At 72.2% G+C, this 56,730-nt stretch carries 52 protein-coding genes and 1 tRNA gene (2 of these 53 only partly in view); 21 read left to right on the forward strand and 32 right to left on the reverse strand.

Annotated elements, in window-relative coordinates; translation table 11 throughout:
- Nucleotides 1–9, forward strand: the 3' portion of a protein-coding gene (locus ACRAKJ_RS41135) for a cation diffusion facilitator family transporter (protein WP_438920216.1). Its footprint begins 984 nt before the window's first position; 9 of the gene's 993 nt are visible here — the last part of the coding sequence; its start codon lies off the left edge, out of view; it ends in the stop codon at nt 7–9.
- Here ACRAKJ_RS41135 and dcd read toward each other — a convergent pair.
- Entirely contained in the window at nt 6–587 is a 582-nt protein-coding gene (dcd, locus tag ACRAKJ_RS41140; protein WP_438920217.1) for a dCTP deaminase, read from the reverse strand. The genes ACRAKJ_RS41135 and dcd overlap by 4 nt on opposite strands.
- 75 nt (nt 588–662) lie before the next feature.
- On the opposite strand from dcd, the gene ACRAKJ_RS41145 reads away from it, so the two are divergent.
- Together ACRAKJ_RS41145 and ACRAKJ_RS41150 are read left to right on the forward strand one after the other, a co-directional pair.
- Nucleotides 663–733: transfer RNA gene (locus ACRAKJ_RS41145), tRNA-Gly, on the forward strand.
- 59 nt (nt 734–792) lie between these two features.
- Nucleotides 793–1,182 (forward strand): hypothetical protein, encoded by a 390-nt coding sequence (locus ACRAKJ_RS41150; RefSeq protein WP_438920218.1) that lies wholly within the window; start codon nt 793–795, stop codon nt 1,180–1,182.
- Here the strand turns inward: ACRAKJ_RS41150 and ACRAKJ_RS41155 are convergent.
- The 5 genes from ACRAKJ_RS41155 to ACRAKJ_RS41175 form a co-directional block, all read right to left on the reverse strand.
- The gene (locus ACRAKJ_RS41155) at nt 1,179–2,105 is read right to left on the reverse strand and encodes a phosphotransferase (RefSeq protein ID WP_438920219.1); all 927 of its coding nucleotides are present in this window, start codon (nt 2,103–2,105) and stop codon (nt 1,179–1,181) included. The two genes, ACRAKJ_RS41150 and ACRAKJ_RS41155, sit on opposite strands and share 4 nt — an antisense overlap.
- Before the next feature lie 31 nt (nt 2,106–2,136).
- Complete coding sequence (locus ACRAKJ_RS41160) at nt 2,137–2,532, reverse strand: DUF5313 family protein (RefSeq protein ID WP_438920220.1); 396 nt, start codon at nt 2,530–2,532, stop codon at nt 2,137–2,139.
- Entirely contained in the window at nt 2,529–2,978 is a 450-nt protein-coding gene (locus tag ACRAKJ_RS41165; protein ID WP_438920221.1) for a MarR family transcriptional regulator, read from the reverse strand. The genes ACRAKJ_RS41160 and ACRAKJ_RS41165 overlap by 4 nt, the downstream gene beginning before the upstream one ends.
- Before the next feature lie 34 nt (nt 2,979–3,012).
- A complete protein-coding gene (locus ACRAKJ_RS41170) occupies nt 3,013–3,399 on the reverse strand; it encodes a hypothetical protein (RefSeq protein ID WP_438920222.1) in 387 nt (128 codons plus the stop codon).
- A gap of 153 nt (nt 3,400–3,552) precedes the next feature.
- On the reverse strand, nt 3,553–5,067 hold the full coding sequence (locus ACRAKJ_RS41175) for a sodium:solute symporter family transporter (RefSeq protein WP_438920223.1): 1,515 nt from the start codon (nt 5,065–5,067) through the stop codon (nt 3,553–3,555).
- Nucleotides 5,068–5,387: 320 nt separating this feature from the next.
- Here ACRAKJ_RS41175 and ACRAKJ_RS41180 point away from each other — a divergent pair, with 320 nt between their 5' ends.
- The gene (locus tag ACRAKJ_RS41180) at nt 5,388–6,017 is read left to right on the forward strand and encodes a LuxR C-terminal-related transcriptional regulator (protein ID WP_438920234.1); all 630 of its coding nucleotides are present in this window, start codon (nt 5,388–5,390) and stop codon (nt 6,015–6,017) included.
- A 115-nt stretch (nt 6,018–6,132) separates the two neighbouring features.
- On the opposite strand, the gene ACRAKJ_RS41185 is transcribed toward ACRAKJ_RS41180, so the two are convergent.
- The 7 genes from ACRAKJ_RS41185 to ACRAKJ_RS41215 all read right to left on the reverse strand — a co-directional run bounded on the left by ACRAKJ_RS41185 (nt 6,133) and on the right by ACRAKJ_RS41215 (nt 14,630).
- Nucleotides 6,133–7,971: an acyl-CoA dehydrogenase C-terminal domain-containing protein gene (locus ACRAKJ_RS41185; protein ID WP_438920224.1), complete on the reverse strand. Its 1,839-nt coding sequence runs from the start codon at nt 7,969–7,971 to the stop codon at nt 6,133–6,135.
- 177 nt (nt 7,972–8,148) lie between these two features.
- On the reverse strand, nt 8,149–8,937 hold the full coding sequence (locus tag ACRAKJ_RS41190) for a DUF1206 domain-containing protein (protein WP_438920225.1): 789 nt from the start codon (nt 8,935–8,937) through the stop codon (nt 8,149–8,151).
- 77 nt (nt 8,938–9,014) lie between these two features.
- On the reverse strand, nt 9,015–10,736 hold the full coding sequence (locus tag ACRAKJ_RS41195) for a VanW family protein (protein WP_438920235.1): 1,722 nt from the start codon (nt 10,734–10,736) through the stop codon (nt 9,015–9,017).
- Between the two features lie 725 nt (nt 10,737–11,461).
- The gene (locus ACRAKJ_RS41200; protein WP_438920236.1) at nt 11,462–11,755 is read right to left on the reverse strand and encodes a GroES family chaperonin; all 294 of its coding nucleotides are present in this window, start codon (nt 11,753–11,755) and stop codon (nt 11,462–11,464) included.
- 36 nt (nt 11,756–11,791) lie between these two features.
- Nucleotides 11,792–13,627 carry a thioredoxin-like domain-containing protein gene (locus ACRAKJ_RS41205; RefSeq protein ID WP_438920226.1) on the reverse strand — a complete coding sequence of 612 codons (1,836 nt, stop codon included), beginning with the start codon at nt 13,625–13,627 and terminating at the stop codon, nt 11,792–11,794.
- Nucleotides 13,628–13,684: 57 nt separating this feature from the next.
- Complete coding sequence (locus tag ACRAKJ_RS41210) at nt 13,685–14,062, reverse strand: NTP pyrophosphohydrolase (protein ID WP_438920227.1); 378 nt, start codon at nt 14,060–14,062, stop codon at nt 13,685–13,687.
- A gap of 421 nt (nt 14,063–14,483) precedes the next feature.
- Nucleotides 14,484–14,630: a hypothetical protein gene (locus ACRAKJ_RS41215; protein WP_233816239.1), complete on the reverse strand. Its 147-nt coding sequence runs from the start codon at nt 14,628–14,630 to the stop codon at nt 14,484–14,486.
- Between the two features lie 256 nt (nt 14,631–14,886).
- On the opposite strand from ACRAKJ_RS41215, the gene ACRAKJ_RS41220 reads away from it, so the two are divergent.
- Nucleotides 14,887–15,513 carry an SIMPL domain-containing protein gene (locus ACRAKJ_RS41220; RefSeq protein ID WP_438920228.1) on the forward strand — a complete coding sequence of 209 codons (627 nt, stop codon included), beginning with the start codon at nt 14,887–14,889 and terminating at the stop codon, nt 15,511–15,513.
- An 83-nt stretch (nt 15,514–15,596) separates the two neighbouring features.
- Here ACRAKJ_RS41220 and ACRAKJ_RS41225 read toward each other — a convergent pair whose 3' ends face one another.
- Nucleotides 15,597–16,607, reverse strand: coding sequence for an OmpA family protein (locus tag ACRAKJ_RS41225; RefSeq protein WP_447008834.1), 1,011 nt, complete (start codon nt 16,605–16,607; stop codon nt 15,597–15,599).
- A 151-nt stretch (nt 16,608–16,758) separates the two neighbouring features.
- A complete protein-coding gene (locus ACRAKJ_RS41230; protein ID WP_438926766.1) occupies nt 16,759–18,027 on the reverse strand; it encodes an acetyl-CoA C-acetyltransferase in 1,269 nt (422 codons plus the stop codon).
- Between the two features lie 86 nt (nt 18,028–18,113).
- Between ACRAKJ_RS41230 and ACRAKJ_RS41235 the strand changes: the two genes are divergently transcribed.
- The 3 genes from ACRAKJ_RS41235 to ACRAKJ_RS41245 all read left to right on the forward strand — a co-directional run bounded on the left by ACRAKJ_RS41235 (nt 18,114) and on the right by ACRAKJ_RS41245 (nt 21,396).
- Nucleotides 18,114–19,454, forward strand: coding sequence for a 3-oxoacyl-ACP reductase (locus tag ACRAKJ_RS41235; RefSeq protein ID WP_438926767.1), 1,341 nt, complete (start codon nt 18,114–18,116; stop codon nt 19,452–19,454).
- The gene (locus tag ACRAKJ_RS41240; RefSeq protein WP_438926768.1) at nt 19,454–20,338 is read left to right on the forward strand and encodes a MaoC family dehydratase; all 885 of its coding nucleotides are present in this window, start codon (nt 19,454–19,456) and stop codon (nt 20,336–20,338) included. The genes ACRAKJ_RS41235 and ACRAKJ_RS41240 overlap by 1 nt, the downstream gene beginning before the upstream one ends.
- A 131-nt stretch (nt 20,339–20,469) precedes the next feature.
- Complete coding sequence (locus ACRAKJ_RS41245) at nt 20,470–21,396, forward strand: alpha/beta hydrolase fold domain-containing protein (RefSeq protein ID WP_438926769.1); 927 nt, start codon at nt 20,470–20,472, stop codon at nt 21,394–21,396.
- 64 nt (nt 21,397–21,460) lie between these two features.
- Here ACRAKJ_RS41245 and ACRAKJ_RS41250 read toward each other — a convergent pair whose 3' ends face one another.
- Complete coding sequence (locus tag ACRAKJ_RS41250; protein WP_438926770.1) at nt 21,461–22,138, reverse strand: TetR family transcriptional regulator; 678 nt, start codon at nt 22,136–22,138, stop codon at nt 21,461–21,463.
- Between the two features lie 100 nt (nt 22,139–22,238).
- Here ACRAKJ_RS41250 and ACRAKJ_RS41255 point away from each other — a divergent pair, with 100 nt between their 5' ends.
- Both ACRAKJ_RS41255 and ACRAKJ_RS41260 read left to right on the forward strand, forming a co-directional pair.
- The gene (locus tag ACRAKJ_RS41255) at nt 22,239–22,889 is read left to right on the forward strand and encodes an SCP2 sterol-binding domain-containing protein (protein ID WP_438926771.1); all 651 of its coding nucleotides are present in this window, start codon (nt 22,239–22,241) and stop codon (nt 22,887–22,889) included.
- Between the two features lie 7 nt (nt 22,890–22,896).
- Nucleotides 22,897–24,111, forward strand: coding sequence for an acyl-CoA dehydrogenase family protein (locus tag ACRAKJ_RS41260; RefSeq protein WP_438926772.1), 1,215 nt, complete (start codon nt 22,897–22,899; stop codon nt 24,109–24,111).
- An 82-nt stretch (nt 24,112–24,193) separates the two neighbouring features.
- On the opposite strand, the gene ACRAKJ_RS41265 is transcribed toward ACRAKJ_RS41260, so the two are convergent.
- The 4 genes from ACRAKJ_RS41265 to pdhA all read right to left on the reverse strand — a co-directional run bounded on the left by ACRAKJ_RS41265 (nt 24,194) and on the right by pdhA (nt 28,868).
- Nucleotides 24,194–25,102: a MerR family transcriptional regulator gene (locus tag ACRAKJ_RS41265; protein WP_447008835.1), complete on the reverse strand. Its 909-nt coding sequence runs from the start codon at nt 25,100–25,102 to the stop codon at nt 24,194–24,196.
- Between the two features lie 127 nt (nt 25,103–25,229).
- The gene (locus tag ACRAKJ_RS41270; protein ID WP_438926357.1) at nt 25,230–26,633 is read right to left on the reverse strand and encodes a 2-oxo acid dehydrogenase subunit E2; all 1,404 of its coding nucleotides are present in this window, start codon (nt 26,631–26,633) and stop codon (nt 25,230–25,232) included.
- A gap of 10 nt (nt 26,634–26,643) precedes the next feature.
- The gene (locus ACRAKJ_RS41275) at nt 26,644–27,675 is read right to left on the reverse strand and encodes a transketolase C-terminal domain-containing protein (RefSeq protein ID WP_438926358.1); all 1,032 of its coding nucleotides are present in this window, start codon (nt 27,673–27,675) and stop codon (nt 26,644–26,646) included.
- Nucleotides 27,675–28,868, reverse strand: coding sequence for a pyruvate dehydrogenase (acetyl-transferring) E1 component subunit alpha (pdhA, locus tag ACRAKJ_RS41280; RefSeq protein ID WP_438926359.1), 1,194 nt, complete (start codon nt 28,866–28,868; stop codon nt 27,675–27,677). The genes ACRAKJ_RS41275 and pdhA overlap by 1 nt, the downstream gene beginning before the upstream one ends.
- Nucleotides 28,869–29,366: 498 nt before the next feature.
- Here pdhA and ACRAKJ_RS41285 point away from each other — a divergent pair, with 498 nt between their 5' ends.
- Nucleotides 29,367–30,782 (forward strand): M20/M25/M40 family metallo-hydrolase, encoded by a 1,416-nt coding sequence (locus ACRAKJ_RS41285; protein ID WP_438926360.1) that lies wholly within the window; start codon nt 29,367–29,369, stop codon nt 30,780–30,782.
- Here the strand turns inward: ACRAKJ_RS41285 and ACRAKJ_RS41290 are convergent.
- Both ACRAKJ_RS41290 and ACRAKJ_RS41295 read right to left on the reverse strand, forming a co-directional pair.
- Nucleotides 30,779–31,249, reverse strand: a complete 471-nt coding sequence (locus ACRAKJ_RS41290) for a hypothetical protein (protein WP_438926361.1) — start codon at nt 31,247–31,249, stop codon at nt 30,779–30,781. The genes ACRAKJ_RS41285 and ACRAKJ_RS41290 overlap by 4 nt on opposite strands.
- Complete coding sequence (locus tag ACRAKJ_RS41295; protein WP_438926362.1) at nt 31,246–33,297, reverse strand: hypothetical protein; 2,052 nt, start codon at nt 33,295–33,297, stop codon at nt 31,246–31,248. Before ACRAKJ_RS41295 ends, ACRAKJ_RS41290 begins: the two co-directional genes overlap by 4 nt.
- Nucleotides 33,298–33,393: 96 nt before the next feature.
- Between ACRAKJ_RS41295 and ACRAKJ_RS41300 the strand changes: the two genes are divergently transcribed.
- From ACRAKJ_RS41300 to ACRAKJ_RS41325, 6 genes are all read left to right on the forward strand, one after another.
- Complete coding sequence (locus ACRAKJ_RS41300; protein ID WP_438926363.1) at nt 33,394–36,075, forward strand: MGH1-like glycoside hydrolase domain-containing protein; 2,682 nt, start codon at nt 33,394–33,396, stop codon at nt 36,073–36,075.
- A 156-nt stretch (nt 36,076–36,231) separates the two neighbouring features.
- Nucleotides 36,232–37,050: a transporter substrate-binding domain-containing protein gene (locus tag ACRAKJ_RS41305; protein ID WP_438926364.1), complete on the forward strand. Its 819-nt coding sequence runs from the start codon at nt 36,232–36,234 to the stop codon at nt 37,048–37,050.
- Between the two features lie 78 nt (nt 37,051–37,128).
- Nucleotides 37,129–37,953, forward strand: coding sequence for an ABC transporter permease subunit (locus ACRAKJ_RS41310; protein ID WP_438924886.1), 825 nt, complete (start codon nt 37,129–37,131; stop codon nt 37,951–37,953).
- Nucleotides 37,950–38,744 carry an ATP-binding cassette domain-containing protein gene (locus ACRAKJ_RS41315; protein WP_438924884.1) on the forward strand — a complete coding sequence of 265 codons (795 nt, stop codon included), beginning with the start codon at nt 37,950–37,952 and terminating at the stop codon, nt 38,742–38,744. The genes ACRAKJ_RS41310 and ACRAKJ_RS41315 overlap by 4 nt, the downstream gene beginning before the upstream one ends.
- Nucleotides 38,745–38,793: 49 nt before the next feature.
- Nucleotides 38,794–41,118: a hypothetical protein gene (locus tag ACRAKJ_RS41320; RefSeq protein WP_438924883.1), complete on the forward strand. Its 2,325-nt coding sequence runs from the start codon at nt 38,794–38,796 to the stop codon at nt 41,116–41,118.
- A gap of 42 nt (nt 41,119–41,160) precedes the next feature.
- A complete protein-coding gene (locus ACRAKJ_RS41325; RefSeq protein WP_438924882.1) occupies nt 41,161–42,084 on the forward strand; it encodes an ROK family protein in 924 nt (307 codons plus the stop codon).
- Here the strand turns inward: ACRAKJ_RS41325 and mctP are convergent.
- The 3 genes from mctP to ACRAKJ_RS41340 all read right to left on the reverse strand — a co-directional run bounded on the left by mctP (nt 42,062) and on the right by ACRAKJ_RS41340 (nt 44,860).
- On the reverse strand, nt 42,062–43,696 hold the full coding sequence (gene mctP / locus ACRAKJ_RS41330) for a monocarboxylate uptake permease MctP (RefSeq protein WP_438924881.1): 1,635 nt from the start codon (nt 43,694–43,696) through the stop codon (nt 42,062–42,064). The genes ACRAKJ_RS41325 and mctP overlap by 23 nt on opposite strands.
- Before the next feature lie 2 nt (nt 43,697–43,698).
- Nucleotides 43,699–43,965 (reverse strand): DUF3311 domain-containing protein, encoded by a 267-nt coding sequence (locus ACRAKJ_RS41335; protein WP_438924880.1) that lies wholly within the window; start codon nt 43,963–43,965, stop codon nt 43,699–43,701.
- 193 nt (nt 43,966–44,158) lie between these two features.
- Nucleotides 44,159–44,860 (reverse strand): GntR family transcriptional regulator, encoded by a 702-nt coding sequence (locus tag ACRAKJ_RS41340; protein WP_438924879.1) that lies wholly within the window; start codon nt 44,858–44,860, stop codon nt 44,159–44,161.
- A 412-nt stretch (nt 44,861–45,272) separates the two neighbouring features.
- On the opposite strand from ACRAKJ_RS41340, the gene ACRAKJ_RS41345 reads away from it, so the two are divergent.
- Together ACRAKJ_RS41345 and ACRAKJ_RS41350 are read left to right on the forward strand one after the other, a co-directional pair.
- Complete coding sequence (locus tag ACRAKJ_RS41345; protein WP_438924878.1) at nt 45,273–46,535, forward strand: hypothetical protein; 1,263 nt, start codon at nt 45,273–45,275, stop codon at nt 46,533–46,535.
- Between the two features lie 5 nt (nt 46,536–46,540).
- Nucleotides 46,541–47,371, forward strand: a complete 831-nt coding sequence (locus ACRAKJ_RS41350; RefSeq protein WP_438924877.1) for a septum formation family protein — start codon at nt 46,541–46,543, stop codon at nt 47,369–47,371.
- A 93-nt stretch (nt 47,372–47,464) separates the two neighbouring features.
- Here ACRAKJ_RS41350 and ACRAKJ_RS41355 read toward each other — a convergent pair whose 3' ends face one another.
- From ACRAKJ_RS41355 to ACRAKJ_RS41385, 7 genes are all read right to left on the reverse strand, one after another.
- Entirely contained in the window at nt 47,465–47,782 is a 318-nt protein-coding gene (locus tag ACRAKJ_RS41355) for a hypothetical protein (RefSeq protein ID WP_438924876.1), read from the reverse strand.
- Between the two features lie 296 nt (nt 47,783–48,078).
- Nucleotides 48,079–49,890 carry a phosphoenolpyruvate carboxykinase (GTP) gene (locus ACRAKJ_RS41360; protein WP_438924875.1) on the reverse strand — a complete coding sequence of 604 codons (1,812 nt, stop codon included), beginning with the start codon at nt 49,888–49,890 and terminating at the stop codon, nt 48,079–48,081.
- A 460-nt stretch (nt 49,891–50,350) separates the two neighbouring features.
- Complete coding sequence (locus tag ACRAKJ_RS41365; RefSeq protein ID WP_438924874.1) at nt 50,351–50,623, reverse strand: GNAT family N-acetyltransferase; 273 nt, start codon at nt 50,621–50,623, stop codon at nt 50,351–50,353.
- Between the two features lie 87 nt (nt 50,624–50,710).
- On the reverse strand, nt 50,711–51,403 hold the full coding sequence (locus ACRAKJ_RS41370) for a DUF6802 family protein (RefSeq protein WP_438924873.1): 693 nt from the start codon (nt 51,401–51,403) through the stop codon (nt 50,711–50,713).
- Between the two features lie 95 nt (nt 51,404–51,498).
- Nucleotides 51,499–53,316, reverse strand: coding sequence for a dynamin family protein (locus tag ACRAKJ_RS41375; protein WP_438924872.1), 1,818 nt, complete (start codon nt 53,314–53,316; stop codon nt 51,499–51,501).
- Nucleotides 53,313–53,732, reverse strand: a complete 420-nt coding sequence (gene grpE, locus ACRAKJ_RS41380; protein ID WP_438924871.1) for a nucleotide exchange factor GrpE — start codon at nt 53,730–53,732, stop codon at nt 53,313–53,315. The genes ACRAKJ_RS41375 and grpE overlap by 4 nt, the downstream gene beginning before the upstream one ends.
- The gene (locus ACRAKJ_RS41385; protein ID WP_438924870.1) at nt 53,705–55,222 is read right to left on the reverse strand and encodes a dynamin family protein; all 1,518 of its coding nucleotides are present in this window, start codon (nt 55,220–55,222) and stop codon (nt 53,705–53,707) included. Before ACRAKJ_RS41385 ends, grpE begins: the two co-directional genes overlap by 28 nt.
- 86 nt (nt 55,223–55,308) lie before the next feature.
- Here ACRAKJ_RS41385 and ACRAKJ_RS41390 point away from each other — a divergent pair, with 86 nt between their 5' ends.
- Both ACRAKJ_RS41390 and ACRAKJ_RS41395 read left to right on the forward strand, forming a co-directional pair.
- Entirely contained in the window at nt 55,309–55,869 is a 561-nt protein-coding gene (locus ACRAKJ_RS41390) for a hypothetical protein (RefSeq protein ID WP_438924869.1), read from the forward strand.
- A gap of 182 nt (nt 55,870–56,051) precedes the next feature.
- Nucleotides 56,052–56,730, forward strand: the 5' portion of a protein-coding gene (locus ACRAKJ_RS41395) for a histidine kinase (RefSeq protein WP_438924885.1). The gene runs 488 nt beyond the window's last position; 679 of the gene's 1,167 nt are visible here — the first part of the coding sequence; the start codon lies at nt 56,052–56,054; its stop codon lies off the right edge, out of view.

Raw genomic sequence — 56,730 nt, forward strand, 5'->3', positions numbered from 1 at the left:
CGGCTCTAGCGCTCCGTCGACGAGCGGTGGAAGTTCAGGTAGGCGCGCGACGGCGTCGGTCCGCGCTGCCCCTGGTAGCGCGACCCGGCCTGCTGCGAGCCGTACGGGAACTCGGCCGAGCTGCTGAGCCGGAACAGGCACAGCTGGCCGATCTTCATGCCCGGCCACAGCGTGATCGGCAGGTTGGCGACGTTCGACAGCTCCAGCGTGATGTGGCCGGAGAAGCCGGGGTCGATGAACCCCGCCGTGGAGTGCGTCAGCAGGCCCAGGCGGCCGAGGGACGACTTGCCCTCCAACCGGCCGGCCAGGTCGTCGGGCAGGGTGACCAGCTCGAACGTGGAGCCGAGCACGAACTCGCCGGGGTGCAGCACGAACGGCTCGTCGTCGACGGGCTCGACGAGCGAGGTCAGGTCGTCCTGCTGCACCGAGGGGTCGATGTGCGTGTACCGCGTGTTGTTGAAGACGCGGAAGAACCGGTCCAGTCGGACGTCGATGCTGGACGGCTGCACCATGACGTCGTCGAACGGCTCCAGGACGAGACGTCCGGAGTCGACTTCCTTGCGCAGGTCGCGGTCGCTCAACAGCACGGGCACAGCCTAGGTGGGGGGAGAGGCGGTACGACCCGCCGGGGGTGTCCGTGTATGATCGAGCACGCACGGCAGGCGGGTGTAGTTCATTGGTAGAACGACAGCTTCCCAAGCTGTAGAGGCGGGTTCGATTCCCGTCACCCGCTCAGTGAGTCGAAGGCCCGGGTCGTTGACCCGGGCCTTCGCCGTGTGCAGGGTCTACCCCGTGACGACGGCTCCCTACGTGCGCTTCCAGGGAACGCGGCGCCATGAGCGCGGCTTCTTCCCCGGTGTCTTCATGCTGGTCAACCGCCTGGCGCGGGACGGGGTGCTGACCGCCGAGCAGGAGTTGTTCAGGCGGGTCAACAACGAGTGGTTCGACGGGGCCTACACGACGCCGTCGCACGTCGACCCGACCGTGTACGACCGGGACGTCAACCCCGGCGCGGTGGCCTGGTTCAAGGTCGACGCGGCCCGGCACCTGGTGGCGCGGGTCGACGGGTACCTGGAGATCCTGACCGCGCACGGGATCGGGTGGGAGCGGGTCGAGTCCGCCGATCCCGGTCGGGTCGTCTACGAGGACGAGCACCAGGTGGTGGTCGTGCCGCGCGGTTAGCGCAGCCAGGTCGTCCACTCCGGCAGGGACGCCAGGGACGTGCGCAGGTCCGCCAGCAGGCGGAGGGCGTGCGGTCCGGCCGCGGCGCGTTCGGCGGGGGTCACGGGGCGGTGGCCGAGGGCCCGCCACAGCATCCACGCGGCGCCGCCCAGGCAGGTCCCGAGGTGACCGGCGAACGACGCGGTGGTCGCCGGGGGACGCCTGCCGCCCGCCGACTCGTACGCCTCGACGACGGTGGTGAAGGCGGCGCGGTCGGTCAGGCCGGCGAACGCCAGCGCCGACCGGGTCAGCTCCCACTCCGCGTGGTCCTCGCCCGCGCCGTCCCAGTCGACCAGGAGGGGGCCGGCGGCGGTGTGCAGGACGTTGTCCGGCTTCACGTCGCCGTGCGTGCGGACCGGGGTGAGGTCGGCCGGGTCGTGCGAGCCGATCAGCGCGACGGCCTCGGCGATGTCGGGCAGGTGGCCGCGGACGGCGTCGGTGAGCGGGCCGGGGGACTCGTCGAGCCAGGTCAGCCACTCGTCGACCGGGTGCGGTCGCCACCCGGGCGTCCCGCCGGCTGGCAGCGCGTGCAGGGCGGCCAGCGTCGCGCCCACCCAGGGGAGCACGGGTGACGGCGGCACCGGGTCGTGCCACTCGTGGACCAGCCAGCTGTGCCCGTCGACGTCGGCGAGCAGCGGTTCGGCCTCGACGAGCGGCCGGACGGGGCGCGGCATGGGCAGGCCGCGGTCCAGGGCGTCGCGCTGGACGGCGGCGGACACGCGGTAGGCGTCGGTCCACCAGGACTCGCGGGAGCGGTTCAGGCGCTTGGCGGCCCACGTGCCGCGGGACGTGCGCAGCCGCCACACCAGGTGCGACGCGCCGCCGGTCACCGGGACGTGGTCGAGCACCTCGCCGAGGTCGAACGCCCGCGCCACCGCTTCCACGACGGGCACGCTAGCGCGGGTCGGGGGCGGGTCAGGAACCGTTTTCGGTGGACCGCCACACCGCCCGGTACCGCTCCTGGTCGCGTTCGGCCCGCGCCCGCCGCACCCCGGCCGCCGCGCCGCGCGGGTAGCCGTACTTCGTCAGCCGGTGGTCGGTGCTCTCGATGGCGTACGACACGCCGAAGTAGACGCCCACGATCAGGCCGAGCGACCCGCACGCGACGGCCAGCGGCAGCGGGGAGCCCAGGCCGAGGACCAGGGCGAGGGTGATCAGGATGGTGAGCGGCAGGACCTGGAGGAACATCCGCACGCCGAACCACAGCAGCCACGTCGGCTTGGTCGCCTGGTGGAACACCCACTCGCGGTACCGCTGGGGCAGCCGGCCGCCGACCAGGTACCAGGCGGCCAGGTACCACGGGGGCTTCACCGGCGCCCCGACGCGCCGATGACGCGCGTCAGCACGCCGTGCAGGTCGCGCAGCTCGTCGAGGGACATGCCGAGCTTCGCCACGATCGCGGGCGGGATCTCCAGTGCCCGCTCGCGCAGCGCCGCGCCCTCCGGGGTCAGCGCCACGGCCAGCAGCCGCTCGTCGGCGGCGTCCCGCGACCGGGTCACGTAGCCGATCGCCTCCAGCCGCTTGAGCAGCGGGGACAGCGTGGCGGGTTCGAGCGCCAGCATCCTGCTCAGCTCCTTCACGGACAGGGGAGCCCGCCCCCACAGGGCGAGCATCACCAGGTACTGCGGGTGGGTCAGGTTCATCGGGTCGAGCAGCGGGCGGTAGAGCGCGACCACGTTGCGCGACGCGATGGACAGCGCGAAGCAGACCTGGCGCTCCAGGTCCAGCGGGTCCTCTACGTTTTGTGCACTAATCATTAGTGCCCATACTACCTCGGCCGGACGGGTCCGCTCACCTGGCGTCCAGTTCGGCCCACCCGCCGCCGAGCGCGAGCAGCGCCCGCACCGACGCGGCGTGCTCGGCCACGCCGGCCAGGTCGCTGTGCAGCAGGGCCGCCCGGTCCGCGTCGACCGGGACGTGGTCGTCGCGCCACAGGTCCACGGGCAGGCTCACCACGAACACCACGGAGTCGAGGAGCCGGAGCACGGCCGCCCGCGGGTCGCCCGGGTAGCCGGCGCGGATGTCGGCGCACGCGGCGATCAGGTCGGCGAGGTCCCGCACGGCCGCCGCCGGCGTGCCGTCCCACTCCGGCGACGGCCAGACGCGCGTGTTCAACGCCATCCACAGCCGCCACCCGGCGTGCGACTCGGCCTCGTCCCGCGGCTGCCAGGCACCCATCCCCCCACTGTGCGGGTGCGCGGCGGCACCCGCACCGCGGGGGGCGGTACTCACTGCGGAACTGCGGACCCGGTCGGACGACACCCCGGTCGGGGGGGCGGTCCGGCCGGACGACGCCCGGTCGGACGACACCCCGGTCGGGTGCCGGCCCGGTCAGGTGCGGACGGTCTCCCGCTCGTCGTCCGAGTCGGACTGCAGCGAGTCGACGAGCGCCGCCCGGTCCTCCGACGGCTCCGGCTTGATCACCAGGCCGATGACGAGGTACAGCACCAGCGACACGAGCAGCGGCCAGGACACGATCACCGCCTGCGTGACGAACTCGACCTTGTTCAGCTGGAGCACGTACAGCACGGCCCACGTCCCCAGGCCGCCGATGGTCGAGCTCATCGCGGCGGTCGGGCCGACCTTCTTGAACCACGGCAGCAGGCCGAGCATCAGCGGGATCGCGATCGGGCCCATCGTGGCCGCCACCAGGGCGATCACCACCTTCAGCACGAAGCCCTTGGTGTCGGCGGTGAGCGCGATCGTCATGCTCAGCCCGATGAACAGGAACGTGGTGACCCGGGCCAGCTGGAGCTGGGCCGCCTCACCGAGCCTGGCCGCGCCCTTCCACAGCCGGGGCAGGATGTCCCGGGTGATGACGGCCGAGATCACGTTGGCGTCCGAGGACACCATCGCCATGGTGTGCGAGAAGAAGCCCGCCAGGACCAGGCCGACCATGCCCGCGGGGAGCATCTCCTTGCCCATCTCCACGTACGCCTGCTCGGCGTTGGCCTCCATGCCGGGCACGATCAGCGGCGCCGCCCACATCGGGAAGAACAGGATGAGCGGCCAGACCAGCCACAGGGCGCTGGACAGCAGCGCGGAGCGCTTGGCGGCGGCCCCCGTCGGCGCGGCCATGTAGCGCTGCGCCAGGTTCCACATGCCGCCGTTGTACTCCAGCGTCTTGATCAGGAACAGCGCCATGAAGAAGATCAGCGTGTACTGGCCCGACAGCGGGTCGGAGTGCGACTCGGGCAGCTCGTCCCAGATCTCCCACATGAAGCTGATGCCGCCGAAGTGCGACGCGACCGCGATGAACATGGCGATGCCCGCGAGGCCCTGGATGATGAACTGGCCGAAGTCGGTGAGCGCGTCGGCCCACAGGCCGCCCAGCACCGAGTAGACCATCGTGACCGCGCCGACCAGCGCGATGCCGAGCCAGATCGGCACGCCCGCGAAGCCCTGGAGCAGCAGCGCCACCGCGACCCACTTGGCGGCGATGTCGACGACCTTCAGCGCCGCGCCGGCCCACGCCATGACCTGCTGCGTCGGCACGTTGTAGCGGCGGGCCAGGTACTCCAGCGGCGATTTCACGCCGTGCTTGGAGCGCAGCCGGTTCCAGGCGCCGGCCCAGAGGAACGCGCCGATCCCGACGCCCAGGCCGATCGTGAGCGCCCACCAGATGTAGACGGTGAGCCCGAGGCGGTACGCCTCGGCCGCGAAGGCCACGAACATGACCGCGCTGTAACCGGACATGTGGTGCGAGATGCCGGAGAGCCACCACGGCATCCGTCCGCCCGCGGTGAAGAAGTCCGCGATGTTCTTGATCCGGCCACGTGACCAGTAGCCGATGGCCACCATCACGAAGAAGTACCCACCGACGACGACCCAGTCGAGGGTGCCCATGAGACCTCCACGAGTGCTCGGCCCACGGGGTGGCAGCGCGGAACTGCGGGCGGCGGTGCGCGACGCCCCACATGGGTGTGTGACGTACGTCTTACGAGGGTGTTGCCCCGTGCGGAAGGTCGCGGGAGGTCATTGAGTCACATTCGTGACTCTTGTTCATATACGTGACCGGATCGGACGCAAAGTTTTTTCACGGAAACCGCGTCATGCGCGGCGCGCGAAGGTGTCGCATGGGCATGCGAACCGGTGTCAACGCACGTCCGCCCGTGACGGGCGGTGATCGGCGTGCCGCGGGACCGGGGATCGCCCTGGTCGACCCCGTGCCGCTCTACCGCGAAGGGGTGGCGGCGGTGGTCCGGCGCACGCCCGGCCTCCAGTGGCTCGGCGCGACCGGCCACCCGCAGGCCGTCGTGCGGCTGCACGAGCGGCTGCGGCCCGACGTGCTGCTGATCGACTCGGTCCTCGACCCGCAGGGGCACCTGGCGACCCTGCTGGCGGCCAACGACCCGGAGCTCGTGGTCGTCTCGCTGGTGCGCGAGCCGCACCGGACGGCGAAGTACGTGCGGTCCGCCCTGTCCGCGGGCGTGCGCGGCCTCGTGCCCAGGGCGGGCGAGATCGGCGAGGTGCTGCACGCGATCGTGCGCGCCCACACCGATCGCGTCTACCTGGACCCGACCCTCGCCCCGCTGGCGGCGGGCTTCACGCCGACCGCCGAGGCCGGGTCGCGCCGGGCCCTGTCGCGCCGGGAGTACGAGGTGCTCCAGCTCATCGCGGACGGCCTGGAGAACCAGGCGGTCGCGGGCGAGCTGTACGTGTCCGTGGAGACCGTGCGCACGCACGTGAAGAACATCCTTCGCAAGCTGCGCGCCCGCGACCGCACCCACGCCGTGTCCCTGGCCTACCAGGCGGGGCTGCTGACGAGCGGCACGAGCAGCAACGCGGTCGGCTGAGGGTCCGGAGGGGGTCAGGGGTCCGGACGGGGTCCCGGGGCCAGGAGGGCCCCGAAAGGGGCTGGAACGGGAACAGGGGCCCCCGCGGAGGGGACCCCTGCTCGTGTGGTTCAGGTCAGAACGACGCCTCGTCCACGTCCATCAGCGAGTTGTCGGTCGCCTCGGCGATCTTGCGGCGCGCGGTCAGCTCGGGCAGCACGTTCTTCGCGAAGAACGACGCCACGGCGACCTTGCCCTCGTAGAACGCCTTGTCGCGGGCCGACGGGGTGCCGCCCAGCTTCTCCAGCGCCACCTCGGCCTGGCGCAGCAGCAGCCAGCCCACGAGCACGTCGCCCGCGGTCATCAGCAGGCGGACGGTGTTCTGGCCGACCTTGTAGAGGTTGCGCACGTCCTCCTGCGAGCCGGTCAGGAAGCCGACCAGCGCGCCGAGCATGCCCTGGAGGTCCTCCAGGCCCTGCTTGAGCAGCGCGCGCTCCTCCTTCAGGCGGCCGTTGCCGCCCTCGTTGTCGAGGAACCCCTGGATCTCGCCGTTGATGAAGCCCAGCGCCTGGCCCTTGTCGCGGATGATCTTCCGGAAGAAGAAGTCCAGCGACTGGATGGCCGTGGTGCCCTCGTACAGCGAGTCGATCTTCGAGTCCCGGATGTACTGCTCGATCGGGTACTCCTGGAGGAAGCCGGAGCCGCCGAGCGTCTGGAGCGACTGCGCGAGCTGCTCGTAGGCGCGCTCCGAGCCGACGCCCTTGACGATCGGCAGCAGCAGGTCGTTGACCTTCTCGGCCAGCTCCTTGTCGGCGCCGCCCAGGGCGATCTTGTCCTGCTGGGTCGCGGTGTACAGGTACACCGCGCGCAGGCCCTCGGCGTACGCCTTCTGGAGCATGAGGCTGCGGCGCACGTCGGGGTGGTTGGTGATGGTGACGCGCGGCGCGGTCTTGTCCGTCATGCGGGTCAGGTCGGCGCTCTGCACGCGCTCCTTGGCGTAGGCCAGGGCGTTGAGGTAGCCAGTGGACAGCGTGCCGATGGCCTTGGTGCCGACCATCATGCGGGCGTACTCGATGACCTGGAACATCTGCGCGATGCCGTCGTGCACCTCGCCGAGCAGCCAGCCCCGGGCGGGCACGCCGTGCTGGCCGAACGTCAGCTCGCACGTGGTGGAGACCTTGAGGCCCATCTTGTGCTCGACGTTGGTGACGAAGGCGCCGTTGCGCTCGCCGGTCGACTCGCCGGTCCGCGAGTCGAAGTGCCACTTGGGCACGAGGAACAGCGACAGGCCCTTGGTGCCGGGCCTGGGCTCGATGCCGGGGCCCTCGGGCCGCGCCAGCACGAGGTGCATGATGTTCTCGGTCATGTCCTGGTCGCCGGACGTGATGAACCGCTTCACGCCGTCGAGGTGCCAGGTGCCGTCCTCCTGGAGCACGGCCTTGGTGCGGCCCGCGCCCACGTCGGAGCCGGCGTCGGGCTCGGTCAGCACCATGGTGGCGCCCCAGCCGCGCTCGATCATGATCTCGGCCCAGCGCTTCTGCTCCTCGGTGCCGTTGCGGTGCACGACGGAGGCGAAGTTGGGGCCGGCCAGGTACATGTAGATGGCGGGGTTGGCGCCGAGGATCAGCTCGGAGGCCGCCCACTGCACCGACGGCGGGATGCCGAAGCCGCCCAGCTCATCGGGCAGGGACAGGCGGTACCACTCGCCGTCCCACACGGCCTTGAACGACTTCTTGAAGGACTCGGGCAGCGTCGCCGAGTGCGTCTTCGGGTCGAAGACCGGGGGGTTGCGGTCGGCGTCGGCGAAGGAGTCCGCCAGCGGGCCGACCGCCAGGTTGTTGAGCTCGGCAAGCACGCCGCGCGCGGTGTCCTCGTCGGACTGCTCGAACGGCCCCGTGCCGAGGTGGTCCTGCACGTTGAAGACCTCGAAGAGGTTGAACTCGAGGTCCCGGACGTTGCTCTTGTAGTGACCCATCTCGTCGTCCACTCCATGCTGGTCGGGGCGGTCCCCTACTGACCGGTAACAACAGGGTATTACCTGTCAGTAACCCCGGCAAGGGCGGCTCGCCCGGTTGTGGTGAACCAGACGCGGCGGAACGGGACGAGGGCGGCACCCGGGTGGGTGCCGCCCTCGCGGGGACGCGGAACGCGGTCAGCCCTTGTGGGCCTTGGCCGCGGCGAAGCAGTAGACGCCGAACCCCAGGAAGCCCAGGGCGATGACGGCGAGCAGGAAGACGCCGTACGGCTGGGCGGCCAGCGAGTGCAGCGCCTTGTCCAGCCCGCCGGACTGCGACGGGTCGGCGCTCAGCGCGGCCAGGCCGACCAGGACGCCGATCAGCGCGTAGGCGATGCCCTTGCCGATCCAGCCGATGCGGCCGGTGCGCTCGACCCACTTCCGGCTGCCCGCGGGCAGCTCGGACATGTCCAGGTCGCGCTCGAACGACTTCTTCACGCCCTTGCGGACCACCATCGCGCCCAGGACGATGATCGCCACCGCCGCGATGCCCACGATGACCTGCCCGAACGGCAGCGCGAGGAACTTCGCGGTCCACTCCTGGGACTTCTCGGTGGAGCTGCTCTGGGACGTGCCGGTCGCGTAGTTGACCGCCGCGACGCCGATGGCGACGGCGGTGATGGCGCGTCCCACCGAACCGAACCGGTGGTAGACCCGCTTGCGCTTCTCGGTCTCCCACCCGTACCCGGAGACGGCCATGGTGATCTGCCAGATCGCGAAGGCGAACAGGCCGATCGCCAGCACCCACAGCAGGAACGGCCCGAAGCCGGTCTCCGCGACGAGGGCCACCGCGCCCTTCTGGTCGGTGCGCTCACCGGAGTCACCGAGCACCACCTGCGCCGTCAACGCCGCCAACAGGACGTGGACGACCCCGTAGCAGACCATCCCCGCGCGTCCGAGGACCTGCACGGCGGGATGTCTTCGCACCTCTGAAGCAGTGGTAGCCACGACCGGGTGACTACCCAATCGTGGCTACCGGCGAAACCCCGAGGTCGCCCCGGGTGTCACCCCTCGCAGATGATCTTGAACTGCGGGTCGTACCGGACGGTCCGCGACTCGCTGCGCGACTGGCCGGTGCGGCGGTCGGTGATCGTGCGGGTGTCGGTCACCGAGAAGCCGGGCGAGCCGTTGCTCGGCGTGCACGGCTTGGTGGTGACCTTCTTCTCCTGCGGCGGGGTCGGGTTGAAGTCCCCGCTGGTGGAGCCGGTCACGTCGTAGTTCTTGGTGCCCCACAGCACGATCTTGATCGTCGACGGCGTCCAGATCGTCTGGATCGCCACGCCCGTCTCGTCCGGGTTGGTGAACTTGATGTCGATCAGGCTGTTGCCGGCGTTGTCCATGAACACGGTGGCCTCGCGCCCCTTGGGGTAGCGCGTGATCCAGTAGCTGTGCTCCTTGTGGCCCGCGTCCTTCATGCCCGCGTTGTAGTACGCGTTGTAGAGGGTCGTGGCGAACTGCGAGATGCCGCCGCCGACCGCGCGGCCGGGGATGCCGTTCTCGATGATGCCCGCCTCGACGTAGCCCTGCGCCGTGCCGCGCGGACCGGTGTAGCCGTTGAGGCTGAACGTCTCGCCCGGCTTCACGATCGCGCCGTTGACCTTCTCGGCCACCACGCGGATGTTCACGCCCGAGTCGGCCGCGAAGCCACCGGTCTGGAACTCGCCGATGACCTCCTTGATGCCCATCTTGTTCGCCTGCTCGGTCGTGACCTTCGCGGGCGTGTGCTTGTACTCCGCCTTGATCGCGCGGTCGTTGTCGCGCTTCACCACGTCCATGAAGGTGGCCAGGGACTTCTCCCAGTCGATGCCGAGGCCGTCCACCGACTCCTTCACGGTGGGCCGGCCGCCCTCGAACACGATCTCGGCGTCCTTGCCCTCCTTCTCGGTCTCCTTGAGCTGGGGACCGGCGTGCTCGACGACCTTGTTGTTGTCCACCTTGGCGTTCAGGCCGCCGTCGTCGGCGGGCTCGAACACCAGCACGGTGCCGAGCTGCTCGGGCGTGAGCGTCGCGTCCTTGCCCTCGCCCTTGATGATCACGGGCGCGGACACGGCGGGCTTGGCGACCTCGTTCAGCGCCTTCTCGACGCCCTCCTTGGTCGTCTTCACCGGGGTGGTGGCCACCGGCAGCTCGACCGTGCCGCCGTCGGCCCAGGAGGCGAGCAGCGCGCCGGACGCGCCGGGCACGTCCAGCTTCTGCCCCTGCCGAGGCTCGACCGCGACCGGGTTCGCGCCCTCGAAGCGGATCGTGCCCTCGGCCGGGTCGTGGTCGGTGGTGGGGCGCAGGCCCTCCAGCGCGGCGGCGAGCTTCGCGTCGTCGCTCTTGGTGGCGAAGCCGACCTCGTGCGAGGTGAAGAACGACGTGACGCGGGTGATCGGGGACAGCGGCTGGCTGCCCGCCTGGTCGAGCGTCTTCGCCCAGTCCAGCTCCAGGCCGGCGGACTCCGGGTCGATCTCGGCCGTCACGTCGCCGGCGCGGGCCTTCACCGGCGCGGCCAGGCGGGGGCCGATCTCGCCGCGCAGCTTCTGCTCGGCCTCGGCGTGGCTCAGGCCGCCGACGTCCACGCCCGCCACGGTCACGCCGCGCGGCACGTTGCCGGAGGAGACGAAGATGTCCAGCCCGTAGAGGACGACCAGCACGCCGATCGCGGCGGCGGCGATGAGGCCGGTCTTGCGCAGGCGCTTGCGCTTGGCGTCGGCCTCGTCGGCCTCGGCGCGCTCGTCGACCATGACCGGGCCGTACACGCCGGAGTCGGTCGGCTCGGGCGCGGTGACCGGGGTGGCGAAGACGGTGGTCTGCTCCGACGGCGACGGCTGCCGGTCGAACCCGCCGGGCGGGGTGTGGGCGCCCCTGGTCCGCTCGGCGGGCGGGGGCGGCGGCGCGGGCATCGCGCGCGTCTGCTCCGCCGGGATCGCCCGGGTCTGGTCGGTCGGGATCGCGCGCGTCTGCTCGGCGGGCGTCACGCGGGCCTGCTCCAGCGGGATCGCCCGGGTCTGCTCGGCCGGCGTCACGCGGGCCTGCTCCGCCGGGATCGCGCGGGTCTGCTCGCCGTTCGGGTTCCGCGCCTGCTCGCCGTTCAGGTCGCGCGTGACCTCGCCGGACAGTGCGCGGGTCACGTCGGCGGACGGCACGCCCCCCGGCGGGGTCGGCACGGCCTTCGGCGGCACGGGCACGCCCCTCGGCGGCGTCATGTTGCGCACCGTCGCCGAGGCGTCGGCGGGCTCGGCGTCCGGCTCCTCCTGGGGCCACGCGGCCTCCTGGACGGCCGAGGCCGGGATGTGCTTGGTGCGCTCGGAAGCGGTGCCCGACGGGCGGACCGGCTCCATCGCCTTGGTCCGCTCGGCGTCGTACTCCGGTCGCTCGTTCTCCGGCACCGCTTCCCCCTCTTGCCTTTCCTCAGGCTCCTGGGACTGATTACCCGACCGCCGTCACGTGATGATCACGTTCGGGCGGTTCACAGGTAAAGACCGGTCCCGTGGTCGGTCCGCTCGGTGGCGGTGGCGTGCACGTCCCGTTCCCGCATCACCAGGTAGGTGTTCCCCTGGACCTCGACCTCGAACTGGTCCTCGGGGTTGAACAGCACCCGGTCGCCGATCTTGACGTGCCGCACGTTCGTGCCCACCCCGAGCACGTCCCCCCACGCCAGGCGCTTCGCCATCTGGGCGGTCGCCGGGATCACGATGCCACCGCTGCTGCGTCGTTCGCCGTCCTCCGGCGAGATCCGCACCATCACGCGGTCGTGCAGCATCTGGATCTCGAGCTTGACATCGGCCACCAGCGGAGTCTAGATGCCCTCGTCGAGGCCACCCATCATCAGGGGTAGCCTGTCCGGCCCGCCCGCCTCGACGCGCACCGGCACGCCCCAGTCCTGGCGGGCCAGCTCGCACACCGGGTGCTCGACGGCGGGGTCGTCCGTGCAGCTCGCGGCCTGTGCGACGACGTGCAGCACGCCCTCGGTGAAGCCCTCCGCGACCACCAGCCGGCGCACCAGGTCGGTGCCCGTGCCCGCGCCCTCGGCGATCAGCCCCGGCGGGGAGCTGGTGACCTCCAGGCGGGTGGACGGGCCGAAGCGGTCGTCGAGCTTCTGGCCGGTCGGCGGGGTGAACACGACGGCCAGCTCGACCGGGCCGGGCGCGATCACCGACGGCGGGCGCTTGACCCGGTGGGCGTCGCCGCTGACCAGCCGCACGCCGGGCGCGACGGGCCGTTCGAGGCGGTGCGCGGCGGAGGCCACGACGACCAGCTCGCCGTCGACCAGGACCGCGTCGGACGGTTCGGCGACGTCGGTGGCCAGGGTGGACACCTCGCCGGTGGCGGGGTCGTAGCGGCGGATCGCGCCGTTGTAGGTGTCGGCGACGGCGACCGCGCCGTCCGGCAGCGCGGTCACGCCCAGCGGGTGCTGGAACAGCGCCTCGTCGGCCGGGCCGTCGCGGTGGCCGAAGTCGAACAGGCCCTTGCCGACGGCGGTGTGGACGGTGCGGTCGGCGTCGAGCCAGCGCAGCGCCGAGGTCTCCGAGTCGACCAGCCACAGCCGGTCGCCGGCGGCGGCCAGGCCGGAGGTCTGCGCGAAGAACGCCTCCTCGGCCGGGCCGTCGTGCAGGCCCTCCACGGTGGTGCCGGCCAGGCGCTCCACCCGGTTCTCCAAGGGCTTGAACAGGCCGAGGGTGTGGTTGCCCGCCATCGCGACGGCCACGCCGCCGGCCGGCTCCCACCAGGCGACGTCCCACGGGCTGGTGAGGTCGACCTCGCCGGCCGGGCCGTCGGTCGCGCCGTCGCGCCACTGCTCGCCGGTGCCCGCGACCGTGGTGACCTCGCCGGTGTCCAGGTTCAGGCCGCGCAGCAGGTGGTTGACCGTGTCGGCGACGACCGCGTGGTAGCCGACCTCGGCGGCGACGCGGTCGGGCAGCAGCGCGATGCCGGCGGGTTCGGAGAACGTGGGGCGCGTGCCGTCGGCGCGACCGCGCTCACCCGTGCCGACGCGGCGGACGACGGTCTCGCCGTCGGCCTCCAGCTCCACGAGGGAGTGGTGGGCCGAGTCGCTGACCAGCAGCGTGCCGCGCGGCGTGAGGACCGCCTTGGCGGGGAAGCGCAGCTCGGTCGCGGCGGGCGGCGGCGCGACGTACGGGCCGTCGCCGCGGTGCAGCGTGCCCTTGGCCGCGTGCTCGGCGACGACCTCGGACACGACCTGGCGCAGCGCGTCGAGGTGGCCCTCGCCGGCGGCGACGTGCACGACGTAGCCCTCGGGGTCGACCAGGACGAGCGTCGGCCACGCCTTGACCGCGTAGTTCTGCCAGGTGGTCAGCTCGGGGTCGTCCAGCACGGGGTGGTCGACCTGGTAGCGCTCGACGGCGGCTTCGAGGGACGCGGCCTCGGCCTCGTGCGCGAACTTGGGCGAGTGCACGCCGATGGTGACCAGGACGTCGTGGAACTCGGCTTCGAGGGGGCGCAGCTCGTCCAGCACGTGCAGGCAGTTGATGCAGCAGAAGGACCAGAAGTCGAGCAGCACGACCTTGCCGCGGAGGTCTTTGAGCGCGATGTCGCGCCCACCGGTGTTGAGCCAGCCCCGGCCGACGAGTTCGGGGGCGCGGACGCGGGCGCGGCGGCGTTGAGCGGTCGTCACGTCCCGATCCAACACCGCGGGACGGCGCACCTGTTCCGGCGTCCACGATGTGGGAGGTCAGTGCCCCCGGACCGAGCGGGGGCCGACGACGGTCGCGCCGAGGGCCTCCACGCGCCGCCTCAGGGCGCGGTCGGCGGTGGCGACGGTGACGGGGCGGCCGGCGCCCTCGTCGCGGACCACCTCGACGATCTTGTCGTCGCCGTCGGCGGTGGCGGGGACCACGCGGACGCCGGGGGTGGAGCCGACGTGCCTCGCCCGCCCCTCGACCACCAGGACGACCTCCAGCGGGCCGGGGTGGGAGGGCAGGCCCCGTTCGGCCACGGCCACCAGGTCGTCCCTAAGGCGGGTGGCGGCGGCGGCCCGGTCCTTCCACCAGCCGTCGGGGACGGAGCCGACGACGTTGGCCGCGTCCACGACCAGGAGCGGGAGCGTCATCGCGCCATGCTGCCGGCGAACGCGCGGGATGTTGTCGGACCCCGCCGGCACGATGGTGTCGTCCACGGGGGACGAGGCGAGGACGAGGGGGAAGAAGTGGTCATGGGGCGTGCCCGCAGGGCGAAGGACACCTGGAACGGTTCGGCGACGACCACGTAGCCGGACGTGGGAAACCCCGCGGTGCTGCCAGGTCGGGGGTCCGACAGCACCGCGGGGTCACCTGGGACATCGAGACACGATCGTGGACTGTTACACCCCCTAGAGGGTGTGACGCAGGTCACGTTGTGAATATGACGAAGCCCTGCCGCGCGGGAGGTGCGGCAGGGCTTCATTCTTTCCCCCCGGCCGGACGTGGACGACGGGGCGCGCGCCCGCGTGTCGTCGGGCGGTCGTCACTCGATCCGGCAGGTCCTGCGCCGCGTCAGCGGAGCGAGGTCACCTGGGCCTGCGCGATCGCCATCAGTTCGTGGCGCATCGCCGGGGTGGGTGCCATGTCGATCGCCCGGGCCACGGCCTTGCGGTTGCGAGCCTCGACACGACGAGCGCGGAGCTTCGCAGTGAAGTTCACGGGGTTCATCCCTCTCAACGTTCCTCGGTGGTGTGCCTCAAGTATGCCTCATCGGCACGCGCGATGCACCCGATTCAACGGTGAGGTGGCGCACACGCCGACGAATCTTCGGCAGCAACCGCGTAGCTCCCGACGATTCGCCTGGACGACACCTGTTGGACCGGACGGCACCACCGGCGGCGCGGCCCGCTCCCGCGCGGTGCCCGGTGACGGAGCCGCACGGGCGCGGAGCGTCATCGCCGGTAGCGTGGCCGTCGTGGCTGAGGTGGTGACGAAGGGCGTCGGCCGGGTCGAGCGGACCGCCGACCGGGCCGAGGTGCAGGTGAGCTTCGAGACGACCGGCTCGACGCGCGCCGAGGCGGTGGACCGGCTGACCGAGCGGGTCGGCGCGCTCGAACCCGCGTTCGCGCGACCGGGCGTCGAGGTGCGCTCGCGGCAGCTGGCCGTGCACGACAACTGGGACGGCACCCACCGCTCCGGCAGCCGGGCGAGCCAGAACTACGTGGTCCGGGTGGACGACGTGGCCGGGCTCGACGACCTGCTGGCCGCCGTGGTCGCGGCGGAGCCGACGTGGCTCGGCGGGCCGACCTGGCAGCTCAGGGACGACGTCGAGGCCGTCGCGGAGGCGCAGCGGGAGGCAGTGGCGGACGCGCGGCGGCGGGCCGAGGGCTACGCGCGGGCGCTGGGCGCCCGGCTGGGCCCGCTGCAACGGCTCGCCGACGGCGACGCCGAGGCGCAGTGGGCCGCCGAGTCGTCGCGCGCGATGACCGCCGGGTACGGCGGGTCGCCCGGCGTGCCGCCGCAGGTCGACCAGCTCGCGCTGGAGGCGCAGCGGATCACGGTGGCGGTCCGGTGCACCGCCACCTGGGCCCTGCTCGACTGACCCGACCTCTCCCGACCCGAACTCCCCGGCCCGGCCTCCCCCGACCCGAACTCCCCGGGCCGACCTCGTCGGACGGCGGTCGCTCAGCTGCTGGTGCGCGGCTGGACCAGCTCCACCACCACGGACCGGTTGCGCGCCGCCGCGCCCGGGATCAGGTCGCCCGCCGCGTCCACGTCGACGTCCAGCGGCGCGCCGAAGCCCGCGCCGACGACCTCGACGAACGCCGACCGGCTCACCCCGAGGTCGGTCAGCGCCGACATCACCCGCTGCGCCCGCCGCTGGGTGAGGCCGACCGCCTGCTCCGCCGACGCCGACGTGGCCGTGCGCACGACGACCCGCGCCGTGGTGCGCCCGTCGAACTTCTCCGCCACCTGCCGCAGCACGTCCTGCGCGCCGGGCGCCAGCTCGTCGCCGCCCGCCCGGAACACCATCGAGCTGGGCACGTGCACCAGGGCGTCCCGGTTCTCCACGTGCCCGATGTCCACGGTCGGCACCTCGGTGCGCGCGATCGGCCCGCCCGCGGGCCCCGGGTCCGGGTCGTGGGTGCAGCTCGCCGCGCCGAACTCGCGGCACACGCCCAGCCACAGCTCGACGAGCGCGTCCCGCGCGCCGGGCGGCAGCGGCTGCTGCGCGCCGGCCACCTGGCCGAGGCCGGAGAAGACGACGTCCTTGCCGGCGAGGTCCGGCAGGGCGTCGTCCGGCACGGCGGCGGCCGCGGCCGCCACGTCCAGGTCGAGGCCGAGGCGGGTCAGGTCGAGCGGGTCGGTGGTCTGCAACCCGCTGCTGTGCAGCACGAGCACGGCCGGACCGGGCGCGGCGGCCATGTCGGCGAGCACGGACAGCGGGTCGAGCCGCCCGGTGCCGCCGCCGATCTGCGCGAGCTGCCCGTCCAGCCGGGTCAGGCGGTCCTGGACCTCCGCGTCGTCGGCGGCCGAGAGGACCTCGTCGGAGTACGCGGTGCCCGCGTCCTCGCCCTCGCGGTAGACGACGACCCGCGTCTCGCCGCGCGTGAGCGCGGCCGACAGCCGGTCGACGACCGCGGGGGTGAGGCCGACCCGGGGCTCGTTGGCGGACGCGGTCACCCCGATGCGCACGGTGGTGGGGTCGCGGGAGTCCTCCCCGCAGGCAGCACAAGCCGCCACAAGCACGACTGCGGCGAAGAGCCGTGAGTGGTTCATGTCACGTGAAGCGGGAAAACGCTCCGTTCTGTTACCGCCGTCACCCTTTTGGGTTAACGGGAGGTGATCAGCGCTCCACGATCGCCGTAACGCCCTGCCCGCCCGCCGCGCAGATCGAGATCAGGCCGCGGCCCGACCCCCTCTCCGCGAGGAGCTTGGCGAGGGTCGCCACGATCCGCGCGCCGGTGGCCGCGAACGGGTGGCCGGCGGCCAGCGACGAGCCGTTGACGTTGAGCTTCGCCCGGTCGACCGATCCCAGCGGCGCGTCCCGGCCGAGCCTGCCCTTGCAGAAGTCCGCGTCCTCCCACGCCTTGAGCGTGGCCAGCACCTGCGAGGCGAACGCCTCGTGCACCTCGTAGAAGTCGAAGTCCTGGAGGGCGAGGCCGGCGCGGTCCAGCATCCGCGGCACGGCGTAGGCGGGCGCCATCAGCAGCCCCTCGCCGCCGTGCACGTAGTCGACCGCCGCCGTCTCGGTGAACGTCAGGTGGGCGAGCACCGGCAGCTTCCGGGCCGCCGCCCACTCCTCCGAGGCGAGCAGCACGGTGGACGCGCCGTCGGTGAGCGGCGTGGAGTTGCCCGCCGTCATCGTCGCGCCCTCGCCCCGGCCGAACACCGGCTTGAGCTTCGCGAGCTTCTCCACCGACGAGTCCGGCCGCAGGTTCTGGTCGCGGGTCAGGCCCTGGAACGGGGTGACCAGGTCGTCGAAGAACCCGCGGTCGTAGGCGGCGGCGAGCTTGTGGTGGCTCGCGGCGGCCAGGGCGTCCTGGTCCTCGCGGGCGATGCCCCACTCCTTCGCGGTGATCGCGGCGTGCTCGCCCATGGACAGGCCGGTGCGCGGCTCGCCGTTGCGCGGGACCGACGGCACGACGTGCTTGGGGCGCAGCTTCAGCGCGGCCCGCAGCCTCGCGCCGGCGGTCCGCGCCCGGTTGAGCTCCAGCAGCACGCCCCGCAGGTCCTCGTTCACGCCGATGGGCGCGTCGCTGGTGGTGTCCACGCCGCCCGCGACGCCGACCTCGATCTGGCCGAGCGCGATCTTGTTGGCCACCGCGATCACGGCCTGCAGGCCCGTGCCGCACGCCTGCTGGAGGTCGTAGGCGGGGGTCTCGGCGGACAGGCCGCTGCCCAGCACGGACTCGCGGACCAGGTTGAAGTCCCGGCTGTGCTTGAGCACCGCGCCCGCGACGACCTCGCCCAGCCGCTCGCCCTGGAGCGCGAACCGGCTGACCAGGCCGTCCAGCGCGGCGGTGAACATGTCTTGGTTCGACGCCGTGGCGTACGGGCCGTTCGAGCGCGCGAAGGGGATTCGGTTGCCGCCGAGGATGGCAACTCGGGCCATGTCGTCCTCCAGGGTGAGGGGCGTGTCCGCCCAGCCTAATCTACTGGTCAGTAGACTTACTAGCGAGTAGGGAGTGTGATGTGCCCATGGATCGGTATCAGTCGTTCGCCAACTCCGGTGTCGGGCGGTTCGTGGTGGGCAAGCTGGGCCTGCCCTCCCCCTACCCGCTGCGCAGGCACTCACCCACCCGGCCCCCGCTGGACGGCCCCGTGCTGCTCGGCGGCGGCGGGCGGCTCGTCGACGCGCTGGGCACGACGCTCACGTCGGCGGGGCTGGACCTCGCGCCGGAGCACGCACCCGGCAACGCCCAGGGCGGTCCCCGGTACGGGGCGCTGGTGTTCGACGCGACCGGGATCGGGACGGTCGAGGGGCTGCGCGGCCTGCACGACTTCTTCCACCCGGTGATCCGGTCGCTCGGCCCGTGCGGCCGGGTGGTCGTGCTGGGCACGCCGCCGGAGCTGACCGGGTCGACGGAGGAGCGGATCGCGCAGCGCGCGCTGGAGGGGTTCACCCGGTCCGTCGGCAAGGAGCTGAAGCGCGGGGCGACGGCGCAGCTCGTGCACGTGGCGCCGGGCGCCGAGGACGCGGTCGAGTCGACGCTGCGGTTCCTGCTGTCCGGGCGGTCGGCGTACGTGTCCGGCCAGGTCGTGCGGGTCGGCCCGGCCGACGTCGAGGTCCCCCGCGACTGGGACCGGCCGCTCGACGGCAAGGTCGCCCTGGTCACGGGCGCGTCCCGCGGCATCGGCGCGGCCATCGCCGAGGTGCTGGCCCGCGACGGCGCGCACGTCGTCTGCCTCGACGTGCCCGCGCAGGGCGAGGACCTGTCCCGCGTGGCGAACCGGGTGAAAGGTTCAACAATCCAACTGGACATCACGACGGCGGATGCGCCGAAGAGGATTGTTGAACAATTCACCCAGCGACATGGCGGTGTGGACGTCGTCGTGCACAACGCGGGCATCACCCGGGACAAGACGCTGGGGCGGATGGACGCGGCCCGCTGGGACGCGGTGGTCGCGGTGAACCTGGCGTCGCAGCAGCGGGTCAACGAGGCGCTGCTGGCGGACGGGGTCCTGCGGCCCAACGGGCGGATCGTCGGCGTGTCGTCCATCGCGGGCATCGCGGGCAACGTCGGCCAGACCAACTACGCCACCACCAAGGCGGGCGTGATCGGCATGGTCGACGCGCTGTCCGAGCGGCTCGCCGGGCGGGCCACCGTCAACGCGGTCGCGCCGGGTTTCATCGAGACCGCGATGACCGCCGCCGTGCCGCTGCTGATCCGCGAGGCGGGCCGGCGCATGAACAGCGCGTCCCAGGGCGGGCTGCCGGTGGACGTGGCCGAGACGATCGCCTGGTTCGCGCACCCCGCGTCGTCCGGCGTGAACGGCAACGTCGTGCGCGTGTGCGGGCAGAGCCTGCTGGGGGCGTGATGTCGAACCTGACCCTGCTCTACGCCAAGGCCGCGCTGACCGCGTTCACCCGGCGCGGCTCCGTGCTGCCGTCGACGTCGCTGGACGCCGAGGTGACCACCGACCCCGAGCACCTGGCCGCCTACAACGCGGTGTGCGGGTTCGGGGTGCGCGACGAGCTGCCGACCACCTACCCGCACGTGCTCGGCTTCCCCCTCCAGGTCCGGCTGATGACCGCGCGCGACTTCCCGTTCCCGCTGCCGGGGCTGGTGCACGTGGCGAACCGGATCACGCGGACCCGGCCGCTCCTGGCCGCCGAACCGCTGTCGCTGCACGTGAAGCTGGCGAACCTGCGACCGCACGAGCGGGGGCGGCAGTTCGACGTGGTGACGACGGTGTCGGTGGACGGCGAGGAGATGTGGGTCGATGTGTCGACATATCTCCGGCGCGAGGCCGGCGGCGGCGGCGGTGGCGACGGCACTGGCACCGACAGCGGCGGTCGCGAGGCCGGCGGCGATGGCAGTACCGGCGGGGTCGGTGGCGCGATGTCGGGGGCGGGCGAGCGCGCCTCGGCTCCCGCACCGACCGCGGTGTGGCGGCTGCCCGGCGACCTGGGGCGGCGGTACGCGGCGGCGTCCGGCGACCGCAACCCGATCCACCTGCACGCGCTGACCGCGAAGGCGTTCGGCTTCCCCCGGGCCATCGCGCACGGCATGTGGTCGAAGGCGCGGGCCGTGGCGTCGTTCGAGGGGCGGTTGCCGGGCGCGTACGAGGTCGACGTGCGGTTCAAGGCGCCGATCCCGCTGCCCGGCGAGGTCGGCTTCTCGGCCGCGCCGACCGGTGACGGCTGGCGGTTCGCCGTGTGGTCGGACCGGCCGCACCTGGAGGGCGTGATCACCGCCTGACACCACGCCCGGCAGCGGGGTGAGCACCGCCACGGTGTTCACGCTCTCATTTACCTTGTGCACAAGTTACTTGGGAGCTAGCTTTCCTGGTGTCGGCCGCGTTGACCGGCCAGAACCAGAAGGAGCCCGACATGACCGTCCTGGAGCCCGCCGCCGCGGAGTTCGCCGCCGCGACCGCCACCCCGCCGTACCTGTTCGACCTGGGCCCGGTCGAGGGCCGCAAGACCGTCGACGCCGTGCAGTCCGGCGAGGTGTTCAAGCCCGAGGTCGACGAGGAGACCGTGAACGTCGGCGAGGTGCCGGTGCGGATCGTCCGCCCGGTCGGCGCGACCGGCCCGCTGCCCGTCGTGCTCTACGTGCACGGCGCCGGCTGGGTGTTCGGCAACGCCCACACCCACGACCGCCTGGTCCGCGAGCTGGCCGTCGGCACCGGCGCGGCCGTCGTGTTCCCCGACTACAGCCTCTCGCCCGAGGCCAAGTACCCCACCGCGGTCGAGGAGAACTACGCCGTCGCGCGCTGGGTCGTCACCGAGGGCGCCGCGAAGGGCCTGGACGGCTCGCGGCTCGCCGTCGCGGGCGACTCGGTCGGCGGGAACATGGCGATCGCCCTCACGCTGCTCGCCAAGGAGCGCGGCGACGTCGCGTTCGCCCAGCAGGTCCTCTTCTACCCGGTGACCGACGCGGCGTTCGACACCGCGTCGTACCACGAGTTCGCCGAGGGCTACTTCCTGCGCCGCGACGCCATGCAGTGGTTCTGGGACCAGTACACGACCGACGAGGGCGAGCGCGCGCAGGTCACCGCCTCGCCGCTGCGCGCGTCCGTCGACCAGCTGCGCGACCTGCCGCCCGCGCTCGTGATCACCGCCGAGGCCGACGTGCTGCGCGACGAGGGCGAGGCGTACGCGAACAAGCTGCGCGAGGCCGGCGTCCCGGTGACCGCCGTCCGCTACCAGGGCGTGATCCACGACTTCGTCATGCTCAACGCCCTGCGCGGCACCCACGCCGCCGAAGCCGCCATCACCCAGGCGATCGGCGTGCTGAAGAACGCCCTGGCCTAGTCGGCCCGCTCGGCTGGTCGGCCCGCTCGGCCGCTCGGCCTGCTCGGCTGGTCGGTCTGCTCGGCTAGTCGGCCTGCTCGGCGCGCCTCGACGGCGGGTGCCACACGTCGCCCGCCACGAGGTCGCCGAACCCCATCCAGACGAGGTTCATCAGCCGGGCGGCGACGACGCCGGCCGGCTCGGCCGGGTTGTCGAGCCACCAGTCGGCCAGCGACTCGCCCGCCCCCACCAGTGCCGCGGCCAGCGACTCGGCCTCCTTGTCGCCGGCGCGCGGCACGTCGGAGAAGTCCGACGAGTGCACGAGCAGCGCCGCCACCAGGCTGATCGCCCGTCCGCGCATGTCGGCCAGCTCCGCGGCGAACGGCCCGCCCTGCGACGACGCCTGCCGGTGCAGCACCTGCCAGCTCGCGCGGTTCTCGCCGACGAACCCGAAGAACGCCCGGAGCCCGCTCCACAGCTGGACGTCCGGTGGCTCGCCGGCCTCGACGCCGGTCGCGATGGCCTCCATCATCCGGGTCGCCTCGCGGCGGATGCAGGTGGCGAACAGCTCTTCCTTCGACCCCAGGTACGCGTACAGCATGGGTTTCGAGATGCCCGCGACGTCGGAGATCTCGTCCATCGACGCGGCGTGGAACCCCAGCCGCGAGAAGACGTCCACCGCGGCGTCCATGATCTGCCGTTCGCGCACCGCGCGCGGCAGTCTCTTCGCCCGACCGGTGCGGACCGGTTGCTCTGCGTGCATCGCACCCCCTGGATTGCTGGAGCAAGATTACTCCGAGGGCCTTGCCCCCTTACCTACTCGCCAGTAGATTTACCGCCGAGTAGGTAGCGGAGGTGCCACCATGACCATCGACCTCACCACCGAGGCGATCGCGAAGCTCAGCCCCGGCGAGCTGATCTCAACGCTCAAGCGGGTCGACCCGGCCGACCCCGCGCTGGCGGGCGTCGACATCGACGTCATCGCCCGGGGCATCGACCCCAGGAAGCTCGGCGAGGACGAGTTCGCCGACCTGCTCGGCGCGCTCGGCGACCTCGCCGACGGCGGCGCCGACCTCGACCTCGCGAAGATGGACGCGCAGAACTTCGCGCGCATCGTCTCGCGCGCGTCCAAGGGCCAGATCGAGGCCGTGACGTCCCGGCCCGGCCTGCGCGAACGCGTGCTCGACGAGGTGTTCCGGCGGATGGAGGTCCACTTCCGCGGCGACCGCGCCGGCGCGACCCGCGCCGTGGTGCACTTCCACCTCACCGGCGGCTTCACCGACTCCGGCGAGGACGTGTACGAGGCGATCGTCGAGAACGCCGCGTGCGTGATCAACAAGGACGAGACCCGTGACCCCCGTGCCACTGTGGCGTTGGGACCGGTGGAGTTCCTGAAGTTGGCGACCGGGAACGCGTCGGCGCCGGTGCTGTTCATGACCGGGAAGCTCAAGGTCAAGGGCGACCTGGGGTTCGCCGCCGGGTTCATGAGCCTGTTCGACATTCCGAAGGCGTGAGGGGACCATGGGTGGTTTTTCGCTGGAGCTGAACGAGGACCAGGTCGACCTGCGGGAGTGGGTCCACGGCTTCGCGAAGGACGTGATCAGGCCGGCGGCGTCCGAGTGGGACGAGCGCGAGGAGACGCCGTGGCCGGTGATCCAGGAGGCGGCGAAGATCGGCCTGTACGGGTTCGAGTCGCTGGCCACGTGGTTCGCCGACCCGATCGGGCTGTCGCTGCCGATCGCGACCGAGGAGCTGTTCTGGGGTGACGCGGGCATCGCGCTGGCCCTGATGGGCACCGGGCTGGCGGCGGCGGGCATCTTCGCCTCCGGCGAGCCCGAGCAGCTGGCCGAGTGGGTGCCCGAGTGCTTCGGCACCGAGGACGACCCGAAGCTGGCCGCGTTCTGCGCCTCCGAGCCGCAGGCCGGATCGGACGTCGCCGGGTACCGGACGCGCGCGGTGTACGACGAGGCCACCGACGAGTGGGTCATCAACGGCCAGAAGGCGTGGGCGACCAACGGCGGCATCGCGAACGTCCACGTGGTGACCGCGGTGGTCGACCCGTCCCTCGGGGCGCGCGGTCAGGCGGGCTTCGTCGTGCCCCCGGGCACCGCCGGCCTGTCGTCACCGGGCAAGATCAAGAAGCACGGGATGCGGGCGTCCCACACGGCCGACGTGTTCTTCGACGACGTGCGCGTGCCGGGCCGGTGCCTGCTGGGCGGCAAGGAGCGGCTGGAGAAGCGGCTGGCGCGGGCGCGCGAGGGCCAGAAGGCCGGCGGCCAGGCGGCGATGGCGACGTTCGAGACGACCCGGCCGACCGTGGGCGCGATGGCGGTCGGCGTGGCGCGGGCGGCGTACGAGTACTCGCTGGAGTACGCGAAGGACCGCGAGGCGTTCGGGCGCAAGATCATCGAGAACCAGTCGATCGCGTTCGACCTGGCGAACATGAAGATGGAGATCGACGCGGCCCGCATGCTCGTGTGGCGGGCGGCGTGGATGGGCCGCAACAACGTCCCGTTCACGGCGGGCGAGGGGTCGATGTCGAAGCTCAAGGCGGGCGAGGTGTCCGTGTGGGCGACGGAACGCGCGATCCACATCCTCGGCGGGGCCGGGTACACGCGCGAGCACCCCGTGGAGCGCATGCACCGGGACGCGAAGATCTTCACCATCTTCGAGGGGACCAGCGAAATCCAGCGTTTGGTGGTGGCCAGGGCGATTTCGGGCATGCACATCAAGTGAGCCGACCTCCCGGGCGGCGGTTTCGCCCGGACGTGGGTGTCGAGGACCTCGGCTCGGCCGAGGTCCTCGACACCCGGCATTGCTAACGGCTCGCTTCGGCCAGCCAGGCACGTTCCGCGGTGGTGTCCGGCACGGGCGGCCAGCCGTTGATCGTCGCGATCAACGCCCAGTAGCGCTCCGCCCTCGGGTCGCCGAACTCCTCCAGCTGCCGGGCCAGTTCGGGGCCGACCGGCACGCCGGTCACCTCCGCCCACCTCTCGTTGACGCGGGCCACGACCGCCGCCGCTTCCGGTGACGTGGGGGCGATCCCCTTGTCCAGCGCCTCGCGGACCTGGGCCACGCCGTACTGGAACGCCTCCATCTGCTTCGAGTCGACCGTGCCGGACAGGTCGGCGCCCTCGGCCTTCATCTCCTGGTGGCGTTCCGACATGCGCCTGATCGACGCCCGGAAGCCCGGGTCGCGCACCAGGTTCACCAGCTCGACCCACGCCTCCAGCTGCTCGGTCGTCGGGTCGTCGGGCAGCTCGACCCGGACGGACCGCATGCCCCGCACGAAGCCCGGGTCCATGTCCAGCCCGCCGAAGACCTCGTCGAAGAAGTCGTCCAGGATCGCCTGCCGCTCCTCCTCGGACAGCCTGGCCAGTTCGTGCACCATCTCCACCTCCCCGTTCCTCGCCACGACGCGCAGCACGGCCCGGCGCAGCCGGAGCACGCGCACCTGCGCGTCGATGGCGTCCGCGTGCGTCCGGGCCACCTCGGCCACGGACACCTCGCTCGCCAGCACCCGCTGCGCGGTGGGCAGGTCGACGCCCAGGTCGCGCAGTGTGCGGACGAGCCGGAGACGCGCCAGACCGTCGACGTCGTAGGTGCGGAACCCGCCGACCGTCCGCCCCGCGACGGGGACGATGCCGGAGTCGGAGTAGAACCGGATCGTCCGCGTGGACAGCCCGGTGATCCGCGCCAGGTCGCCGATCGAGTAGTAGTGCGTCACGGGGACCACCTTGGAATCTCCAGTGGGTGGAAGTTCAACCCGATTAACGCACGGGCGGTGGCGGGGCACCGGGAAAGGCGAACGCCGGGAGCCGTCGAGGGCTCCCGGCGTTCGCGGAGGGGTCGGGCTAGTAGGTCATCGCCACGCCGGGGTCGGCGAGCAGCGCGCCCACGTCGGCCAGGAACTGCGAGCCCTGCTGGCCGTCGACCACTCGGTGGTCGAAGGACAGGGCCAGCTGGCAGACCTTGCGCGGCACGACCTGGCCGTCCACCACCCACGGCATGTCGCGGATCGCGCCCAGGGCCAGGATGGCGACCTCGCCCGGGTTGATGATCGGCGTGCCGGTGTCGACGCCGAAGACGCCGACGTTGGTGATGGTGAACGTGCCGCCCATCATGTCGGCCGGCGTCGTCCTGCCGTCGCGGGCCGTGGTGGCGAGGGCGTCCAGGGCTACCGCCAGCTCCTTCAGCGACATGCCGTCGGCGTCGCGGACCTTGGGCACCACCAGGCCACGGGGGGTGGCGGCGGCGATGCCCAGGTGGACGTAGTCCTTGTAGACGATCTCCTGCGCCGCCTCGTCCCACGTCGCGTTGACGTCGGGCGTGCGGCGGGCCGCCAGCAGCACGGCCTTCGCGGCGAACGCGAGGGGCGTGAGCTTGACGTCCCGGAACTCCGGGTGCGACTTCAGGCGCGCCCGCAGCTCCATCATCGGCGTCACGTCGACCGTCAGGAACTCGGTGACGTGCGGGGCCGTGAAGGCGCTGTCCACCATCGCCTGGGCGGTGGCCTTGCGGACGCCCTTGATCGGCACGCGCCGTTCGCGGGCACCGGGGACGGCAGCGGCGACCGGGGCGGCGGCGGACGAGGACGGGGACGGGGCGGCGGCCCGTTCGACGTCCTCGCGGGTGATGACGCCGCCGGGGCCCGAACCGGGGACCGCGTAGAGGTCCACGCCCAGGTCCTTGGCCAGCTTCCGCACCGGCGGCTTCGCCAGCGGCACGTAGCCGCCCCGGGGGGCGACCGCCGGGGCGGGAGCCGGAGCCGGAGCGGGTACCGGGGTCGGGACGACCGCCGGGGCGACCGGCGGGGCGGGCGCGGCCTGGACGGCGGCGGGCGCGGGGGCCGCCGGGGCGACGGGCGCGGCGGGGGCGTCCTTGCGGACGCGGCGCTTGGCCGCGCCCGACTTCGGGCCGTACCCCACCAGGGTGGCGATCCGCCCGCCCGGCATCTCCTCGCCGATCTTGCCGTTGGTGGCGGGTGCGGCGGGCGGGGCCGCGGCGCCGGACGGGTCGAGGTCGATGGTGATGATCGGCGAGCCGACCTCCACCGTCTGGCCGACCTCGGCCAGCACCTCGGTGACCACGCCGTCCCACGGGCACGGCAGCTCGACGGCCGCCTTGGCGGTCTCGATCTCGCAGATGACCTGGTTGACCTTGACCGCGTCACCTGGCTTGACGTGCCAGGTGAGGATCTCGGCCTCGGTCAGCCCCTCGGCCGTGTCGGGCAGGGGGAACTGCTTGAACTGCGGCACAGCTCTCCCCCTACCAGGCCAGCGAGCGGTCGACGGCGTGGAGCACGCGGTCGAGGTCGGGGAGGAACTCCTCCTCCAACTTCGACGGCGGGTACGGGGTGTCGAACCCGGTCACCCGCAGCACGGGCGCCTGGAGCGAGTAGAAGCACTCCTGCTGCACCTTGGCCGCGATCTCCGACGAGATGGACGACTCGGACGGCGCCTCGTTGACCACGACCAGCCGGCCGGTGCGGCGCACCGACTCGTACACGGGCGCGAGGTCGAGCGGGGACAGCGTGCGGAGGTCGATGACCTCCAGCGACCTGCCCTCCTCCTCGGCTGCCGCGGCGGCGTCGAGCGAGGTGCGCACCATCGGGCCGTACGTCACGAGCGTGGCGTCGGTGCCGGTCCGCAGCACCCGGGACTCGAACAGCGGTCCGGGGGCGGCGGTGGTGTCGACCTCGCCCTTCTCGTAGTAGCGGCGCTTGGGCTCGAAGAACAGCACCGGGTCGTCGCAGTCGACGGCCTGCTGGATCATCCAGTAGGCGTCGGCCGGGTTGGAGCAGGAGACGACCTTGAGGCCCGCGGTGTGCGCGAAGTACGACTCGGGGGACTCGGAGTGGTGCTCGACCGCGCCGATGCCGCCGCCGAACGGCACCCGGATGACGATGGGCAGCTTGATGCGGCCCTGGGTGCGGTAGTGCAGCTTGGCGACCTGCGACACGATCTGGTCGAAGCCGGGGAAGATGAAGCCGTCGAACTGGATCTCGCACACCGGGCGGTAGCCGCGGATCGCGAGGCCGACGGCGGTGCCGATGATGCCCGACTCGGCGAGCGGGGTGTCGAGCACGCGCTGCTCGCCGAAGTCCTTCTGGAGGCCGTCGGTGATGCGGAAGACGCCGCCGAGCTTGCCGACGTCCTCACCCATCACGATGACCTTGGGGTTGGCCTCCATCGACGCGCGCAGGCCGTTGTTCAGGGCCTTCGCGATGGTCGTCGTCTGCACCGCGGCGGGCGCGGCGGACGCGGTGGCCGCGGTGCGGTCCATGGTCGGAGCGGCCATCAGTGCTCACCTCCGGCGAACCCGGCGTGGTAGGCCAGGAACTCGTCGCGTTGCGCCTCCAGGACGGGGTTGCCCTCGGCGTAGACCTCGCTGAAGATCCGCTCGGCCGGCGGGTCGGGCAGGGCGACGCAGTAGTCGCGCAGCTCGACCGCGATCTCCTCGGCCTCGGCCTCGATCGACTCGAAGAACGCCTGGTCGGCCCACTGCTGCTTGACCAGGTGCACCTTGACGCGCTCGATCGGGTCCTTGAGCTTCCACAGCTCCAGCTCGTCGGAGAGCCGGTAGCGGGACGGGTCGTCGGACGTGGTGTGCGCGTCCATCCGGTAGGTGAACGCCTCGATCAGGATGGGGCCGTTGCCCTGGCGGCACTCCTCCAGCGCCCAGCGGGTGACCGCGAGCGTGGCGAGGACGTCGTTGCCGTCGACGCGGATGCCGGGGAAGCCGTAGCCGCGGGCCCGCTGGTAGAGCGGGAGGCGCGACTGGCGCTCGGTCGGCTCGGAGATGGCCCACTGGTTGTTCTGGCAGAAGAACACGAGCGGCGCGTCGTAGACCGCGGCCCACACGAAGCCCTCGTGCACGTCGCCCTGGCTGGTGGCGCCGTCGCCGAAGAAGCAGATGGTGGCCTCGCCGTCGGCGTCGCCGACCTTGCCGTCGAACTTCTGGCCCATGGCGTAGCCGGCGGCGTTGAGGACCTGGTTGCCGATCACGATGGTGTAGGGGTGGAACCGGTGCTCGACCGGGTCCCACGTGCCCATGTCGGTGCCCCGGAAGATGCCCAGCAGGTCGGTCGGCTTGATGCCGCGCGTCCAGGCGATGCCGTGCTCGCGGTAGCTGGGGAACGCCATGTCGGTGGGGCGCAGCGCGCGGCCGGCACCGATCTGCGCGGCCTCCTGGCCGAGCAGCGGGACCCAGATGCCGAGCTGGCCCTTGCGCTGGAGGGCGTTGGCCTCGCGGTCGACGCGGCGGACCAGGACCATGTCGCGGTACAGGCCGCGCAGCTCCTCGCCGGTGATGTCGATGTCGAAGTCCGGGTGCGTGACGCGCTCGCCCTCGGGGGTGAGCAGCTGCACCAGGTCGGCGCCGCCTTCGTCTGTCGCTCGCAAGCCGGCGATCACCTGTTCCGCGGTCGGTGCCGCACCGGTGGCCGGAGCTGCGTCCGGCCCTGGGTGCGTCCATTCTTCGGGGGACGACATGCGCCTTGTCTCCTCGTCTACGAGGCCGCCCGGTCGCTTGTGACGACACTGCGCGGCTGCACCGCCAGTCGCCGTCGCCCCCTGGGTGTCGGGGGTCGGGCAACCGTCGGCGCTGACGGTGTTCTCATCCACATCCTGACATGGCCTCACCCGGGATGGTGAGCCCCGTCCCAGTTCGTGACTCAGAGCGCAGCCCCCTCACCTGCGGTAACGGTTGGACGGCCAATCTTCGGCAGTCCGACCACAGCGTCCGGACAGCGGACGCCCGTGTCCCGGTTACCGTTCGTTAACCCCGGTCGCACGCGGCGGGGCGCGGCCGGTCGGGCGCAACCGCCCACGTAGGGGGTCGGCCGCGTGGATGGACTACCGACCATCGGGGCGACTGGGCTTTTCCACCCTGCGAAACCGCCGGCGCGCCGCCCCGGTCGGCCCACCCGTCGGCCCACCCCGTCAGCCGACCGGGTCCGCCGGGGCAGGGAGCCGTGACAGGATCGGGCCGTGGACCGTTCAGCACTGACCCGCACCGTTCGCGGGCTCTGGGACGACGACATCCTCCCGAGCCTGTCCGCCCTGGTCGCGATACCCGCGATCTCCCCCGCCTTCGACCCCGCGTGGGCGGCGCACGGCCACCTGGCCGCCGCCGTCGAGCACGTGCGCGCCTGGATCGCCGACCGCGACCTGCCGGGCGCCACCGCCGAGGTCGTCCAGCTGCCCGACCGCACGCCGCTGCTGCTGGTCGACGTGCCCGGCACGGGTGCGGCGTCCGACGACACCGTCCTGATGTACGGGCACCTGGACAAGCAGCCCCCGGTCGGCGGCTGGGCCGAGGGCCTCGGCCCGTGGACGCCGGTCGTGCGCGACGGCCGCCTGTACGGGCGCGGCGCGGCCGACGACGGCTACTCCGGGTACGCCGCGGTGGCCGCGATCGAGGCGGTGCGCGCGGCCGGCGGCGCGCACTCCCGGTGCGTCGTGCTGCTGGAGACGGGCGAGGAGTCGGGCAGCCCCGACCTGCCCGCCTACCTGGAGCACCTCGGGCCGCGGCTGGGCGACGTGTCGCTGGTCGTGTGCCTGGACTCGGGCGGCAACGACTACGAGCGCATGTGGCTGACCGCGTCCCTGCGCGGCCTCGTGCAGGTGACCGCCACGGTGCGCGTGCTGGAGGCCGGCCTGCACTCGGGCACCGGCAGCGGCGTCGTGCCCTCGTCGTTCCGGATCGCCCGGCGGCTGCTGGACCGGCTGGAGGACTCCGCCACCGGCGAGGTGCTGGTGCGCGAGATGCACGTGGACGTGCCGGAGCACCGGCTCGCCGAGGTGCGCGACGCGGTGGCCGCCGCGCCGGGCTCGCTCACCGGCCCCGTGGCGTGGGCGGGCGGCACCCGGCCGGTCGTCGAGGACGAGGTCGAGCTGGCGCTGAACGCGGGCTGGCGGCCCACGCTGTCGATCACCGGCGCGGACGGCCTGCCGTCGCCGGACGACGCGGGCAACGTGCTGCGGCCGTTCACGACCCTGGTGTTGAGCTTCCGGCTGCCGCCGACGGCCGACTCCGCCGCGGCCCTGGAGGCGGTGCGGCGGCTGCTGACCACCGACGTGCCGTACGGGGCGGTCGTCGAGCTGTCCCGCGTCGAGCACGCCACCGGCTGGGACGCGCCGGAGCTGGCGCCGTGGCTGCGCGCCACCCTCGACGGCGTCGGCGAGGAGGTCTTCGGCGCGCCGTGGCGGGCCGTGGCCCTGGGCGGCTCGATCCCGTTCATGGCGCTGCTGGCCGAGGCGTACCCGCGGGCGCAGTTCCTGGTCACGGGCGCGGTCGGGCCGGACTCGAACTGCCACGTGCCCGACGAGTGGCTGCACCTGGAGCAGGCGGCGCGGGTCACCGAGGCCGTGGCCGCGGTGCTCGACGCGCACGCCTCCCGCTAGAGCGCCACCAGCCGGTCGACCTCCGCGACCAGGGCGTCGCGGAGGTCGTCGTGCCGCGGGCCGAGCGCGTGCTCCGGGTCGGTCCACACCCCGGGCGGGTGGAGGTGGACGGGCCGGCCGACCAGTTCGGGTGGTTCCCACCCGTACCGGGCGCGCACGTGGGCGTGCAGGAACGGGTCGGTGTTGCCGAGGATCTCGATGTCCACCCGGCGGAACCGCTCGTCGCGGCGGGCGCACACCACCTCCACCGCCTCGGCGAGCAGCTCGACGTCGGCGAGGAAGCGCAGGCGCCGGGGCCGCGGCAGGTCCGTGAGCCGCCCGACCGACGGGTCGTCGGTGAGCAGGACGCAGCAGCCGGGCGGGAACTGGACGTCGCCGAGGGCGGCGAAGCCCGCGTGGAGCCGGCGCAGCACGGTCGGGTTCTCGCCGCGCAGCGCCGAGCCCACGGGGTCGTCCTGCCAGGTCACCTGTCCCACCTCCGGGTGATGTCGTCGAGCAGGCCGATACCGGCTTCGGGGTTCGTGTCGCAGTACCGGCGGGCGCGGGCGAGCTCGTCGAAGTCCACGGCCTGCATCCTGGCCCCGTCCAGGTCGTCGGTGAAGATCTTGACAGCGGTGGAGAGGAACGCGGCGCGCGCGGCCACCGCGTCGCGGAGCCGCCCGACCTGCTCGGACGTGCCCGGGTACGCCGACAGGACGCGGTCGCGGTAGGCGTCGAGGTCGTCGGGTCGGGTACCGGGGTGCTCGTCGAGGAGCCGCAGCAGCCCGGTGGCCCCGGCGCGGTCGTCCACCACCGCCAGGGCGTCGGCCGCGACCTGGCGGACACCGATCAGCTCGTCCGTGGCGAACGCGCGCACGACCTCGCTCAGCAGGCTGCCCCGTCGTTCGCGCCCCTGCTCCACGACGGCGCGGGCGGTGCGGACGAGCTGCCGGGCGAGGCCGCCGGAGAACACGTGGGCCAAGGCCTGGAACTGCGCGGACAGTCCCAGGACGTAGCGCTGGAGCAGCTTCTGGGCGTAGGCGAGGTCCAGGTAGTCGACCCGGACGACCTCGTCGAACGAGCTGTCGAAGACGCTGCGCAGGCCGATGCCGGACAGCTCGAAGTCGTGCTGGGCCTCCGTGGAGACAGAGACCAGGTAGTGGCAGCCGGGCACGTCGAAGACGGCCTTGATCTCGTTGAGGAAGCGCCGGGCGGGCTCGCCGGTACCGATGCGGTCCAGCTCGTCGATCGCAATGATCACCCGACCGGGGGCCGCGCCACTCTCGGCGGACAGCGCGACGACGACCCGTGACAGGAAGTCCCGCAGCCCTTTCACGACCTCGGGGTGGGTGAGCGGACGGCCGGTCATCGTCCACGCCCGCTTGCCGGCCAGTTCGAGGCCCTTGAACCCACCCTTGCCGCTGACCTCGTTCGCGTAGGTGCGCACGTACGCGAGCAGGCTCAGATGCTCGCGCGCTGCCGACACCAGCGGATGGGGGAGCACGCGTCGCCGCCACCCGCGCCGCCCCGGCTTGGGCTGCCCGAACCTCGCCACCACCGCCTGGCACACCTCCGCGAACAGGTGCGCGGCGAACTCCTGGGACGCGTACTCGACCGGCGCGGACACCAGGACGGCCAGGTCCGGCGCCCGGCCGGATTCCTGATAGCGACCGCCGCAGAACGCCCGGAGCAGGTGGGTCTTGCCCGCGCCGCGTGGCCCGGCCACGGCGAAGCTGCCGCCGTCGAGCCCGGAGACCAACCGGGCCAGCCGCACGCCGGCCGGGGTGACGACGTGCATCCGCAGGGGGTTGGCGCGGGTCAGGGCGGACGTCTCGCGCACGGTGAGCACGGTCGAGTACGACGTCCGGGTCACCTCGTTGATCCGCGCGTAGAGGACGGGGAGCACACCGTCCTCCAGCAGGACCCCGGACCAGGACAGCAGGGCTTCGGCGCGGCGCTCGTCGGCCAGCGCGCGCCGCCTTGACGCCCTGAGCGCCGCCGGGAGGAATACCGCCGCGGACCAGGAGACAAGCAGGAGAACGAGGGCCGGCACCGCGGGGAGGCCGAGGAGCACGAAGACCGCCAGCACCAGGCCGAAGGACCCCAGCGCGCCGCCCCAGGAGAACTTCGCCATCATCGCGCCCACCACCGCGACCAGCGGCACGGCGACCAACCCGACCATCGTCGGCAGCAACGCCCACGGCGGCAGCCCGGGAACCCCCGGCAGCCCCACCGCCGACGCCGTCCAGGCGAACAGCAGCACGCCCGTCGGTGTGACCGACACCGCCTTGAGGAGGCCGACCGGCAACGGCGTCCGCTGCGCCGCCGACCACCCGTACTGCTCCTCCTGGGTGGCGGCCGCCGCGAAGAGGACCGGCCCGGCGTCGGCCACCTCGTCCCGCAGGTCCTGCTCGGTCAGCTCGCCCGCCGCGAGGACCCGCCGCACCTCGGGCAGGTCGAACGCCTGTTCCAGCACCCGCTCCAGCACCGCCTCGCGATGGGCCGGCCGATCGCCCCACCGGGGTAAGTCGTCCACGGAGAGTGAGCATGACATGTCTTTGCAAGACCTTTCAGGGCTGTGACCTAACCCGCGAGTAACCGCTTTACTGGATCGATGCCGCACACTGGCCGAGTGAACGAGCACAGCCGGCAAGCCGAGAGAGCGCGTCTGGCGGAGTCCGACTCGCCGACCGCACCGTGGCGCCTGTGGGGCCCCTACCTGGCCGGACGCCAGTGGGGAACCGTTCGCGAGGACTACTCGGCGGGCGGTGACGCGTGGACGTCGTTCCCGTTCGACCACGCGCGCTCGCGGGCCTACCGCTGGGGCGAGGACGGCATCGCGGGCATCTGCGACGTCCACGGCTTCCTGAACCTCGGCGTCGCCCTGTGGAACGGGCGCGACCCGATCCTGAAGGAGCGGTACTTCGGCCTGACCAACAACGAGGGCAACCACGGCGAGGACGTCAAGGAGCACTGGTGGGTGACCGACGGCACCCCCACGCACTCGTGGATGCAGGTCGTCTACCGCTACCCCCAGGCCGAGTTCCCCTACGCCGAGCTGCGGGAGAGCGCCCGGACCGCGGGCCGCAACGAGCGCGAGCCCGAGCTGTCGGACACCGGCGCCCTCGACGGGAACCGGTTCTTCGACGTGACCGTGAGCTACGCGAAGGCGAGCCCGACGGACGTGTGCGTCGAGTTGACCGCCACCAACCACGGGCCGGACCCGGCGCCGCTGCACCTGCTCCCCCAGCTGTGGTTCCGCAACACCTGGGCGTGGGGCCGGGACGAGCGCAAGCCGTCGCTGGTCGCCCGCACGAACGACGGCTGGCGCCGCGTCACCGCCGAGCACGGCGCGCTGGGCCGCTACACGCTGCACGTCGAGGGCACGCCGACGCTGCTGGTCACCGACAACGAGACCAACGAGGTCGAGCTGTTCGGCACCGAGCGCAACCCGTCCCCGTACACCAAGGACGGCGTCGACCGGTACGTCATCGGGCGCGACCCGCGCGCGTGCCGCGTGGTGGGCCCGGACGAGGCGAGCGAGCCGGGCACGAAGGTGGCGGCCTGGTACTCGTTCGACCCGGTGGAGCCGGGCGAGTCGGTGACCGTGCGGCTGCGGCTGGTGGAGGGCGACGGGCACCTCGACGCGTTCGGCCCGAGCTTCGAGGACACCGTGCGGCAGCGGCGCTGGGAGGCCGACGAGTTCCACGCCACCGACCTCGACCCGAGGCGGGCCGCCGTGGTGCGGCGGGCGCTGGCCGGCCTGATGTGGACCAAGCAGCACTACCGCTTCCGCACCCGGGAGTGGCTGGACGGCGACCCGGCGCAGCCCGCCGCGCCCAAGTCGCGGACCACGCCGCACGCGCGCAACGCGCACTGGCGGCACTTCGACGTGGCCGACGTGATCTCCATGCCGGACGAGTGGGAGTACCCGTGGTTCGCCGCGTGGGACCTCGCGTTCCAGGCGGTGCCGTTCGCGCGGGTCGACCCGGCGTTCGCCAAGGAGCAGCTGCTCCTGCTGTGCCGCGAGTGGCTGATGCACCCCAACGGCCAGCTCCCGGCGTACGAGTGGGAGTTCGGCGACGTGAACCCGCCGGTGCACGCGTGGGCGGCGCTCCAGGTGTACCGGTCGGAGGAGGTGCCGGACCGCAGGTTCCTGGCGAAGATCTTCCACAAGCTGCTGCTGAACTTCTCCTGGTGGGTGAACCGCAAGGACGCCGACGGCAGCTACCTGTTCGAGGGCGGCTTCCTCGGCATGGACAACATCGGCCCGGTGAACCGGTCGGAGCCGATGCTCGGCCAGTGGCGGCTGGAGCAGTCCGACGCGACGTCGTGGATGGCGGCCTACAGCCTGCACCTGATGCAGATCGCGCTGGAGCTGGCGCGGCACGACGACGCGTACGAGGACGTGGCCACGAAGTTCGTGGAGCACTTCCTGAGCATCGCGGACGCCTCGACGCAGTTCGGCTCGGGCGGGCGCGGGATCTGGGACGAGAAGGACGGCTTCTGCTACGACGCGGTGACGCGGCGGCTGCCGGACGGCTCGACGGAGTCCAAGCCGGTGCGGGTGCGGTCGATGGTCGGCCTGATCCCGGTGCTGGCGTGCGCGACGCTGGAGCCGTGGGTGTTCGCGGAGCTGCCGGACTTCACCCGGCGGCTGGAGCACCTGCTGGCCAAGCGGCCGGAGCTGGAGCCGTTCGTGAGCAGGCGCGGCGACCGGGCGCTGCTGAGCCTGCTGGACGAGCGCAAGCTGCGGCTGGTGCTGACCCGGATGCTCGACGAGGGCGAGTTCCTCTCCCCGCACGGCATCCGCAGCCTGTCCGCGGCGCACCGCGAGGGCCTGGAGGTGCAGGTCGCGGACCAGGAGCACCGGATGGGCTACGAGCCGGGCGAGTCGCGCACGCCGATGTTCGGCGGCAACTCGAACTGGCGCGGCCCGGTGTGGTTCCCGACGAACGCGCTGCTCGTGGAGGCCCTGCGGACCGTCGAGGAGTTCCACGACGGTTCGTTCCACGTGGAACTTCCGACCCGCTCGACGCGGCACGTGACGGCCGGCCAGGCGGCGGACGAGCTGGTCAGGCGGCTGGTGTCGCTGTTCCTGCCCGACCACGACGGCCGCCGGCCCGCGGACGGCAAGCGGATCGAGTCGACCGACTCGCCGCTGTGGCGGGACCACGTCACGTTCAGCGAGTACTTCGACGGCGACACGGGCGAGGGCCTCGGCGCGACGCACCAGACGGGCTGGACCGCGCTGGTCGCGTCCCTGATGACGGATCGTCGCCAGTCGGGCGCACCCGGTGCACCTATTGTGTGATGTAACCCAAACAGCCGAACATTTTGCGGCCATCCGTCACCCGTGACACAGGAATGCTGCGTGCGAAAGGTCTGTAACACGCACGTGCTGTCCACCGTGTCACCCAAGTGGCAGTATGCCGAACACTCGACCGACACAGTTACGAGGAGTGACGCCGTGGCCCGTCGTACCAGGCACGCTGCGCTCGCCCTGTTCCCCGTGCTCGCCTTGGCGGCCACGATGACGGCGTGCGCGACCAAGGTCAACACCGGCACGACCGATTCCGGTTCCGGTATCACCCTGGTCCAGAGCGGCAAGCTGGTCACCTGCACCCACCTGTCCTACAAGCCCTTCCAGTTCTCCGAGGGCGACAAGACGGTGGGCTTCGACGTCGACCTGGTGGACCTGGTGGCGAAGGAGCTGAACGCCACCCAGGAGATCTTCGACACCCCGTTCGAGACCATCACCTCCGGCGAGGTCTTCAACACCGGCAAGTGCGACCTCGCCGCCGCGGGCATGACGATCAACGACGCCCGCAAGGAGGCCATCGACTTCTCCGAGCCGTACTTCGACGCCTCGCAGGCGCTGCTGGTCAAGAAGGACTCCGGCATCACCGGCCTGGAGGGCCTCAACGGCAAGAAGATCGGCGTGCAGCTGGAGACCACCGGCGAGGAGTACGCCAACGAGAACGCGGCGAAGTTCGGCTACACCGTCGTCCAGTTCGAGGACCTGCCGCTGATGGAGACCGCCGTGCGCACCGGCGCGGTGGACGCGGCCATCAACGACAACGGCGTGCTCTACGACTACGCCAAGGAGTTCCCGGACACCGAGGTGACCAAGGAGTTCGAGACCGGTGAGCAGTACGGCATCGGGCTGAAGAAGGGCAACACCGCCCTCAAGGCCAAGGTCGACGAGGTCATCAAGAAGGCCAAGGACAGCGGCAAGTACGACGAGATCTACGAGAAGTGGTTCGGCAAGAAGCCGGAAGCGAAGTAACCGGCTCGTCGGCGGGGCCGGTGCTCACGAAGCACCGGCCCCGCGCCTTGTCCACCCCACCCACGAGGTAACCCACACATGGCACTCTCCAAGCGACAGCGCGCCAAGGCGTTCCGCGGGGCCCAGTACGCGCTGCTGGTCGTGGTCGCCGTCGTCCTCGCGCTGGTCGCCGACTGGGGCGAGATCCAGCGCAGCTTCTTCAACCTCGACATCGCCGCGTCGATGTTCCCCAGCGTCATCACGGTGGCGCTGAAGAACACGCTCGTCTACACGGCGCTCGGCTTCGCGTTCGGCCTGGCCCTCGGCCTCGTGCTGGCGCTGATGAAGCTGTCGCCGGTCCCGCCCTACCGGTGGATCGCCACCATCTACATCGAGTTCTTCCGCGGCGTCCCGGCCCTGCTGGTGTTCATCGCGCTGAGCTTCGGCGTGCCGCTCGCGTTCGGCCTCCAGTTCGACATCTACTCCACGGTCATGCTCGCGCTCGGCATCGTCGGCGCCGCGTACATGGCCGAGACGATCCGCGCGGGCATCCAGGCCGTGCCGAAGGGCCAGATCGAGGCGGCCCGCTCGCTGGGCATGTCCCAGGGCCGCACGCTCGCCACGGTCGTCATCCCGCAGGCGTTCCGGATCATCCTGCCGCCGCTGACCAACGAGCTGATCCTGCTCACCAAGGACTCGTCGCTGATCTACATCATCGGCCTGGCCCGCGAGCAGTACGAGCTGACCAAGTTCGGCCGCGAGACGCTCAGCCGGTCGCCGTCGCTGACCCCGATCCTGGTGGTCGGCCTGTGCTACCTGCTGATCACGCTGCCGCTGGGCTACCTGTCGCGGTACCTGGAGCGGCGCACGGGCGGCAAGAAGATCAGCACGCCGGAGTCGACCGGGTTGGGGGTGTCCTCGTGAGCGAGGCGGCAGTCGAGGCGGTCGCGGTGGACAGCGGTCCCGCGGTCGAGATCACCGGGCTGAAGAAGTCGTTCGGTTCGCTGGAGGTGCTCAAGGGCATCGACGCGCGGGTCGAGCGCGGCGACGTGGTGTGCGTCATCGGCCCGTCCGGTTCGGGCAAGTCCACGCTGCTGCGCTGCGTGAACCTGCTGGAGGAGCCGACGGCGGGGAAGATCGTCGTCAACGGCGTCGAGCTGACCGACCCGGACGTGGACATCGACGCCGCGCGCACCCGCATCGGCATGGTGTTCCAGGGCTTCAACCTGTTCTCGCACCTCAACGTGCTGAACAACCTGGTGGTCGCGCAGCGCAAGGTGCTCAAGCGGGACCAGAAGACGGCGCAGGAGGTCGCGCTGCGCAACCTGGAGCGCGTCGGGCTGAGCGAGAAGGTCAACGCGATGCCGGCCCAGCTGTCCGGTGGCCAGCAGCAGCGCGTGGCGATCGCGCGGGCGCTGTCGATGGACCCGGACGTGATGCTGTTCGACGAGCCGACCTCGGCGCTGGACCCCGAGCTGGTGGGCGACGTGCTGGGCGTGATGCGGCAGCTCGCCGACGAGGGCATGACGATGCTCGTGGTGACGCACGAGATGCAGTTCGCGCGCGAGGTGGCGGACCGGGTGCTGTTCATGGACGGCGGGTACGTCGTCGAGGAGGGCCCGGCCGAGCAGGTCATCGGGGCGCCGCAGCACGAGCGCACGCAGTCGTTCCTGGCGCGCGTGCTCGACCCGACGCACCAGGGACCTTCCGCGTAGTTCTCCGTTTCCTTGCGCGGGAGCGCCGGGAACCCGCATTGTCGATCACATGGCAGAGGTGGGGGCGCGGGGGCTGGACGTGTTCGACCCCAGCCCGCCGCGCTCCGCCCGCACGGCCGCGGCCGACGTGCTGCGCGGCGTCGGGGTCGGGGTCGGCGAGGCGGACGGGGCGTGGCGGTTACCGCGGCGGCGGGCGGGCGTGCCGCCGGTGGTGCGGGTGGCGGACCGGTTCGTGACCGGGGTGCTGGACCTGCGGGCGGTCGAGTTCCCGTACGTGCTGGAGTTCGTGCGCTGCCGGTTCGAGCAGCCGCCGGACCTGCGCCAGGGCAAGCTGGCCGGGATCGAGTTCGCGGGCTGCTGGCTGCCCGGGCTGCTGGGCCGCAACCTGTCCAGCGGCAACGAGATCTCCCTGGCCGGCAGCACCGTCGAGGGCCTGGTCGACCTGGTGGACGCCGACATCGCCGGCTCCCTGTCGTTGCAGGACGCCTCCCTCATCGCCCCCGGCAGCCCAGTTCCCGGCGGCCCAGCGCCGGGCAGCCCAGTTCCCGGCAGCCCAGCGTCGGGCGGCTCAGCCCACGGCGGCCCGACACAGGGCAGCTCGGCGTCGGGCAGCTCGGCGTCGGGCGGCCCAGCGCCGGGCGGCCTCGCCTTCCACGCCGACCGGCTCAAGCTCGCCGGCGGTCTGCTGGGCCAGCGCGCGCACGTCACCGGCGAGCTGCGGATGGCGAGCGCCCACGTCGGCGGCTACTGCAACTTCACCGGAGGATCGTTCAACAATCCTCTGGGTCACGCATTCAACGGCACCGGCCTGCACATCGGCGGGAATTTGTTGTTGAACAATTCTACGATCCTCGGCACGGTGCTGCTCGCCGGGGCGCGGGTCGACTCTGCGCTGACCATGCGCGGGGCGGCGGTGGCGGAGGGCCGGGCGGACGACGACGCGCTCGACCCGCACGCCGACCCGAACGCGACGCTGGTGTTCGACCGGCTCACCGTGGACGGCGACGTGCAGCTCGACCGCGGTTTCCGCAGCACCGGCACCGTGCGCATGGTCAACGCGGCGCTCGGCGGCACGCTGTCGCTGTCCGGCGGGGCGTTCGACGCGGGCGGCCCCGAGCTGGACGAGCCCACCGGCTACGGCCGCGCCCTGCACGGCAACGCCGAACCCACCGGCCACGGCCGCGCCCTGCACCTGGACGGCGCGCGGGTCGGCGGCGACGTCATCGGCCGCCAGGCCCGCGTGCGCGGGCAGCTGCGCATGGTCGACATCCAGGTCAAGGGCAGCCTCATCCTCGACGGTTCCGCGCTGGACAACCCGCGCGCCGACGCCGTGCTCGGCAACCGCTCCCACGTGGGCAGCAACCTCGCCGCCCGCGAGGTCGAGGTGACCGGCGGCCTGGAGCTGCGCGGCGTGCGCGTCGGCGCGAACCTCGACCTGCGCGGCAGCCGCATCACCAAACCGGGCCGCTACCGGCACCAGCCCGCCGGCAAGCCGTCGCTCGACGTGGGCGGCGCGGTGATCGGCCGCGACCTGATCTGCGCGCGCGGCGCCAAGGAGTTCGTCGCGCACGGCGGCGTGCGGGCGCGGCGGGCGCAGGTGGGGCGGATGGCGACGTTCGACGGGGCGGTGCTCGGCGACAAGCTGGACTCGCACCCGTTGAACCTGCTCGGGATGCAGGTCCAGGAGCTGACCCTGACCCCGATCACCGCGCCGCGCGGCGACGTGACGCTGCGGCAGGTGCGCTGCACGTCGCTCGACGACAACGAGAACTTCTGGGCCGCGACCGGCTGGATCGACCTGGAGGAGTTCCGCTACGACTCGCTGCGCCACCCGATCGACCTGCGCGACGACGAGGAGGTGGAGCGGCGGCTGCGCTGGCTGCGGCAGGCGATGCGGCGCACCTACCGGCCGGGGCCGTACGACCAGTTCGCCGAGATGCTGCGGGCGGGCGGCAACGACGAGCACGCGGCGGCGGTGCTGGTGGAGAAGCAGCGGCTGCGGTACCGGGCCGTCGCCGAGGGCCGCCGCCTGCTCGGCCCGCTGGTGCTGCTGTGGAGCTGGTTGCAGCGCTCGATGGTCGGCTACGGCTACCGGCCCGCGCGGGCCCTGGGCTGGCTGGTCGTGACGTGGCTGCTGGGCAGCCTGTGGTTCGCGGCCGGGCCGGAGCTGGCGGAGATCAACGAGCAGGACCACCTGCCGTGGAACCCGTGGCTGTTCACCATCGACCTGGTGGTGCCGATCGTCGACTTCGGCAACAAGAACCGCTGGCAGACGCCGGGCGCGTCGCAGTGGATCGCGTCGGGGCTGATCGTCGTGGGGTGGGTGCTGGCGACCACGGTGGCGGCGGGCCTGACCCGGATGCTCAAGCGCTGAGCGCCGTCCGGGACCGCGCCGGTCGTGACCTAACCTGATCGGGTGACGGACCTGGTGCTGGCACTGGACGTGGGCGGCACCAAGGTGGCCGGCGCGCTGGTGGAACGGGGTGGCGCGGTGCGCCGCGCGGTGCGGGCGGGGACACCGCTCGGGGACGCCGAGGAGACGTTCGGCGCGGTCGCGGCGGTGGTGGACGAGGTGCTGGCCGGCGAGGCGGTGGCGGCGGTCGGGGTCGCGTGCGCCGGGCCGGTGGACGCGGCGGCCGGGACGGTGAGCCCCATCAACGTGCCGGGGTGGCGCGGGTTCCCGCTGCGGGACCGGGTGGCCGGACTGGTGCCGGGGGTGCCGGTCGACCTGGCGGGCGACGGGGCGTGCATGGCGCTCGGCGAGCACTGGCTGGGCGCGGGCCGGGGCAGCGCGTTCATGGTGGGGCTGGTGGTCAGCACCGGCGTCGGCGGCGGGCTGGTGCTCGGCGGGCGGCCGTTCGGCGGGCGCACGGGCAACGCCGGGCACGTGGGGCACGTCGTGGTCGAGCCGGACGGGGAGCCGTGCACGTGCGGCGGGCGCGGGTGCGCGGAGACGGTGGCCGGCGGGCCGCGGATGGTGGCGTGGGCGCGGCAGCGCGGGTGGCAGGCGCCCGACGACGCGGACGCCGCGCTGCTCGCGGCGGCGGCGCAGGCCGGCGAGGAGCTGCCGCGGGCCGCGTTCGAGCGGGCCGGGCGGGCCGTCGGGATGGCGATCGCGGCCACGGCGGCCGTGGTGGACCTGGACCTGGCCGTGGTCGGCGGCGGTGTGGCGCAGGCGGGCGAGCTGCTGTTCGACCCGATCCGCCGCACCGTCGCCGACCACTGCGGACTGTCCTACCTGGACGGTCTGCGGGTCGAGCCCGCCCGGCTGGGTGGCCGGGCGGGGCTCGTGGGGGCCGCGGCCCTCGCGCTCGGGATCAGTGGACGGCGATCGCCTTGACGCGGGGGTTGTCCTCGTCGACGTGGTAGTCGTCGCCGCTGGTCTCGTCGGTGCCGCCGGACCAGCGGGCCTTGCGGGCGATCAGCGTCACGACCACCGCGACCAGCAGGTTCGCCACGACGGCGAGCGCGCCGACGTAGATCTGCACGGCGGACCCGGCGAACGGGTGCCAGCCGAACAGCGACAGGTTGCCCAGCGGCAGCGCGGAACCGGCGAAGTGCGCCTTGCCGATGGCCGGGTTGCCGATGCCGTAGAGCAGCCACATGCCCCAGCCCATGCCGACCACCCAGCCGGCGATCAGGCCGTACAGGTGGAACCAGCGGGTGTAGAGCGCGATGGCCACGGCGGGCAGCGTCTGGAGGATCATGACGCCGCCGATGAGCTGGAGGTCGATGGAGAACTGCGGGTCGACGAACACGATGAACGCGACCGCGCCGAACTTCACCACCAGCGACGCGAGCTTGGCCTGCTTGGCCTCCTGCGCGGGGGTGGCGCCCTTCTTCAGGTACTCCTTGTAGATGTTGCGGGTCCACAGGTTCGCCGCCGCGATCGACATGATCGCCGCGGGCACCAGGGCGCCGATGGCGATGGCCGCGTAGGCCACGCCCGCGAACCACGCCGGGAACTCCTGGCCGAACAGCACCGGGACGATGGTGTTCGTGTCCGGGCGGCCGGTCGCCTGGTTGGTGATCGGCTTGGCGCCCGCCGAGATGGCCACGAAGCCGAGCATCGCGAGCAGGCCGAGCAGCAGCGAGTACGCGGGCAGCGCCACCATGTTCCGCTTGATCACGTTGCGGCCGCGCGAGGCGAGGATGCCGGTCAGCGAGTGCGGGTACAGGAACAGCGCCAGCGCCGAGCCGAGCGCCAGCGTGGCGTACTGGAGCTGGTTGTTGGCGGTGAGCAGGACGCCGTCGGTCTTCGCGGGCGTCGCGTCGAACTTGGCCTGCGCGGTGTCGAAGATCGCGCCCCAGCCGCCGAACTTGCTCGGCAGGTAGATCACCGCGACCAGGATCACGATGTAGATCAGCGTGTCCTTGACGAACGCGATGAGCGCCGGTGCCCGCAGGCCCGACTGGTAGGTGTAGAGCGCGAGGATGACGAACGCGATGAACAGCGGCAGGTGGCCGAGGATGCCGGAGCCGTTGAGGCCCATCGTGCGCAGCACGGCCTCCAGGCCGACGAGCTGGAGCGCGATGTACGGCATCGTGGCGATGATGCCGGTGACGGCGATGATCAGCGCGAGCCAGTGCGAGCCGTAGCGCCCGCGCACGAAGTCGGCGGGCGTCACGTAGCCGTGCACGCGGGACACCGACCACATCCGCACCAGCGGCAGGAACACGATCGGGTACAGCACGACCGTGTAAGGCAGGGCGTAGAAGCCCAGCGCGCCCGCGCCGAACACCAGCGCCGGCACCGCGACGAACGTGTACGCGGTGTAGAGGTCACCGCCGACCAGGAACCAGGTGATCCAGGAGCCGAACTTCCGACCGCCCAGGCCCCACTCGTCGAGGTGTTCGAGGGTGTCGCCGGCCTTCCACTTCGCCGCGACGAAGCCCAGCACGGTCACCAGCAGGAACAGCAGGCTGAAGACGACCAACTCGGTCCACTGCACGGTTACTTGCCCCCCTCGTCCAGGTCGTCCACACCGAGCCGGTCGGGCTTGCCGGTGACGACGGGCTCGTCCTTCGTCTTCACGTAGACCAGGCCGACGCACAGCACGCCGACCGGGACCCAGGCGAACTGGTACCAGTAGAAGAACGGAAGCCCGAGCACCCTGGGCCCGTCGGTGTTGAACCACGACGTGACGAGCATGAACAACGGGATCAGCAGCAGCAGGTTCCAGTTGCTCCAGCGGAGGCTGGATTGTCGAGCTGACGGCATTGTGCGCCCTCCGTACGGCCCTGGTGGCGGGGTGTCGCGCGATGCTAGGCCGGGAGGACGAGCGTCGTCACCATGTCGAGCGCATTACCCCTCGGTGACGTAGCTGGATCGTGACCGAGGGGTGATCATTCGATGATGATCATCCCGCTCGGGTCACCCGCTTGGGCCACCTGCCCGGGCTACCCCGCCCGGGTCACTCGCCGCGGAGTCCCGCCACCAGGTGCTGCTCGGCGCGCTCGAAGTAGGTGAGGAGGGTGGCCTCGGCCTCCGGGACGTCGCGCTCCACGTCGAGCTGGGCGACGAGCATCTCGTGCAGCGGCAGGTAGTCGCGGTGGAACTCCTCCGGGTCGCCCATGATGTGGAAGGCGAGGCGGAGCTCGGCGAGCAGGCGCTTGATCTCGGCGTCGAGGCGGGCGCTGCCGGCGAGGGCGGTGACGGCCTGGTGGAACCTGATGTTCGCGGTGCCGACGCCGGTCCAGTCGCCCGCGAAGGCGTGCTTCTTGCCGAGGGCGACGGCGTCGCGGACCGCCTGCCTGGCCTCTTCCGGGGCCTTGGTCCACTGGCGGAGGGCGCCGCACTCGATGACCTTGCGGGCGGCGTAGAGGTCGACGATGTCGGCTTCGTCGGGACGGCGGACGAACACGCCCTTGCTGTACTCGTGGACGAGCAGCCGTTCGTGGGTGAGCAGGCGGAACGCCTCGCGCAGCGTGTTGCGGGAGACGCGGAGGGCGTCGCCGAGCGCCTTCTCGTTGAGCTGCTGGCCGGGCCTGATGTCGCCGTCGAGCACGCTGGAGCGCAATTTGTCCGCGACCCGCTCCGCGGTGCTGGAGCGGTCGATGTCCCCGCGGTCCTTGGCCAGTGCGCCCAGCCAGTCGTCTGCGTCGACGGTCGTCATGTTGAACAACCCTACTCCTCAACGAGTCAAATGAAGTATTGAAGGATCGTTCAACAATCCTATGATGAACTTTCGGCGGGAAGGGGCGGCCCGATGGACCTGAACTCGGACCTGAACTCGGACCTGGACTCGGACCTGGGCGAGGGCTTCGACCCCTGGCGGCCCGGCCGGGCGAATGCCTGACCGCCGACAGCCCGGCCGGATCGGGTGTTGGCCGCGGGCAGTGGTCTGGCTTGGGGGTGGCGGCTGGCCGCTGGTGGGCCGGTTCCGGGTGGGGCTTGATCGCCGCTGTTTCCGGGAGTTCCGCCCTGGAGGGCCGCGTCCTTGTCCGTGAAGGCCGGGGTCCGATGTACGGGTTCCGCGTTCGCCCCGACTCCGGAAGCATCGTCGCGTGATCAGACGACTCCGTGCAGTGATCCCACTGACCTTCGGGCTGGCGTTCGGGCTGACCCTCGCACCGGCTTTACCCGCCGTCGCACAGGCGCAGGCGCAGGCGCAGGCAGCGGCTGCTTGTTTCAACGAGAGCGCTCCCATCACCGTCGAGGAGGGGCGCCTGGTCGACCGGTTGACGCCCGAGGGCCCTCCGGTGGGGCCTGAACTGGTGCGGCTCGCGGGCTTCGAGGACGACGTCACCTCCTTCACCACCCGGCTGTGCGCGACCGGGACGCGGAGCCGGGCCCAGCAGCTCGCCTCCTCCGCGGGCACGGAGCTGTGGCGGGCCGCCGTCCGCCGGGCGCAGTCCGCGCAGGCGTGGGACTCCTACGACGACCGCCCGCTCTACTGGGCCCGCCTCCTGGGGACCCGCGCGCTCCGACAGTGGGCGCCCCGGTTCACGTTGTCCACGAGCGACCGGGCACGGCTGGTCCAGGCGTTCGACCTGGCCTCGCGCGGCGTGTCCGACGTCGCGTTCGGCGACGGCGCCAAGCGGGTCGCGGTGACCGGCTTCGACCCGTTCCAGCTGAGCGGCACCTCGGTGCGGCGCAGCAACCCGTCCGGCGCGGCCGCCCTGCGGCTCGACGGGAGGGTCGTCGACACCCCGCAGGGGCGCGTTGTTTTCCAGGCGGCGGTGTTGCCCGTGCTGTGGGGAACTTTTGACGAGGGGATTGTTGAACGATTCTACGATGGGGCGATGCGGGCGGGGGCGCAGAGCCTCGTCACGGTCAGCCAGGGTCGTCCCGGGCAGTTCGACGTGGAGCGGTGGGCCGGGCGGTGGCGCGGCGGGTTCTGGGACAACAACGACGTGTCGGCGGTCGGCCCGGCCCCGGACGCGGCGGGCCTGCCGCAACCCGCGGTCGAGTTCATCGAGACGACGCTGCCGCACGAGCGGATGACCGGCGCGGGCACGACCCCGTTCCCGGTGCTGTTCAACCGGTCGTTCTGCGAGTGGCCCGTCGGCACGTTCCCCGGCACCGGCACGCCCGACTGCCGCTCCGACGAACCGACCCCCGGCGCGGCGGCGGCCCAGGGCAGCGGCGGCGACTACCTGTCCAACGAGTCGATGTACCGGGCCAACCGGCTCCGCCTCGGCCTGGGCGCCACCACCGTCGCGGGCGGCCACCTGCACACCCCGGTCCTCGGCCAGCCCGTCGACCCGGCCGCGCTCACCGACGCGGCCTTCGAGCGCGACCGACGCGCCATCGCCGACCAGGTGGTCGCGCTGGTGTCGGTAACCTGATCGACGTGAGGCGCTGGCGGGCGGCGGTCGCGGCACTGGTCGCGCTGTCGCTCGCCGCCTGCACGGTCCACGTGGAGGGCGTGCCGGACGCCCAGGTGGTCCGCCCCTCGATCACGCCGACCCCCGACGAGCTGCCGAAACCCGGCCAGTGCACGAACACCGGCGTCGAGGTCGTGGACTGCGCGCAGCGGCACGACGCGGAGGTCACCGAGGTCGGGCAACTGCCCGAGCTGGGCTCGGCGTACCCGGCCGACCGCGACCTGCGCCGCGCCGTCCTGCCGCCCTGCCGCGCCGCCCTCGCCGCCTACCTGGGCAGCGCCGACCACGACGCCACCCGCCTCCAGGCGCACGCGTTCTGGCCGAGCCGCGACGGCTGGGCGCGCGGCGACCGGTGGCGCGCGTGCGCGGTGGTGGAGGTGGAGCCGGACGGGTCGCGGGCACAGCGCACGGGCAGCGCGAAGGACCTCCTGAAGGCCGCCGGGTTCAGCACGGTGCAGCTGTGCGCGGCGGCGTCGCCGGGCGTGGACCGGGACGCCGCGATCACGGGCTGCGACCAGCCGCACAAGGCCGAGGCGGTGCCCGGCGTGCTGTCCCTGGGCGCGCCCGGCGACCCCGCGCCCTCACCCGAGCAGGTGAACGCGAGGGCGGCGGAGCACTGCGCGCGGGCCGTCCGGAGCTACGTGGGCGCGGATCGCCCGGACGTGTTCGCCTCGTGGCGGGCGTTCGGCAGCCAGGCGTGGTCGGAGGGCTTCACGTCCGCGGTCTGCTACGCCGAGGCGACCCGCGCCTTCACCGGCCGCCTGTGGGGCCTGGGCGCGAACCCGCTGCCGGCCTGACGGCGGGCATCCGCCCTCACCGCGATTCGTCACGGGAGCCGTCACCAGCCGACCCACAGGCTGTGCACAGCTTCATCCACAACCTGTGGACAACTACCTCCGGCGGAACGCCAGGACGATCAGCAGGACCCCGGCGAAGATCGGCGCGCCGGTGCCGAACACGGCCCTGAGCACGGGCAAGAAGGTGACCTCGCCCAGTTCGTGCAGCACCGAGCCGGTTAGCGCGAGCACGCCGGCGGTGAGGGGCGCGGCTGGGGACAGCCTCCCCAGGCACACCAGACCCACCAGGAGGCCCCCGAGCCCCAGCGCCACCAGGCCGCGCGACCGCACCTCGTCGAACTGGTCGATCCCGTAGCCCCAGGCGAAGACCGCGACGAGCGCCGCGAAGGCACCGAGGACGACCCCGCCCACGTGCCACCACGCTGGTACCCGCTTCCGCGCCGGGCCAAACCGACCGTCAGCCGGGTGGTGGCGGACAGTCCCCCGGACGGGTCCCCTGTCGGGTTCCCGGGCGGGTCGAGGCTCCGGGTCGCGGGGGCCGTCGTAGTGCAGTCCACCGAGGAAGTCGTCCTGCTGGGTCACCCTTCCTTGGTACGCCCGGACGCGCCGGTAATCACGCTGGGCAACCAAAAAGAGACCCCGGTGGGCGCCGTTGGCCACCGGGGTCCCGTACCGGGCACCCCGTCCGGGGAGCCCACGCCAGGTGCTCAGCCGAGCCGCTGCTTCAGCGCCTCCAGCTCGTCGCGCAGCGAGGTCGGCACCTTCTCGCCGATCTTCGCGAACCACTCCTCGATCATCGGGATCTCGGCGCGCCACTCGTCGGCGTCGAACGCCAGCGACGCCTCGACGTCCTCGCGCGGCGCGTCCAGGCCGTCGAGGTCCAGCTCGGCGGCGGTCGGCACGTGGCCGATCGGGGTCTCCACGGCGGCGGCCCTGCCCTCCAGCCGCTCGACGGCCCACTTCAGCACGCGCGAGTTCTCGCCGAACCCGGGCCACAGGAAGCGCTTGTCCTCGCCGCGGCGGAACCAGTTGACGTAGAAGATCTTCGGCAGCTTGTCCGCGTCGGCCGACTTGCCGGTGTCGATCCAGTGCTGGAAGTAGTCACCGGCGTGGTAGCCGATGAACGGCAGCATCGCCATCGGGTCGCGGCGCACGACGCCGGTCTTGCCGACGGCCGCCGCGGTGGTCTCGCTGGACAGCGTCGCGCCCATGAACACGCCGTGCTGCCAGTCGCGCGACTCGGTGATCAGCGGGATCGTGGTGGCCCGGCGACCGCCGAAGAAGATCGCCGAGATCGGCACGCCCTTCGGGTCGTCCCACTCGGGCGCCTTGATGTCGCACTGGTCGATCGGCGTGCAGTAGCGGGAGTTCGGGTGCGACGACAGCTCCTCGCCGCCCGGCGTCCAGTCCTGCTTCTTCCACGAGGTCAGGTGGGCCGGGGGCTCGCCCATGCCCTCCCACCACACGTCGCCGTCGTCGGTCAGCGCGACGTTCGTGAACAGCGAGTTCCCCTTCTCGATGGTGCGCATCGCGTTGGGGTTGGTGTGGTAGTCGGTGCCGGGGGCGACGCCGAAGAAGCCGTTCTCCGGGTTGACCGCGTACAGCCGGCCGTCCTCGCCGAAGCGCATCCAGGCGATGTCGTCGCCCAGGGTCTCGACCTTCCAGCCCGGGATGGTCGGCTCCAGCATCGCCAGGTTGGTCTTGCCGCAGGCGCTGGGGAACGCCGCCGCGACGTAGTACGCCTTCCCCTCCGGCGAGGTGAGCTTGAGGATCAGCATGTGCTCGGCGAGCCAGCCCTCGTCGCGCGCCATCACCGAGGCGATGCGCAGCGAGTAGCACTTCTTGCCCAGCAGCGCGTTGCCGCCGTAGCCCGAGCCGAACGACCAGATCGTCCGCTCCTCGGGGAACTGGGTGATGTACTTGGTCTCGTTGCACGGCCAGGGGACGTCCTCCTGGCCCGGCTCCAGCGGCGCGCCGATCGAGTGCAGCGCCTTGACGAACTCGGCGTCGTCGCCAAATCGGTTCAGGGCCTTCGTGCCCATGCGGGTCATGATGTGCATGGAGACGACGACGTACTCGGAGTCGGTGATCTCCACGCCCAGCATCGGCTTCTCGGCGTCCAGCGGGCCCATGCAGAACGGGATGACGTACATCGTCCGACCGCGCATGCACCCGCGGTACAGCTCGGTCATCGTCGCCTTCATCTCGGCGGGGTCCATCCAGTTGTTCGTGGGACCGGCGTCGGCCGGGTCCGCGGAACAGATGAACGTGCGCTCCTCCACGCGGGCCACGTCGGTGGGGTCGCTCGCCGCCCAGAACGAGTTGGGCTTCTTCTTCAGCGGGACGAACGTGCCCGCGTCCACGAGCTTGGCGGTCAGGCGGTTCCACTCGTCCTGGGAACCGTCGGCCCAGACGACCTCGTCGGGGCAGGTCAGCTCGGCGACCTCGTGCACCCAGGCGAGCAGGTGCGGGTGGTCGGTGGGTGCCTGGTCGAGACCGGGAATGGTCACTGCCGTCATCTCGTCTCGTCTCCTAGCTGAGCGCCAGCCCACGGTGGACGCCGGTGTCCGGGTGGGACGTCCTCGGGAATGGCTCCGCCCGCCCGGTGGAGGGCGTGCCGATTAAGGGGATAGACGGAGGCTAGCCGGGTTAATCCCCGGTAACGCGCATCTGACCTGTCGGCTGCCTCACAAAACCGATCCTGGAATCGATTCAGCACCCGATCACTCTAAAACCGGGCTGTGACCCGCGCTTTAGTCCGCAGAATGCAAGAGCACCCGGGTGCGTCGATCACCACACGACCGGGTGACCAGCTCGTTACGTCGTGAGAGCGCTCTCATGTTCACGTACAAGAATTGCCGCGCCGATAAGTCCGAATTTCTCGAAGGATTCAGGAACGGGCCGGACAACTGTGCCCGCCGCGCTTTCCGTTGCGCCGCAAGGGAAGTACCGGCCGGGTCGGGCGCGCCGGGCGGGCGGTCACCGGTCCAGCCGCTTGTAGTACCGGACCTGCGGGAACGGGGTGGACCCCGCCTTCTCGCAGGTGGCGCGGGCGGCGGCGTGGCCCGGGTCGCCGCCGGTGCCGACGACCGCGAGGACCACCCCGGCGGCGCGCAGCCGTTCGGTGGCGTGGTCGGTCAGGGCGGTGCCGATGCCCCGGCGCTGGTGCTCCGGGTCCACGGCCGGCGTGTGGATCTCGCCGTCGGAGACGCGCACGCCGACGAACCCGACGGCGCGGAAGGAGGCGAACACGGGGCCCAGGCGCGGAGCGAGAACTCCACGACGGTGGGGACGTCGTCGGCCGTGAGCGGTCGGATCAGCACCGGCGCGCCACCCCGGTCAGTTCGGGCTGATCCACTGCCCGGTCACGGAGTCGATGCGCACGACGCCCGACACGGTGACCTTCCGCTCCACCGGCTCCGCGTCCGCCGCCCACACCTCGTCGCTGTCCGGCGCGTACTTGCCGTCCTCGCCGATGCGGCCGTGCTCGACCTGGGTCCACTCGTCCTCGCCGGTGTGCCGGGAGACGGTGACCTCGCCGTCCTGGGTGATCTCGGTGGCGATGTCGGCGTCGCCGTCGCCGTCGGCGTCGGTGAACAGCCAGGTGTCGCCCTGCTCGTCGCGCACGACCGCCGTGTCGGCCCGGCCGTCGCCGTCCGTGTCCTCGGTGGCGGGGCCGACCTCCTGCACGCCGCCGTCCTCGACGTCGACGGTCATCGACCTGCCGTCGTTGCTGTTGGTCCGCTGGTCGTGGTCGTCCGACGGGTCGACGGCGACCCAGTCGCCGGACCCCTCGTCGAACGTCGCCCGCGAGGTCAGCTCGCCGTCGGCGTCGAAGGTGCTCATGAGGTCGGCGTCGCCGTCGCCGTCGGTGTCGCTGAACGCGAGGTGACCGCCGTCGTCGGTCTCCACGACCGCGCTCTCCTCGACCCCGTCCTCGTCGAGGTCGTAGTTCGCCTCGGCGGTGTACTCCTCGTCGCCGACCGTGACCTTCAGCTCGCCGTCGGTCGCGCCTGTCTCGTCGATGTACACCGTTCCCACCCTCCCGCGTCCTGTACCGGTAGGACTCACGTTATGCCCGTTCGGTTCCGATGGGGTAGTTCTCCGCACATCGGCCGACCGGGTGGTCACGCGCGGTCGCGCACGGCCCTGATCCGGGTCAGCAGCTCGTCGACCTTGGCCCGCCCGGCGGTCAGCTCGGCCAGCCGCCTCGTCACGGCCTGGAGCGCCTTCGCCCGCTCGCCGGCCTCCATGCGCAGCGCCCGGTCGACCTCGCGCAGCTCCCCCTCGATCGCGTCGACCCGCTTGCCCAGCGCGTCGTCCAGCGCGAGCGACAGCTGCTGCTCGGCCTCGATCAGCTGCTCGGCCACCAGCTGGTCCATCGTGGACCGTGCGTCGGCGATGGCGTCGGACAACCACTGCTTGAGGTGCTGCTTGTCGGCCGAGTGCTTGCGGGTGCGGGCCATCCACCAGCCCGCGCCCAGCCCGAGCACGAGCGTCACCGGCAGCACGACCGGGTTCAGCGCGGCCACGCCGAGGCCCGCCAGCGGCAGGGCCGCCAACCGCCCCGCGCCGATGCCACCGGACACGCCCATGAACACCAGCAGCTTGTCCTCGGCGGTCGGCGCGCGCTTCTCCGGTGGCCGCAGCACCACCGGCGGGGTCGCGCCGCGCGCGAACTGGCCCCGGATCACGGCCAGCTCCTCCGGGGAGAACAGGTCGGCCAGGGCGGCGTCGGCGACGCGCGCCAACCGCGTGCCCAGGCCCGCGCTGATCCGCCCGGACAGCAGCTGCAACGCGGTGTCGACCTCCTGCGGCAGCGCGGCCAGCCGGTCGCGGTCGGCCGCGTCGATGGCCGTGCGGAACCACGTCTGGAGGTCGCGGACCTGCCTGCTGACCTCGTGCGCGCCCTCCACCCGGGCCCGCTGCACCTCGCCGCGCAGCCGCACCTGCCAGCTGCGCGTGGACGACCGGCGCTGCGAGTTCAGCTCGTCGCGGCGGTCGCGCAGCGACTCCGCCTCCTCCTCGCCGGACGACAGCGCGCGCTTGTCCGCCTCGTTGCGGGCGATCAGCTCGTCGAGCACGGTGGCGAGCGCGCGCAGGCCGTTCGCCTCGCCGAGCATCGCGGCCCGGCCGACCACCAGCTCCTGCAACGCCGCCTGGAGCTCGCCGACGCCGGACCGCTCGCGCAGCATCGCCGCCGCGTCCGGGTTGGGCGCCTGGGCGGCCATCTCGAACATCCGCGACGACACCGGGTGGAACACCGCGCCGCGGAACCGGGGCGCGTGCTCGGCGAGCAGCGCCTGGTCGGCCTCCAGCACCTGCCGCCAGCCGCGGAACCGGTCGACCTTGGTCAGCGCGAACACGACGGTCTCGACGCGTTCCCCGACCGAGCGCAGGAAGTCCAGCTCGCCGCGGGTGAAGGGGGCGGACGCGTCGACCACGAACAGCAGCGCGGTGGCGTTCGCGGCGGCCTCGGCGGCCAGCTCGCCGTGCGCCGAGTCGAGCCCGCCGACGCCGGGCGTGTCGACCACCGACAGGCGCTCCAGCAGCGGGATCGGCGCGTCGACCTCCACGTACCGGGGCGGCAGCATCCCCTCGGGCAGGTCGTGCGCGGCGGACACCCAGTTGACCACCTCGGACCGGTCGAACTCCACCGGCGACATCGACCCGGCGTAGCAGGCGCGCGCCGACCACTCCGCGCCGTGCCGGAACACCAGGTACGTCGCGGTCGCCACCTCGGCGTCGACCGGTGACAGGTTCGGCGTCGCCAGCAGGGCGTTGACCAGGGACGACTTGCCGCGGTTGGTCTCGCCGACGACGACCACCGACGCCGGGCCGCTGCGCCGGGTCTCGACGAACGACGCCGCCGCGGGGTCGAGCGACCGCACCAGGGCGGTCAGCTTCTCCCTGGTCTGCCGCACCACCTGCGGGAGGGTCGTCATCGCGCCGTGTAGACGGTGACGACCGGGGCGCGCAGCGTCCGCCCGCGGTCGGCGAACCCGACCACCTCGGTCTCGGCGACGACGCCGTCCAGCGACGCGTCCCGCGTCGGCACGGTGCCGCCCGCCTCGTGCCGCGACGGGTCGAACCGCTCGCCGTCCGGGCGCAGGGCCGTCACACCGATGCCCGCCAGGCCCTCTTCGAGCCGTTCCACGACGCCGGAGCTGCGGGCGCGGTCCAGGGCGTACAGGCAGAGCTGGACCAGCGCGCGCCGTTCCGCCAGCGCCTGGTCCAGCAGCTCACCGGCGATGAGGGTTTCCACAGCGTCATCGGACGCCGGCGCGCCCCCCGCCGTTCCGTTCTCGCCCGGTCCGGTTCCCCCTGGTCCGGTCATCGCCGCCCCCGCAGTTGTTGCCACATCAGGAAGTACGCCCGGTGCACCACGTGCGCCACCCGGCTCTGCGCGGGCGTGGCGCCGAACGAGGCGAAGGACCGCCACCAGCCGGCCCGCTCCAGCGCGTACGCGATCAGCTCCTGGTGGGGCCGCCCGCGCAGGCCGAGCTGCTCGGCCAGGTCCGGCGAGCTGCCGAACCGCAGCACCTCCTCCACCAGGTCGTTCGGCATCGCCACGGCGCCGGACGCGACGAGCGTCAACGCCTCCAGCAGCCGCAGCTGGTGCGCCTCCGGCTTGGCCAGCAGCACCTCGATGGCGTCGTGCACGCGCTGCCGCTCGCCCGGGTCGCCCGAGGCGGCGGCCAGGGCGGTGACGGACGCCAGCGCGGCGGCGGCCTTGATGCCGTCGGCGCGCGACCGGAACACCGCGTTGAGCTTCGCGCGCACGCCGTGCAGGCCGGACGCGTCGAGCAGCGTGCGGCGCAGCGCCCCGGCGGTGATGCCCGGTTCGGCGTCGAGGGCTTCGAGGGCCTTGCCGATGCCGTACAGGTCGAGCTTCTCCAGCAGCCGGGCGCGGGTGCCGGCCGGCACGTCGCACTCCCAGGTGGTGAACAGGTCGGCCGAGATCAGCATGGTCTCGCGGGTGGCGTCGTCCAGCTCGGCGAGCCTGCGCAGCGCGTCGGCGTCGGCGGAGGTGAAGCCGCCCGTCTCGGTGGACTCGGCGACCAGGCCGATCACCGGCAGCACGTCCGCGACGCGGGGCTTGAGGGTGAGCGCCTGGCGCTCGGCGAGCAGCACGGCCGCCTTCCACGTGTCGCCGTCCGCGCCCTCGACGGTCTCCGGGGCGATCGTGTCGGCCTTGTTCAGCACGGCGATGGCGTTCACCGGGCCCGCCTCGCGGCTCGCGGTGGCGGCGGTGAACGCGGCCAGCGCCTGCTGGTCGTCCTGCCGCACGCCCTGCGTGACGACGTACAGCACGGCCTCCGCGCCGGCCACGGCGTTGCGCGACACCGGGTCCAGCTCGCCGCTCAGCAGCGCCTCGGTGCGGGCCACCGACGCGGCGTCGAGCGACCCGAGGCCCGGCGTGTCGATCACGGTCAGGTCGCGCAGCACCGCGTTGGTCAGGTACGCCTCGACGTGCGACACGCGCTCGACGTCCACGCCCAGGTCGGGCGGGATGGAGCCGTCCGCCTGGAACGGCAGCACCTGCTTGCGGCCGTCGGTGAACACGACCTCGACGCGGTCCACCGTGCCGTACTGGAAGCGGGTCACCAGCCGCGTGCACTCGCCCACGTCCGTCGGGGCGACCCGGCGACCGATGAGGGCGTTGACCAGCGTCGACTTGCCCGACTTGATCCGGCCGGCGACGGCGACCTGCAACGGCGCGGACAGCCTGCGCAGCACCTCGCGGAACCCGGCGGCGGTGGCCGGGGAGACCTGCGGCGCCAGGCCGGCGCAGAGGTTCGCGACCGCCGCCGAGAGCGGGCCGGCGAGCTGCTGGGCCTGGGCTGTCACGCCGGAATCGTGCCACGTGCGGGTGACGCCCGGTTTGTGAACGCCTCTTTCAGGGTATTTCCGGCGGCAACGAGGGAGGTCACGTCATGGAACAGGGCTATGCGGTGTTCCTGCTGCTCGGCGTGGTGCTGGTGCTGATCGACGGCCAGTTGATCTACCGCAGCGGCAAGGGCTACATGAACCGCGCGTACGGCGATCCCGAGGCGGCCAGGTCGATGACCCGCCTCGCCACCGTTCTCTTCCACCTGGTCGTGCTCGGCCTGCTGGCGCTCGTGTCGATGATCTCGGTCGACACCGGCGACCCGGTCAAGGACGTCGTGGTCAAGCTGGGCGTCGTGCTGCTGGTGCTGGCACTGGTGCACGCGGTGACCATGGTCATCCTGGGCCGCATCCGCGACCGGCAGCTCCAGCAGCAGCTGGCCGACGAGATGGCCGAGGACCACCGGCAGTTCGAGCAGGCGCACCGGGTCCCGGCGCAGAACCGGGCCGAGCCGCTGGCGTACCCGACGACCACGTCGGCCGCCGCGTCCGCGCCGACCGCGACCCCGGTGGACCCGCCCGCGGCCGGTGCACCCGTCGCCGGGCCCGCGTCGGTCCCGACCGCCGGGCAGCAGGTCGACCCGACGCAGGTCAAGACGATCCGATAAGCGTTGACCGGGTGGTCCGGCAGGTGTTGCCGGACCACCCGGCGGTCGTGCCGGCGGTCGCCGGCTCCTCCGGGCGGGTGCTCATCCGCCTGGAGGATTAGGCGCGGTCAGCCCGTGGCGCGACGCGCCGGAGTTCGTCGGATACCTAACCTGGTCGCGTGGTGCGACGGCTGAGCCTGTGGATGCGAGCGCACCCGGCGTTCGGGGACTCCCTGATCGCCGGGTTGCTGTTCGTGTTCGAGCTGGCGTTCCTGTCGGTGAACGCCACCGCCGTGCCCGTCGCCACCTTCTTCTTCGTCGGCGTGCTGATGAGCGTGCCGATCGCCGTCCGCCGCCGGTACCCGCTGGGCAGCAGCTACGCGATCCTCGCGGGCGGCGTGCTGCAACTGCTCACGCACGGCGGCCTGGACGACGGCGGCATCCCGCTCCGGCTGGTCGACGTCGCGCTGGCCGTGGCCCTCTACACCGTGGTGGCCTACGCCGGCCGCCGGCAGGGCCTGCTGTACCTGGTCTGGCTGGCCGCCGGCACGCTCACCTGGGCGTTGTGGCGCATCGGGGCGAACGCCGAGAGCGCGTTCATGGTGTTCGTCATCGCGGTCCTGTTCGGGTTCAGCTGGGCGATGGGCGAGTTCGTCGGCGCGCGGCGGGCCTACCAGTCGGAGCTGGAGCAGCGGCTCAAGCTGCTGGAGACCGAGCGCGACCAGCAGGCGCGCATCGCGGTCGGCGCGGAGCGGTCGCGGATCGCGCGCGAGCTGCACGACGTGGTCGCGCACGCGGTGAGCGTGATGGTCGTGCAGGCCGACGGCGCGGGGTACGCGATCAGGACGGACCCGGAGCTGGCCGAGGCGGCGGTGCGGACCA

The sequence above is a fragment of the Saccharothrix sp. DSM 118769 genome, assembly GCF_052936295.1.

What these genes read in the sequence shown, in the direction of transcription:
- ACRAKJ_RS41310 (WP_438924886.1), top strand. Translation starts at nt 37,129, where the DNA reads ATGGCACTCTCCAAGCGACAGCGCGCCAAGGCGTTCCGCGGGGCCCAG.
- pdhA (WP_438926359.1), bottom strand. Translation starts at nt 28,868, where the DNA reads ATGTCGTCCCCCGAAGAATGGACGCACCCAGGGCCGGACGCAGCTCCG.
- ACRAKJ_RS41375 (WP_438924872.1), bottom strand. Translation starts at nt 53,316, where the DNA reads ATGACGACCCTCCCGCAGGTGGTGCGGCAGACCAGGGAGAAGCTGACC.
- ACRAKJ_RS41185 (WP_438920224.1), bottom strand. Translation starts at nt 7,971, where the DNA reads ATGGGTCACTACAAGAGCAACGTCCGGGACCTCGAGTTCAACCTCTTC.
- ACRAKJ_RS41170 (WP_438920222.1), bottom strand. Translation starts at nt 3,399, where the DNA reads ATGGGTGCCTGGCAGCCGCGGGACGAGGCCGAGTCGCACGCCGGGTGG.
- ACRAKJ_RS41390 (WP_438924869.1), top strand. Translation starts at nt 55,309, where the DNA reads ATGGAACAGGGCTATGCGGTGTTCCTGCTGCTCGGCGTGGTGCTGGTG.
- ACRAKJ_RS41360 (WP_438924875.1), bottom strand. Translation starts at nt 49,890, where the DNA reads ATGACGGCAGTGACCATTCCCGGTCTCGACCAGGCACCCACCGACCAC.
- ACRAKJ_RS41200 (WP_438920236.1), bottom strand. Translation starts at nt 11,755, where the DNA reads ATGCTGCACGACCGCGTGATGGTGCGGATCTCGCCGGAGGACGGCGAA.
- ACRAKJ_RS41165 (WP_438920221.1), bottom strand. Translation starts at nt 2,978, where the DNA reads ATGATTAGTGCACAAAACGTAGAGGACCCGCTGGACCTGGAGCGCCAG.
- ACRAKJ_RS41175 (WP_438920223.1), bottom strand. Translation starts at nt 5,067, where the DNA reads ATGGGCACCCTCGACTGGGTCGTCGTCGGTGGGTACTTCTTCGTGATG.
- ACRAKJ_RS41245 (WP_438926769.1), top strand. Translation starts at nt 20,470, where the DNA reads ATGACCGTCCTGGAGCCCGCCGCCGCGGAGTTCGCCGCCGCGACCGCC.
- ACRAKJ_RS41260 (WP_438926772.1), top strand. Translation starts at nt 22,897, where the DNA reads ATGGGTGGTTTTTCGCTGGAGCTGAACGAGGACCAGGTCGACCTGCGG.
- ACRAKJ_RS41340 (WP_438924879.1), bottom strand. Translation starts at nt 44,860, where the DNA reads ATGACGACCGTCGACGCAGACGACTGGCTGGGCGCACTGGCCAAGGAC.
- ACRAKJ_RS41210 (WP_438920227.1), bottom strand. Translation starts at nt 14,062, where the DNA reads ATGACGCTCCCGCTCCTGGTCGTGGACGCGGCCAACGTCGTCGGCTCC.
- ACRAKJ_RS41335 (WP_438924880.1), bottom strand. Translation starts at nt 43,965, where the DNA reads ATGCCGTCAGCTCGACAATCCAGCCTCCGCTGGAGCAACTGGAACCTG.
- ACRAKJ_RS41195 (WP_438920235.1), bottom strand. Translation starts at nt 10,736, where the DNA reads ATGGTCGACGAGCGCGCCGAGGCCGACGAGGCCGACGCCAAGCGCAAG.
- ACRAKJ_RS41275 (WP_438926358.1), bottom strand. Translation starts at nt 27,675, where the DNA reads ATGGCCGCTCCGACCATGGACCGCACCGCGGCCACCGCGTCCGCCGCG.
- ACRAKJ_RS41235 (WP_438926767.1), top strand. Translation starts at nt 18,114, where the DNA reads ATGGATCGGTATCAGTCGTTCGCCAACTCCGGTGTCGGGCGGTTCGTG.
- ACRAKJ_RS41255 (WP_438926771.1), top strand. Translation starts at nt 22,239, where the DNA reads ATGACCATCGACCTCACCACCGAGGCGATCGCGAAGCTCAGCCCCGGC.
- ACRAKJ_RS41320 (WP_438924883.1), top strand. Translation starts at nt 38,794, where the DNA reads ATGGCAGAGGTGGGGGCGCGGGGGCTGGACGTGTTCGACCCCAGCCCG.
- ACRAKJ_RS41230 (WP_438926766.1), bottom strand. Translation starts at nt 18,027, where the DNA reads ATGGCCCGAGTTGCCATCCTCGGCGGCAACCGAATCCCCTTCGCGCGC.
- ACRAKJ_RS41240 (WP_438926768.1), top strand. Translation starts at nt 19,454, where the DNA reads ATGTCGAACCTGACCCTGCTCTACGCCAAGGCCGCGCTGACCGCGTTC.
- ACRAKJ_RS41250 (WP_438926770.1), bottom strand. Translation starts at nt 22,138, where the DNA reads ATGCACGCAGAGCAACCGGTCCGCACCGGTCGGGCGAAGAGACTGCCG.